We start from the raw sequence: 57,671 nt of genomic DNA, 5'->3' as shown, positions 1-57,671 counted from the left end.
TTTTTATGAGCGGGGAAAAGGAGGTCAACCAGGGAGCCCTAAGAGGCAGCGCCATGCACCGGGCGGTGGAATGCCTTCCCATAGAAATTCTCTCAAAAAATCCCAATCTCAGGGAAGTGTTAAATGAGGAGATTGAAAAAATACTACTGGACGGGCATCTCTCTAAGGAAATGGGGGAATTATTGCGCAGGGAAAAACTGGTAAAGTTTTATGAGTCCGATTTGGCGGAGCGTATGAAACAGGCGGCCCTATTGGGGCAGCTTTACAAAGAGCGGCCTTTTGTTATGGGAAAACCGGCGGATGAAGTAGAGCACGACAAAAGCGATACCATAATTTTGGTTCAGGGGATTATTGATGCCTTTTTTGAGGAGGAGGGGGAAATTGTCCTTCTGGATTATAAGACGGATGTAGTGGATACCAGGGAAGAACTGGCGGAGCGTTACCGGATGCAGCTTAATCTGTATGAGGAGGCCCTTTTTAAAAAACTAAAGAAAAAGGTGAAGGAGAAATTAATCTATTCTTTTTACTTTGACGAAGTGATTGTGTGTTAGGTGATGATTGCTTTTGGAAAAGTTTTGTGCTATCTTTTATATAGAAATGAAGAACAGGGGATAAAATAAATATGTTTCAATACGATGAGATATGTATTCATACATTTTTGGAGAAACAGCTTCAGCTCTTCCGGGAAAAAGTTGCAGACACACCGGAGGAGGCGGATGAATTTCTGTCAGACTGCATGGCATATGTCTGTGACAGTATGAAAGAGGTACGGGAATATTTTGAGGAGCAGGGAACAGATATTTCCGGGATGGATGATGAGGAGTTAGAGGAAGCTGCGGAAGTCTTTGAACTTCCTCAGGGCAGGTTTTTAATTGTGGAAAGTTAAGGTGTGTTTTATTGAAAAAATATGATGTGATAATTATAGGAGCCGGCCCCTCCGGAATTTTTTGTGCCTATGAACTCATTGGTAAAGAAAAGGGACTGAATATTTTAATTGTGGAGAAGGGCAGGAAAATTGAGGAGAGGGTGTGTCCTAAGAGGAAGACGAAAGTGTGTTTGTCCTGTAAGCCATGTTCCATTACCACGGGGTTTGCCGGCGCAGGGGCTTTTTCCGACGGTAAGCTCTCCCTGTCCCCGGACGTGGGGGGCAATCTCCCGGAAATTTTAGGGTATGACCAGGCGGAAGCTTTTATCCGGGAATCCGATGAAATTTATCTGAAATTCGGAGCGGATAAAAATGTATATGGCCTGGATAAGAAGAAGGAGATTCGGGAAATCAGAAAAAAAGCGATTCAGGCCAATTTGAAATTAATTGAGTGTCCCATCCGCCATCTGGGAACAGAGGAGGGGTATAAGATATACGCCAGACTGCAGCAGCATCTCTTAGAGAGCGGAGTGGATATGGAATTTCACACTATGGTAAAGGATATTATCATAGAAGACGGAGAGGCAAAAGGGATTCTCACAGATAAAGAAGAGAAAATTTACGGGGATGAAATCGTTGCCGCTGTAGGCCGGGAAGGGGCGGACTGGTTTTGCGGGATATGTAAAAATCATGGGATTGATACGAAAGTGGGAACCGTGGACATCGGCGTCAGGGTGGAAGTGAGAGATGAGATTATGGAGTTTTTAAATGAAAATCTCTATGAGGCAAAGTTGGTATATCACACCCCTACCTTTGACGACAAAGTGCGGACATTCTGTACAAACCCCTCTGGGGAAGTTGCAGCGGAATACTATGACGGGGGATTGGCGGTGGTAAACGGCCATGCATACAAATCAAAGGAATTAAAGACAAATAATACAAATTTTGCCGTTTTGGTGTCCAAGAATTTTACCAAGCCATTTAAGACACCGATTCAGTACGGCAAACAGATTGCCCAGCTCTCCAACATGCTTTGTGACGGTAAGATTATGGTACAGACTTTCGGGGATTTCCGCAGAGGGAGAAGGACTACCGAGGAGAGGCTCTGCAGAAACAATCTCATTCCCACTTTAAAGGATGCTGTGCCGGGGGATTTGTCTTTGGTGTTTCCCCACCGCATTATGGTAGATATTGAGGAGATGATTTTAGCCCTGGATAAAGTGACGCCGGGGATTGCCAGCGACGAGACGCTGCTCTATGGAGTGGAAGTGAAATTTTATTCCAATAAAGTAGTAGTAAACAGAGATTTTGAGACAAGCACAAAAGGGCTGCGGGCCATTGGGGACGGGGCCAGTGTTACAAGAGGGCTGCAGCAGGCTTCCGCCAACGGAATTTCAGTGGCAAGGAGCATTTTGGCGGCCAGGAAAAAATAACAGAAAAGACAGGGTGTAAAAACGGAGAACACATGAGAAGAAGGAAAGGAATATGGCTGGCGGGTGCCCTTTTGGCAGCCCAGCTTTTGTCAGGCTGCAGTATTGGCGGCAAGGAAGTGATTCTGACAAGCGGCATGGGAAGCAGAGATGTGTTTCGCATTGACGGGGTAACCTTTAGCCTTACGGAAGCAAAAGTATATCTTGCTAATTTTCAGAATATATATGGAAAAACCTACGGCATCGATTTGTGGGAACAGAAATTTCAAAATGGGAAATTAAAACAGTATGTAAAAGATGTGGCTTTATCAGAGATGACCCGAATCGTCTGCATGGACCTTCTGGCCAAGGAGCAGGAAATTTCCCTGACAGAGGAGGAGATGGAGGATGTGAAGCGGGCAGCTAAGACTTATTATGATTCCTTAAGCCAGGCGGAAAAAACTTATACCGGGGCAGGTCTTGCGGACCTGGAGGGGATGTATGAAGATTATGCCCTTGCAAACAAAGTGTACCATGTGCTCACAGAGGGGGTAAACGCGGAGGTTAGCGATGACGAAGCCCGTATTATGGAGGCAATGCAGATTTATTTAAAAGATGAGAATAAGGCGGGAGAGGTAAAAGAGAAGCTTTCTGACGGGGAGGATTTCGCCGCAGTTGCCAGCAATTATAACCAGAAAACCGCCATTGAAATTTCTTTTGGGCGGAGGGAAATGCCCCCGGAGGTGGAAGAGGTTGCCTTTGAATTAGACGACGGGGAGGTTTCAGACTGCATCCCCACGGAGGAAGGCTATTATTATATTAAATGTATCAATAAGTTTAACGAAGAGCTTACAGACGCCAACAAATCCAATATTGTGGAGGCAAGGGAAAAGGCGGCTTTTGACGATGTGTATGAGGCATTTATTTCCGGCCTCTCCTCCAATTTAAATGAGAAAGTGTGGAGGGAGGCAGACCTTATTACTGACGGGAGTATAACCACAGACAGTTATTTTGAAACCATTAACAATGTCCTAGACAAGGCGGCTTACATATACTGATAAAAAACGGAAATTTAGTATATGGAAATTTATGTGGTAAAACCAGGGGATACGGTGGATTTGATTGGGGAGATGTACCAGGCACAGCCCCAGTCCATTATCTATGCGAATCAGATGACGCCCCCCTACCCCTTGGCAGTGGGGCAGGCCCTTTTGATTCCCGGGGGTGAAGAGCCCTATGAAAAAATTCCTGTAAGGATCAATGGCTATGCCTATCCCTATATCAATTCCTGGGTGTTGGAGCAGACCCTGCCTTATCTCACAGAATTATCTGTGTTTTCCTATGGATTCACTCCGGAAGGGGAACTGATTCCCCCGGTTCTTTCCGTGGATTTTATGATAGAGGCAGCTTACCGCCACGGAACATTGCCCATCCTTACCCTGACGCCGTTTGGGGCGGACGGACAGTTTAACAATTATTTAATCCACTCCGTGGTGCAGTCCCCGGAGGCGGTGGACAATTTAATTTTAAATTTAAAAAGCGTGGCGGAGGAAAAAGGCTATGCCGGGGTGGACGTGGATTTTGAATATATTCTGGCGGAGGACAGGGACGCCTTTACAGATTTTGTGGCTAAAATAGCCCAGGGCCTCCATGAGATTGGCAGACAGGTTTCGGTGGCTTTGGCGCCAAAGCAGTCTGCCGGACAGAAAGGCCTTTTGTATGAGGGAAAAGACTACGGGGGTCTTGGGGCGGCGGCGGATTATGTGCTTTTAATGACCTATGAGTGGGGTTATACCTACGGCCCCCCAATGGCGGTGGCTCCGATTTTTCAGGTGCGGAAAGTTTTGGATTATGCGGTGACGGAGATTCCTACAGATAAAATCAGGCTTGGGATACCCAATTACGGATATGACTGGAAACTTCCCTTTGAGCGGGGAGTGACAAAAGCGAGAACTATAGGGAACGTGGAAGCGGTGCAGATTGCCATAGAAAAGAATGCGGAAATATTTTTTGATGAGCGTGCCATGTCCCCGTATTTCCACTATTGGGAAAACGGGGAGGAGCACGAGGTTTGGTTTGAGGATGTTCGGAGTATGCAGGCAAAATTTGAACTGATAAAGGAATATGGTTTAAATGGGGCGGGTTACTGGCAGATTATGCGTCTCTTCCGGGCAAATTGGTTACTTTTAGACTGGCAGTTTGATATTATAAAATAGAAGAGTGAATACAGATGAAAATAGATAAAAAAAATAGAAAGAGAAAAAAGCTGACAGCACTGGCTGTGGGCGTAATTTTGGTATATATTTTGCTAATTTGCCCAGGGATTCGTTTTAGGAGGCAGAAAAGCAGTGTAATAGAGGTGTCAAAGGATGCAGCGGAGAGGAATACAGAAGAAAAGCCTGAGGATAAAAAAGAGGAAACATTGACCCACAAATTCCAGGATGTGATAAATCAGGCGGAGCGTCTCTTTCTCTCTTACGATTATGACGGTGCCCTGGATTTAATACAGGGGATAGAAGGCTTTGAGGATGACAGGGAATTAAAAGGGAAGGCGGATTTCTACCAGAAGGAAAAGGAATCCTGTGAACCGGTAAACATACAGGAAGTTACCCATGTCTTTTACCACAGCCTGGTGGTGGACCCGGAGAGGGCGTTTGCCAATCAGGAAAGAGACCCCCAGGCAGTGGGAAATAACCAATGGATGACTACCATAAGTGAATTTAAAAAAATATTACAGGAAATGTATGACAGAGGGTATGTGATTGTAGGCATCCACGACATGGTTAGGGAAAGGGAGGATGAAGAGGGGAATATCCTCTTTGAGCCGGGGGAAATTATGCTTCCCAAGGGTAAGAAAGCCTACGTCTTGTCACAGGATGATTTAAGTTATTATCACTGTTACGATAATTACGGGTATGCTGCAAAAATGATTTTGGATGAGGAAGGCAGACCAACCTGTGAGTACATAACGCCGGAAGGGGAGAGGGTTACGGGAGATTATGACCTGGTTCCCATTTTGGATAAGTTTATTGAGAAGCATCCCGACGCATCTTACCGGGGAGCGAAAGGCATCATAGCCCTCACCGGATACAACGGGATTTTGGGCTACCGCACAGATAACAGTTATCTGAATATAAACGGGAATTTAAACGATGATAAGAGACAGTGGCTTATAGACAATCCTGATTTTGATATTGAAAAAGAGCGGGAGCAGGCAAAAAAAGTTGCAGATGCCCTGAAGGAAGAAGGATGGGAGTTTGCCAGCCACACCTGGGGACATATTAAAATCGGAGATGTGACCTTAAGCCGTCTCATAAGAGATACCCAGAAATGGCGTGAAAATGTGGAGCCACTGGTTGGGGGTACAGATGTGATTGTCTTTGCCCACGGGCAGGATTTGGGAGACTGGGGAAATTACAACGAGTATGATGAAAAGTACCAGTTCCTTAAGGGTGAGGGATATCATATATTCTGCAATGTGGATCAGGGACAGTACCGGGTGCATTTTGGCAGGGATTATCTGCGCCAGGGCAGGAGGGATTTGGACGGATACCGGATTTACCGCAATGCCGCTGGGAAAGAGGACAGCGTATCAGATTTGTTTGATGCGAAAGAGGTGATAGATTCCCTGCGCCCTCCGGTGCCGCCCCTTCGGTAAAATAATGGGGACAGTGAAATTGAAGTTTTTCACTGTCCCCATTTTGGGTTTTTATTTTGTTAAAAGCATCATAATCTTATTGCTTCTTGCGATAAACTTTGTCATTGCCTCCGGCGCTAAGGGCTGGTTTGAAATCATGGCCAGGTCGTAGAGCTGTTCACAGAAATCCTTTACATGTTCGGATTCTTTGTTGTTTAAAATATAGGTTACAAGAGGGTGGTTGGCATTTAAGGTAAGGGTTACATCCCCTCCAAACATGGAAGCGTCCATGCCCATGCCTCCCATGGAGTACATTTTCATCATATCCTGCATACGTCTGCCTTCCTCGGAGAGGGTGATGACAGAAGAGATATTCTCATCCTTTAATTTTTCCACTTTCACATTCAACTTATCATTTTCCAGTTCTTTCTGGAAAATTTCCGTTAAATTGTCGGTGATTTCCTTTAATTCTTCCTCAGACACATCTTCTTTTAACGCTTCCGTAAGGTCTGCGTCGATGCGCATAAATTTGTATTTTTCATTTCTCCGCTCCAGTTGGGAGATAAAGGAGGTATCAATGTTGTGGTCAAGGATGACAGCGTTCATATTCTGCTCTTTAAACATCTTGATATACTGTCCCTGCTGGTTTAAATCCGTGACATAGTAAATCACGCTGCGGTCGTCCTTTGGCTCTTCCTCCGGTGCCTCTGCAGGGGTGCCGTCGGCATTTTCCACAGTCTGGTCAGAGGTTTCATTTTCTGCATCCGCATTTTCTTCACCGTCGGTTTTTTCTTCCTCCACAGGTTTTATCCATTCCGGCAGGGTTAAATATTTGTCGTTGATATCCTTAAACAGGATATAATCGTTCATTTTATCGCAGAATTTTTCGTCTTTTAGGCATCCGAATTTGATAAAGGGGCTGATGTCGTCCCAGTATTTTTCGTAGGCCTCCTTGTCGGTTTTGCACATTCCCGTAAGCTTGTCAGCCACTTTCTTTGTAATGTAATCAGAGATTTTCTTTACAAAACCATCGTTCTGCAGAGCGCTTCTGGATACGTTTAAGGGCAGGTCCGGACAGTCGATCACGCCTTTTAAAAGCATTAAAAATTCCGGGATTACTTCTTTAATGTTGTCCGCCACAAAGACCTGGTTGTTGTAGAGCTTAATGGTTCCCTCAATGGAATCGTACTCCGTGTTGATTTTCGGGAAGTACAGGATTCCTTTTAGGTTAAAGGGGTAGTCCATATTTAAATGAATCCAGAACAGGGGCTCTTTATAGTCCATAAACACTTTCCGGTAGAAAGTTTTGTACTCCTCGTCGGTGCAGTCCTTTGGCGTCTTTGCCCACAGGGGATTTGTGTCGTTTAAGGGAACCGGGCGCTTTACAATCTTTAACTTTTCTGTTTTGGGAGAAACCTCAACGATTTCTTTTTCCCCGTTTTCGTTTTCTTTCTCCTCGGTTTTTGCCTCTTCAATAATTGTCTCAATTACCTTATCTGTGTCCTTTTTCTCCTCCGGGCTTATGGTTTCATATTCCTCCGGGGCATTGGCTTTTTTCAGGAAAATTTCCGTGGGCATGAAAGAGCAGTATTTTTCAATGACTTCCCTTGCCCGGTACTCATTGGCAAATTCCAGGCAGTCTTCATTTAAGTACAGGGTGATTTTTGTACCCACCTCCTCCTTAATGCCGTCCTGCATGTCAAATTCCGTGCCCCCGTCACATTCCCAGTGGACAGGCTGGGCGCCTTTTTGGTAGGAGAGGGTATCGATGTGTACGGCGTCGGCTACCATAAAGGCAGAGTAAAAACCTAATCCGAAGTGGCCGATAATCTGGTCGTCGTTTGCCTTGTCCTTATATTTTTCCAGGAAATCATTTGCCCCGGAAAAAGCAATCTGGTTGATATATTCCTCCACCTCGTCGGCGGTCATTCCCAGGCCGTTGTCCGTAAAGGTCAAGGTTTTTTCATCCGGGTTTACCTCAATTTCGATTTTGGGCTTGTAGCCTGCGGGAAGTTCGTATTCCCCCATCATGTCCAGTTTTTTCAGCTTGGTGATGGCATCGCACCCGTTTGAAATCAGTTCCCTGTAAAAAATGTCATGGTCGGAATAGAGCCATTTTTTTATTACCGGGAAAATATTGTCGCTGTTAATTGATAAGTTTCCATGTTTGTTTGCCATAAAAAACACTCCTTTTATAAAAATATTCATAGTATACAATCTGCCGTTGAAATCTATATTAAGACGGAACGGAAAAAAAGTCAATAAAAAATTAGCACTCTTTAATGATGAGTGCTAACAAAATACGGAAAACCTTTGAAAATAAAGGATTTCTTATTTCTTAAAATTTTATAAACAAAAATATTCCAAAATCAAGACTTGACCGTATCTATCATTAGGGAATATTATATAGAGTAGGGAAATGATTACGAAACTGCGAGGTGCAATTATTTATGATCGTATTAAAGACAAACCGGGAATTGGATATGACATTTGACCGGCTCATTAAAACTATGGGAGTTCCGGTGGAATGGACAAAACATTTTGTTGTAATCGGGGACTATCTGATTCTCCAGGGAAGGGTACGTTCTTTGTTTTTTAATTTTGAAAGTAAAAAAGTGATTACAAATGTTGTTGATATTCCCATAACAGAGGATGTGGTGCAGATTGAAGATGGGAATAAAGTCTGCAATGTGTTGAATCTTGTATTATACGCATTTGGAAAATGGGGGGTAATCCATGGGATTAAAGTGGAAAAGGATTATGCACAGGTAAATGCATTGTTTGAAAGCGTGCTTCGTGAAATCCATGTGGAGCCGGGATATACCCGGGAGAACTTCCGCTTTTACAGGGATAACCTGCGGATAAATTATGAGGATGTGGTACAGATTGCCCTGGAGTCCACAGAGGAAAAAATTGAGGATGAAGGGGAGGAAGAGGAGGCGTCCCAGGGCCTTTGGCACAATTTGGTGTGGAAGAAGCGGATGTCCTCCTTTATAAAGACGGAGACTACCTTTGAGGAGCGCCAGGCAGGACGTCTTGGAAATAATTTTTATATGGTGGGATACCAGTGTCCCATATGCAGGGAAAATCTCCACATGGTGGTGTTTCCGGAGGGGAAGGAATTTAAAATTGAGACAGAGGAGGGGCGGGTTCTTTTGGCAAGGGCCTACACTTGCGAACACTGCCATTGTTTTTACACCCCACGGCCCAAAAAGCTTTTGATAGAAGGGGACGTTTACGACATGGAGTTTTTAAACGACCTTCGAGCTTACGGGGATTATGTGGAACTTCTGGGAAACCATGGGGATCGGGTGTCCAACTACAATTTTAATGAGTTTGAGTCAGAGAGAGGGCAGAACAGTTCCGGTGAGGGAAAAGCAGCTATTGAAAACCTTTGCGATTCCATTGAAGATCTGTCCAGGGAGGAGCTGTTCCGCCTGGAAAATATGATAGAGGAAGGATTTTATCCAGGGGAGAGCGTAAAAGCATTGGAATCCACTGTGCTTCGGGCCAGCAGTACCAGAAAAGGCAACCCGCTGCCCCGGGAAGAAAAGCATCCGGTGAAAGAGAGCCCTAAAAAGCCCGAAGGCTCCGGTGAAAAAGAGATCTCTGCTGGGACAGGGGAGAAGCGCGGGGTGGTTTGGGAGGAAAAAGAAGATGTAGAGGAAGTAAAAATCCCAAAAGAGCCCCAGCAAGTGAATCCGCCGGAGGAGGAAAAAGAGGAAATTCCATATGAGACTAAGGCTACACCGGGGGAGCAGGCGGCGGCCAAGAGAAGATATGATGCCAAATTCGGGGTTTTGGACAGGCTGTCCATTCCTCAGATGAAGGAGCTTCGCTCCCAGCTTGAGAAGGAGACGAAGCTTTCCTGGGAGGACAGGAAAGATTATCTGGACAGGATCACAAAAAAGGAGCAGGAGAAAAAGCTTAACCATATCCGCCAGAGGGCCATTGAGGGGCAAAGCAGTTCCAACTATGGACAGATAATGAAAATTATAAAAGAGCTGGAGGGGGAAGAACTTCCTTTGGACTTAAAAGAAGAGCTCCTCACACCTCTTTATCAGAGGCGTAAAACCCAGGCAGAGACGGAAGTGGCTAAATTAATGGCCAATATGCCAAAGACTTTGGAACGGGCGGGGTATGAAAAACTAAAAAAGAAGCTTTCCGGTTATCCCGAGGCGGATTTAAGCGTGTATGAAGAAAAGCTTATGGCGGCCAGGGAGCAGGCGGAGGGCAATGAGATAGCATCTATGATGCGCCATGCCCGCACAGGGAGCAGGCAGGACCTTTCTGATTTGGCAGAGCGTCTGCAGAGCCGGGGATTTGCCGAGGAATTGATTGCACCCCATCTGGAAAAGATAAATGCAAGAATCCGTCAGATGGACGAGGAGGCCATAGATAAAATCTGCGGCAATCCCATGTCTTTGACAGAGGAGGAAGCAAAGCAGGCCATCGAAAAAATTAAAAACGGCATGTTTTTGCCGGAGTTAAAGACACACGCCTTAGAGATGTTAAATAAGCGCCTGGTAAAGATTAAGACCGACGAATGTGAACTTTTGGTGAGTAAGCTGCAGTTTGCTATGACGGAGAAAATGAGGCAGAATCCCAGGCATCATTTTTATCCTGCAAGAAAAGTGATGATGCAGGAGTGCACAAAGGAGGAACTTTCGGAGATTCAGTATGCCTTGGATACTTACGGCACCAACAGGGGCATTTTTGAATACCCTATTCTTGTGGTGGACACATCCAGAAACGAGTCCGGGAAGGAGGGCATGATTTTAACGCCGGAACATCTCTTTTACCATACCATGATGAATGCCTACGACATCCCCATCTGGGATATTAAAGGGCTTAAGACTTCCACCGGGCTGTTAAACAGCGGGATTTTTGTGGAACTGAAAAACGGGACAAAGGCAAAGATACCCTATGCGGTGGAGCGCTCAGAATTAAAAGCCTGGGGTGTGATTCTGCGGGACTTTATCAGGTATCTCCAGGAAAAGCCGGACAGCAGAAATGTGTCATATCTGGCAAAGGACAAGCATGAGACCATATGTTGTTTCCGCTGCGGGTACACCTACAAAGGGGGGAATATCTGTCCCAAATGCGGTTACAAAATGAACCAGTAGTGGAAGGAAAATAGGAGGAGTTTTTTTGGAAGACATACGAACGTTTCGCAAGGGTGATTTGCAAAATGTGAAAGAAGTTTTAAGGGAAAGTTTTTTTGTGAAGGGGAAAGATGAGGTTTACAATGAATGGGAGTTTGCAGAGCAGATTCTTTTGGATAAAGGATTTCGGGAAAAACTTTGTCTGGTGGCATCCCAGGGTGAGGAGATTGTGGGTTATTGTATTATGACAGATGCCAGAATTGAGGATGAGGAAGGGCTTGCCCTAGGGCCTGTGGCTGTTAAGAAAGAGTTCAGGGGCCAGGGGATTGGCACAAGATTAATCGATGCCTGTTTAGGCCGTGCCAGGGAGGCGGGATTTCCCTGGGCAGCAGTTTTGGGGGGAGAATTTTACCATCGGTTCGGCTTTGAGTCCGCTAAGACCTGGGGGATTTTCCTCCCGAAGGGACAGCAGGGAAACGAATTTTTACAGATTTTGTTTTTTGACGCAGGTTCCCAGGGTGTGGCCCAGGGGGAGCTTTGGTACTGCGATTCTTTTTACAATAAGAAAGGGGAGTTACTGTAACGTCAGGGGAGGGGAGTGGTTCATTTTTGAACCGCTTTTTTCTTCTTTCACAGGAAAGGACATTCATGAAAATAGCAGAATATTTAAAACATCACAGGCTTGTGATGGACGGAGCTTTCGGCACATACTTTGAAGCCTGTTTTCCGGAGGAATCCGGGGTGGCGGAGCTTTGCAGCCTTACAGCCCCGGAGAAAGTGAAAAAGGTCCACAGGGATTATATTAAAAGCGGGGCAAAATTAATCCGCACCAACACTTTTGCCGCCAATACCATGTTTCTTTCTGATTTGGAGCAGGTAAAACTTGCCGTTGCCAGAGGGTATGAGCTGGCCAGGGAAGCGGCGGAGCTTGGGGAAGAAATCTTTGTCGGTGCGGATATCGGCCCCATTTATGACACGGGATTTTTGGGGAAGGAAGTGGTTTTGCAGGAGTATAAAGAAATCTGTGATACCTTTTTTTCCTGCGGGGCTGACATTTTTGTTTTAGAGACCCAGACGGATTTTGCGTATTTAAAGGAGATTACAGAGTATATCAAATCCAGAGGGGATGTTTTTGTGCTGGTGCAGTTTGCCGTGGATAAAAGCGGATACACAAGAGACGGCATAAGCCTTGAAAAAATAATTGAAAAAGCTGCGGGGATGGATACTGTCGATGCATACGGCTTTAACTGCGGTGTTGGGGCGGCCCATCTGTTCCGTCTCTTAAAACATGCGGCGTTTCCCAATGAAAAATATGTAACGGCGCTGCCCAACGCAGGGTATCCCTTGACGCTGCGGGGAAAAACCCTGTATGGGGACAGCAGAGAATATTTTGTGGATACCATGGAACAGGTGGCAGGCCTGGGGGTGGATATTTTAGGGGGATGCTGCGGCACCACCCCGGAATATATCCGGGCATTGAGGGAAAGATTAGAGTCTGTACCTAGGGGGAAAAAGAAGATTGCAAAAAGGGAGGAAAAAGTTTTGCCCAAAGTGCAGTCTTGCTTTTTAAAGAAAATTTCCGCAGGAGTTATGCCTTTTATTGTGGAATTGGACCCGCCTTTTTCCGCAGATTTTGGGAAAGTCTTAAAAGGGGCGGAAATACTAAAGCATGCAGGAGCGGATTTAATCACTCTGGCGGATTCCCCTATGGCCAGGGCCAGGGCAGATGCAGGAAAGCTTGCGGCAAAAATCCAGAATGAACTGGAAATTCCAGTGATGCCCCACATTGCCTGCCGGGATAAAAACCTGATTGCCATGCGTTCTGGAATTCTGGGAGATTATATGAACGGACTGAGACATTTCCTGGTGGTGACGGGGGATGCGGTGGCCCGGGACCAAAGGGGAAGCGTGACCTCCGTATTTGATTTTAATTCCATTTCTTTTATGGAATATCTTTCCCGGATGAATGAGGATGTATTTGGGGAGGAGCCGGTGTTTTTTGGGGGCGCTTTAAATTACCACGGGGCAAACCCAGATGCCATTATAAAGAGAATGGAGCAGAAAATAGAAAATGGCTGCGGCATGTTCCTAACCCAGCCCATTTACTCCGGGGAAGATATAGAGAGAATCGCCTATATCAAAGGGCGCACACAGACAAAAATCATGTGCGGGATTATGCCTTTGGTCAGCTATAAAAATGCTGTATTTATGGCAAATGAGATGCCGGGAATCCGGGTGCCGGAGGATGTGATTTTAAGATACCGGCAGGATATGACCAGGGAGGAGGGGGAGGAAGCTGGAATCCAGTGTGCCCTTTCCATTGCCCGGGGATTAAAAGATATTGCAGATGGGTATTATTTTATTACACCCTTTAACAGGGCGTCCATGATTGCCCGGATCATTCAACAGTTAAAACAGGAGATATAAAATGACAAAACAGGAATTTTTGGATTTAGTGGAGAAGGGGCCTGTGATTTTAGACGGCGCCACAGGCACAAACCTCCAGGAGGCGGGGATGAAAATGGGGGTGTGCCCAGAACAGTGGATATTAGAAAATCCCCAGGTTATCATAGATTTGCAGCGAAAGTATGTGGAGGCTGGAAGCAATATTTTGTATGCCCCCACCTTTACGGCAAACCGGGTGAAACTTCATGAGTATGGGCTGTCAGGGAAACTTTGGGAGATGAATCAGAAACTTGCGGCACTCTCTAAGGAGGCAGCGGGGGATAAGGCTTACGTGGCGGCAGATATCTCCATGACAGGAGAACAGATCTATCCCATCGGGGATATGATGTTTGAGGAACTGGTGGATATCTATAAAGAACAGGCTGCGGCCTTAGAGGCTGCAGGGGTAGACCTTTTTGTGGTGGAGACTATGATGAGCCTGCAGGAGTGCCGGGCTGCGGTAATTGCCATAAAAGAGACCAGCCATAAGCCTGTTTTGGTCAGCCTTACCCTGGAGGAAAACGGAAGGACTCTTTTTGGAACAGATGGGGCTACGGCGGCGGTGGTGCTGCAAAGCCTGGGAGCGGATGCCGTGGGGCTTAACTGCTCTACGGGGCCAGAGCAGATGGCACAGAGGGTAAAAGAAATGTATGACGTTTCCCATGTGCCCATTTTGGTAAAGCCCAATGCGGGACTGCCAAAACTCTCAAAGGGCAGGACTTGTTATGATATGGGGCCTCAGGAGTTTGCCCGGGGGATAGAAAAACTGGCCCGGGCCGGGGCAAGGATTTTTGGAGGGTGCTGCGGCACGACCCCGGAACATATCAGAGAAATGGCAGGGGCACTGAAATCTGCAGATCTGCTCCCTGTAAAGCAGGAGCGCAGAAGATTTCTGGCATCGGAACGCAGCCATATGGAAATTGCCCTGGAGGGCGCTTTTACCATTGTGGGGGAGCGCATCAATCCCACCGGAAAGAAAAAACTTCAGGCGGAATTAAAAGAGGGCAGCCTTACCATGGTCTGCGATATGGCAAAACAGCAGGAGGAACAGGGCGCAGCTATTTTGGATATCAATATGGGAATGAACGGAATAGACGAAAAGCAAATGATGCTAGACGCCATCTACGAGGTGACTTCCATGGTGGATTTGCCACTCTGTATTGATTCCAGCCATGTGGAGGTGATAGAGGAGGCCCTTAGGATTTATCCCGGCAGGGCATTGATTAATTCCATTTCCCTGGAAAAAGTGAAATTTGAAAAGCTTTTGCCCATTGCAAAAAAGTACGGGGCTATGTTTATCCTTCTTCCCCTTTCCGATGCAGGGATTCCTGAGACCAAGGAGGAGAAGCACAAGATTATTGAGACGATCCGGGAAGAAGCCATCCGCCTTGGCATGACAAAGGAAGATATTGTGGTGGACGGCCTTGTGGCAACTGTGGGGGCAAATCCCAAGGCGGCCATAGAATGCCTGGATACCATTTCCTACTGCAGGGAACAGGGCCTTGCCACCATCTGCGGCCTTTCCAATATCTCTTTTGGCCTGCCGGAGAGAAGCTGTATTAACACGGCGTTTTTAACTGCTGCCATCACAAGGGGGCTTACCATGGCAATTTCAAATCCCGCCCAGGAGGCCCTTGTGGATGCCGCATACGGCGCAGATTTGCTTATGAATAAAGAAGGTGCGGATTTGCGCTATATCCAGAGGATGAACCGGAAATCCGCTGTGGAGGAAAAGTCTTTCCTGAGGGGCGGGGAAAAAGACAGGGAAAGCTCACCCAAAGAGAAAGTTTTTGACTGTGTCATAACGGGGAGCAAAGGAAGCATTGTGGAGGAGACAGACAAACTTTTGGCAGCGGGGGAGAAACCTGGGGAGATTATCAGTCAGGTTTTAATTCCTGCCATTAACAAGGTGGGGGAACTCTTTGAAAAACAGGTATATTTCCTGCCCCAGCTCATCTCCAGTGCCAGTGCCATGCAAAGGGCTATCGCCTATCTGGAACCTTTGATCAAACGGGACAAAAACAGTGGGGAAAAGGCCACTGTAATCATGGCTACCGTGGAGGGGGATATCCACGATATCGGGAAAAACCTTGTGGTAATGATGTTGAAAAATTACGGTTACCACGTGATTGATTTGGGAAAAGATGTGGCAGGACATGTGATTGTTGACACAGCTATAAAAGAAAATGCCCAGGTGATTGGGCTTTCTGCGCTGATGACCACCACCATGATGCGGATGAAGGATGTGGTAAACCTGGCAAGGGAAAAAGGCTGTAAGAGCAAAGTGATTATCGGGGGGGCGGCAGTGACAGAGAGCTTTGCGGAGGAAATCGGTGCGGATGGGTACTCCAAAGATGCGGCGGAGTGCGTCAAACTGGTGGAACGGCTTTTGACCTGCTGATATGAAAGGAAAAATGGAATATTAGAGACATTTTATGGTTTTTTTTTAATACAGTGGGAAAGGCATCTTGCTTTTTTAAGAAAATTGTATACAATAAAAGCAACAGTCAGCTTTTCTGGATAAAGCTGGCAGAAAACTAAATGTAAAGGAGACAGGCAAATATGTATGGTTTTGGTGATATGATTAAGGTTTTAAAGAAAAGTCCAAAGAAAATTGTGTTTACAGAGGGTACGGACCCCCGTATTTTAGAGGCAGCTTCCCGTCTTCTGGCAAGTAATTTCCTTCACCCCATTTTAGTGGGAAACGAGGATGAGATTTTTGATGCCTCCGAGGAGAGCGGTTTTAATATCCGGGGAGCGGAGATTATCGACCCTGCAAAGTTTGACAGAATGGACGAGATGGTGGAGATGTTCTGCGAACTCAGAAAGAGTAAGGGGGTAACACCGGAACAGGCAAAAGAGACATTATCCCAGGCAAATTATTTTGGAACAATGCTGGTAAAAATGGGGATGGCGGACGCTTTGCTGGGAGGGGCAACCTATACCACAGCAGATACGGTGCGCCCGGCACTGCAGCTCATTAAGACAAAACCCCAAAACAGTATTGTTTCCTCCGTATATATTCTGGTGCGCCCAAGGGCTACCGGCGAAAACGAGGTTCTTGCAATGGCAGACTGTGCCATCAATATCCATCCCAATGAGGATGAACTGGCAGAGATTGCCGTGGAGGCGGCAGAGTGTGCAAAGATTTTCGGGGTTGACCCAAAAGTTGCTTTCTTAAGCTACTCTACATTTGGTTCCGGTGAAGGGGAGGATGTAGATAAGATGAGAAACGCAGCCCAGAAGGCAAAACTTAGGGCGCCGGAGCTTGAGATTGAAGGGGAAATGCAGTTTGACGCAGCGGTTTCTCCCCGTGTGGCGCGCACGAAATGTCCGGATTCCAAACTGGCTGGACATATTAACACCTTTATTTTCCCGGATATCAATGCGGGGAATATCGGCTACAAGATTGCACAGCGCCTGGGAAGTTTCGAGGCCTACGGCCCAATCCTCTTAGGATTAAATTCGCCTGTAAATGATTTGTCCCGTGGGTGCAATGCCTCTGAGGTGTACTCCATGGCAATTATCACAGCGGCGTTGGCATAAATTGTCTGAAAATTATAAAAAATTCATACAAATGTGTTTCTTTTAAAAATTGCAAAAAATATGTTGACTTTTGTATGAAAACCATTGTATAATAGCAGGGCAGGTTGAGGAACGGGAAATAGTTCAGAAAAGTAACTCAGCTTGTCCATATGGGATCTTAGCTCAGCTGGGAGAGCATCTGCCTTACAAGCAGAGGGTCATAGGTTCGAGCCCTATAGGTCCCATATCATATGGCGGAATAGCTCAGCTGGCTAGAGCACACGGTTCATACCCGTGGTGTCGAGAGTTCAAGTCTCCCTTCCGCTATTTTCCTTTCGTATTGGCAGTGCAAATTGCACTGCCTTTTTTTATGCAAAGTATTGCCGTGACATAGGCGGTGAAACGGAATTTTCTTGTGAAAGCCTTTGATGTGTGATACCATAAGGAAAGATAAAATGAGTTAGAGGGAACTTATATGAAGTACATCATTCACTACGATATTGCAGCGATCTTTGTGGTGTTAGCTGCAATGGTGCATTTTTTATACAAGAAAACAATCAGCACGCGTCAGACAAGGATTTTTACCCTGTTAATTTTGGCCGCCATAGTGTCCAACATTGCAGATTTAATTTCCATCTATCTGATAGAAAATCCCAGGGAGGTGCCTCTCTGGCTGCACTTTACAGTAAATGAAATATACCTGATTACGTTTAACGCTACCGCGGCAGTATATTATGGTTATATCATTGGGGTTACCAGGGGGAGGGAGAGGATCAGCAAGTGGGAGATGACAAGGATTTTGCTTCCTATTTCCATAGATATTGTCCTGGTGCTCTCCACGCCTTTTACCCAGGCGGTGTTTTACTTTGACAGCGGGAAAAATTATCTCCATGGCAGGCTGTTTATGGTTCTTTATGCCTTTGCGCTATTTTATGTCCTGGCCTCCCTTGTCCATACCATAAGATACCGAAAGACCATGACGCTGTTGCAAAATGCAACGGTATACTTTTATACAATATCTAGTTTTGGGGCGGTAATTCTACAGATTTATTTTTCCAATCTTATGGTGGCCCAGTTTGCAGTTGCTATATCCGTGCTTTTGATTTATCTCTCCCTGGAAAATCCTTCGGATTACGGAGATAAGATTCTTGGGGTGTACAATGCCCTGGCTTTTCATGAAGTGGTGAGTTCTTATATTGAAAAAGACAAGGATTTTCGCGTTGCAGGCATTCAGATTGAGGGGCTCCGCTATGTGGGGGAGATGCTGGGAGTCAAAAACCAGCAGCAGGTTGTGAAGAGTATTGCGGCATTTTTCGTTCAGGCGGCAGGAAGCCGCAGGGTATTTGCCCTGACGGATACCAGGTTTGCCATTGTGGAAAAGAAAAAGGCTCTTGACTGGTCCGGTTTGATAGAAGAAATCTAGGGACGATTTCAAAAGCCTTTTTCCTCCCAGGGCGTTGAAATTGCCCTGACTGCTCCCGTGTGCATAATTGATTTGCCAAAAAGCGTCCAGAAGCTGGAAGATGTGACGGATATCCTGAATTATTGTTTTGAGGAGAAGGGGAGGGGCAGCCGGGAGGAAGTCATATATGCAGGGGAGGAGCTTTTAAAACAGGGAAAAAGGGAAAACAGGATTCTCCAGATTTTAAGCCAGGCAATCCGGGAACATCTGTTTCAGGTGTATTACCAGCCTATTTTTTCCGTGGAGAAACAGCGGTTTACCTCGGCGGAGGCCCTGCTTCGCCTCTCTTACGGCGACATGGGATTTATCAGCCCCGAGGAATTTATTCCGGTGGCGGAAAAAAACGGGCTTATATTGGAAATTGGAGATTATGTGTTCCGGGAAGTATGTCATTTTATGACGGAACAAAAAATCTGGGAGCTTGGGATCGAGACGATACATATTAATTTGTCGGTAGTGCAGTGTATGCAGGAACAGCTTTACGAACAGCTGGTACGCATTATGGATGAATATCAGGTGGACTATTTCCGCGTACATCTGGAAATTACGGAAACAGCGGCGGTGGTTTCGGAGGATACTCTGTGGGCAAATATGCAGAGGCTGATAGATGTGGGGGTGGAATTTGCCCTGGATGACTATGGAACAGGTTTTTCTAACACTATGGCTGTGATAAAATATCCCTTCCGCACCATTAAGCTGGATAAGTCCATGGTGTGGGATTCTATGAAGAACAAGAAGGCTATGAGTGTGTTAAAGCACAGTATTTCCATGATAAAGGATATGAATATGGATGTGGTGGCAGAGGGTGTGGAGGAGCAGGAACAAGCCCATAAACTGGCGGAGATGGGCTGTGATTATTTCCAGGGGTATTACTATTCAAAGCCGGTGTGCGGTGAGGCGTTTGTGGAAAAAGTTAGGGCACAGTAAGTTTTGTGGGAAAAGGCAGGTGATATTTACCTGCCTTTTTCATGGATTTTTGTAGGAATTTTTATATCCGTGAACCTGTTTTAAACATAGGACAATATATAGATGTAGGATGAAAAAGGTGCCAGTTATTGTAATCATTATTACGAATCCGGAGGTATACCATGACGCGTCAGGAATTTATTGATTTACTGGAAAGGGAAGGGACGGGAGTATTTTCTTTCTGCCGTATGCTTGCAGGGAGTAAGGAGGAGGCGGAAGAGCTTTACCAGGAAACCATGCTTATGGCAACGGAACGGCTTTCTTATATTGACTGTACAAAAAATCCAAAGAGTTTTTTAATTTCCCTCTGTGTTGGGATTTATAAAAATAACAGGAAAAAGGCTGCCAGAAGGCAGCGGATAGCCCCGGTGGGGGAACTTACGGAGGAACTCTCCTCAGTCCTTGCAGATGAGGGGGAGACGCCGGAGGAAGCATATCTTCGCCGTGAAACAGCGGAAATTATACGGATGGAGACGAAAAAACTCCCAGAGCATTTAAGGATTCCCGTTTATCTTTACTATACCGCCCAGCTCTCTGTGGAAGAGATTGGAAAAATGATGCACATACCGAAAGGCACCGTAAAAAGCAGACTGCACAAGGCAAGAATATTAATAAAGAAAAAGTTGGAGGATTATGGCTATGAGGAAGGAAAAAGAAATGGAGCTCATGATGCAAAAAGCGCTTGCTTCTGAAATAGCGCCGGATGAGAGTTTAAACAAGAAAATTATCCGTGAATGGGAGAAAAAACGTGCTTCTAATCTGGCAGATAATCCTGGATGCAGAAAAGAGGTAAAAAATATGGGAAAACGGAAAATAGGATTTATAGCAGCGGCGGCAGCAGTTTTTGTTTTGGCAGTGTCTTCAACGGCAGCAGTTGCGGCGGTGAAATATTTAACAAAAGATGAGATTGTTACGGGAATGGAAAATAATGCGGCGGAAAAAGCATTCCAGGAGGGGGAATCCCTGGAGTTGGATGAATCCTTGGAGGCGGGGGATTACCGGTTTAATCTCTACGGGGTGACTACGGAAGAAGAACTGATAAAAAGCGGTTTTAAGGAGGATATGGAGAGAGAGGGGGGCACTTATGTGGTTCTTTCCATAGAAAGGCTTAATGGGGAGCCGATGCCGGATACCAGCAGTGATGCCTATAACAATCTTCACTTTTTTATTTCTCCCCTAATTCAGGGGTTAGAGCCCTGGCAGTATAATATGGCTTCCATGGGGGGAGGACATAGTACCATGGTGAAGGATGGCGTACTCTACCGCATGATTCAGTGTGATGACATTGCACTTTTTGCAGACAGACAGATTTATCTGTGCATTACGGATACAGATTTTTATGAGACGGCTGCCTACAATTACAATGAATCGGACGGCACAATTACCAGAAATGAATACTATGAGGGAATTAATCTTTTAATGGAGCTTCCCATTGACAAAAAAAGGGCGGATGAAAAAAAAGCTCAGGAATATCTGGAAAAGCTTAAGAAGAGCTGGGAGCCAGATACGGAAGAGATAGTGGCAGGGGAAAACGGCATTGTGTCTACAGACTGCAGAGTTTTAGATGAGATTATATTAAAAGAGAGGGAAAAAGACTTAAGTATTACTACATTGGATGACATACCATTGGAGATATTGTTAGGCTATGCCGAATTGCTAGAAGATTCTAAACAGGAAGTAACAGCGGGTGAAAATGGGATAGTGGAATTTGCATACAAATACAGCGACGGCTCAGTAAGTGAAGTGACAGGCTTTCTTGGGGATGAATTTCTGGAGGGTAAAACAGATGTTGTGTTATTGGGAAGCGCATATTCTGAAGATGATGCCGAGTTTTGGGTTGCCAGGAGAGATGAGAGTGGGAAAATAATATGTATGGTGTATTTAATTAATGAGTAAGTGATAGCATTATAAGTAGTATCAATAACTATATGAAATAAGTATTTAAAACCAAATTATATTGACATAAGAACCGCGCGGTGATAGGATATTTCTGGAAAGAATGTAGAAAGGCGGGTCATTATGTTAAGAAATTTAAAAATCGGAGATAAAATTGCAAAATTACCTATTATTCAGGGGGGAATGGGAGTGGGAGTCAGCCTTTCCCACCTGGCAGGAGCAGTGGCGGCGGAGGGAGGCATCGGGGTTATCTCCACAGCACAGATTGGTTTTAATGAGGAAGGGTTTGAGGAGAACCAGAAGCTTTGCAACTTAAGGGCCATTGAAAAGCATGTGAGACGGGCAAAAGAGCAGGCCAGGGATGGCCTGGTGGGGGTCAACGTGATGGTGGCTTTAAAAGATTATGCCCAGCATGTGCGGGCAGCGGTGAAAGCCGGGGTGGATGTGGTGATTTCCGGGGCAGGGCTTCCGGTAAATTTGCCGGAGCTTGTGGAAAATTCCGACACAAAGATTGCCCCCATTGTATCATCGGAAAAGGCGGCAAATGTGATTCTTCGGATGTGGGACAGGAAATACAAAAGGACGGCGGATTTTGTGGTAATAGAAGGGCCTAAGGCAGGGGGGCATTTAGGGTTTTCCCAGGAGGATTTGGCCCATGTGGAAGAACTTCACTACGATTCTGAGATAAAAAATATTATAAAAACAGTAAAGGAGTACGGGAAGAAGTTTGGGCGGAAGATTCCGGTGATTGTAGCAGGAGGCATTTTTTCCGGTGAGGACGTGAGCCATGCCATGGCTCTTGGTGCAGACGGCGTACAGGTGGCATCCCGTTTTGTGGCAACGGAGGAATGCGATGCATCGGATGCTTACAAGCAGGCTTATGTACAGGCACAGGAGCAGGATGTGGAATTGATTCAAAGCCCTGTGGGCATGCCGGGGCGGGCGCTTCGGAATGAGTTTTTGGAGGAAGTGAAAGAACACAATCTTGCAGTGGGGAAGTGTTATGGCTGTCTGGCAAAATGTAAGCCCAGTGAGATCCCCTACTGTATTACAGACGCTTTAATTAAGGCGGTGAAGGGGGACGTGGACCACGGCCTTGTGTTCTGCGGGGCAAATGTGGGAAAAATTCATGAGATTACCACGGTTCATCAGGTGATGGAAGAGCTTGCCCGGGGAATTCCAGAATAGGTTTGCAAAATAGGCGGAGGGAAAAATAAAATTTGGAGGTAGGCATGAAGCTGGAACGAATGATTGGTATTTTGTCAATTCTTTTGCAGAAGGAGAAGGTGACGGCTCCTTATCTGGCGGAAAAATTTGAGGTTTCCAGACGAACTATTAACCGGGATATCGAAGCGATTTGTATGGCGGAACTTTTTCAAAACGTGAAGTACCTCCTCCAAACCTCTCACCCCAGGAGTTTTTTACTCCCAGATACCAGGTAAAAGCGAAGATACAGCCGGAGTATAAATGGAGGCTTATTGAGGAGTACGGGCCGGAGAGCTTTTCTGTTCTGCCGGAGGGGACGCTGCTTTTAGCCTTTGGTGAGGGAATCAGGAAAAAAATGCAGTGGGAATATCCGCCCGGACAAATAATGCTTCAAAGGATATGGAGAGGTTATCGGCGGACTATACGGTGGTGGCTGCCTGTGAGGCTGCGGAGGAACTTTCCGGAGAAGCTGATACAGTCTGTCGGATTCCCGCCGGAAGATATGCGAAATTTGTTGTCCATGGAGATATGGTGCAGGCGGTTGCCAAAGCCTGGCAGGAAGTCCATATTTATGTAGGAATAGAATAAGAATCATTTTTAACATTGTTTACAAAACTGCCCGGAAATTTTAAGGGGCAGTTTTTATGTCATCAATGATACACAACATGTATAATTTGATTGACTGTTAAATCCTGGTAAGTTAAAATATAAAATAAATATTGCCCAGTGTTAAAGTGGCATATTTGAATATTTATACAAAACTGAAAGTGGAGAAATTTTACTTGAAGAATTGGAAACTGAGTAGAAAGATCACGCTGGGAATTATGTTGATTGTAGCATTTGTATGGGATTGTTGTACATGATAGCTCACAAAACCTTAAAAGGGATGATGCAGGAAATGGGGAAAAGCAAAAGACTGCCCAGGCTTACACGGAAGAATATTTTGAGATATTGGATAATTGGGAAGGGCTTTATATCGGAGAATGGAATTCCCATTGCATTGTCCATTCTAATCCGGATGGAGTGGGAATTATTATAAGAGAAGGAGAGACTTTAAAACAGCTTCAGGATGAACTGGCTGGGGGGATAGGGGTATATAGGAGGAGGCACTTTTATTGAGGGGCTGGAGGAGACAACGGAAGCTATGACGGAGCTTGTGAGCCGGAATATAGAAAATGTAAATGCAATCATTGAAAGGAAAATACGATGCGGGTTGGTTTAGGATATGATGTACACAGGTTAGTAAAAGAGCGGAAACTGATATTGGGAGGGGTAGAAATTCCCCATACATTAGGGCTTCTTGGACATTCGGATGCGGATGTTTTAGTCCATGCCGTTATGGATGCCCTCCTTGGGGCGGCAGCCCTTGGGGACATCGGAAAACATTTCCCTGATACGGATGAGGCGTACCGGGGGATTTCCAGTATGAAACTTTTGGAACATGTGGGGAAGCTTATAGAAAAAGAAGGGTATCTGGTGGAGAATATTGACGCCACCGTGATAGCCCAAAAACCCAAACTCCGGCCCTATATTGGGGAGATGGAAAAAAATATTGCAAAAGTGCTGAAAATTCAGGATAACCAGGTAAATGTAAAAGCCACCACCGAGGAGGGGTTGGGGTTTACCGGGAGGGAAGAAGGGATTGCTGCCCAGGCTGTCTGTGCATTGAGCAGCCTTTATGAAAACAGTGTTATGGTTTCTGACAGTGCAGGGGGATGTCCGGGATGCGGAAGAAAGTGAAAAAGAAATTTATAGTTATCCTTAGCCTGACTTTTCTGGTATTACTTTTAGGAGGCGTGATTGGCTACAATATTCCGATAAGTTTCGGCGGATCTTATCCGCCGCTTTTGCCTGCCCTTCCCCCGGATACTCTGTTGACAAAAGAACAGGTTTTTGAGGACAGGGAAGCGGCAGTCCGGTTTGTGGAAAATGTACACCCTTATTTTATCCTGGAAGAAGATTTATCCGCTTATCAAAGGGCCCGCCAGGATTATATGGATAGTACGGAAAAGGAGATGACGGCGGAAGATTTTAAGGCGGCCACGGCAGAGTATCTCTGCTTTTTCCAGGACGGACACACATGCATTTGGTGGGAGGAGCAGGAGTATCTGTCACTGAATGGGGTATATCAAAAGGGCCATACATATGTGGGAAAGAATGGTGAAATCACGGATGTGTATGTGACATCCATTGGCGGCAGGGATATGGAAAAGGTTTACCAGGCTATCGACAGGGTGATTCCAGCGGAAAATGAAAAGGCCAAAGAGAAGAACAGGGACAATTATGCCACAGGAAGGAATATACTAAAGCTGGCTGGGGCGGAAATTTCCGGGGACAGTGTTCTGGTGACCTATTCAGACGGTTCAGAGGAAGAATGCATGTTTAGAGAAGCGGAAAAAAGTTCCGGGACAGAGCAGGAGAGGCTCCAAAATACCTGGATTATGGATGAAGATGTCTTTGTTATAAATTTTGTGGAATGTGTGGACGATGATAATTTAAAATCCATTGCAAAAGAACTGGAATCTGCGGTAAAAAACGGGTGTGGGAAGGTGCTCATGGATGTAAGGGGAAACGGGGGCGGAAATTCCAATGCCTGTAAGCGTCTTTTAACAGCTATGGGAATGGAAGCTCCGGAATACGATATGTTGGTGCGTTTTTCAAAAGAAGCAAAAGAGCAGGCGGGATATTTAAGGAGCAGGGGCAGTGTTCAGTGGAAGGGGTCTGACAAGTGCAAAGGCAATGAGGATGTGGAACTTACCCTGCTCTGCGACAGGGATACCTTCAGCTCCGCCACCATGCTCCTTGTGTGGGTGAGGGACGGGAATCTGGGGAAAATCGTGGGGGAGGCAAGTTCCAATGCCCCAAACAGTTACGGGGACATTCTTTATCTCTCCCTGCCCAATTCCCATTTGGACGCATCCGTTTCCCACAAGCAGTTTATCCGGCCGGATGAAAAAGATAATTCTCGGATGCTTATTCCCGATATAGAGACAAGTTCCGGGGAGGCCTATGAGAAAGCTATGGAATTGTTTGGGGATAATACATGAGAGACTTTATTTTAAAAGCATTACAATTCCGGTTAATCCTGCGAAAAACAAAACTCCTTTATTCGCCAGCACATCCTTTATAACTGCTTTTTTCACAAGCCCTGTACTGCCGTCAAGAACAATTTTTTTCCGATTGACAAGAAACAGTACGAACCCTGTTATGCCAAGCAGAAACAGTATCATAGAATAAATTCCCGCCGCCGTCAATGAAATGCCAAGGAGCGCCTGGGTAATGATACTGCCAAAGAGGTTGGATAATCCGTGCATGAAAATTGCTAATTTAATATCCCCTGTTTTTACTGTAAGGTAAGACCAGATCATTCCTAGGATAAAAGTGTAAACAATCTGGGGTATCCCTAAGGAAACGCCATGTACAACTGCAAAGCAGAAGGAGGAAGCCAGGATATAAAATCGTTCCCCGTATTTTAATAATTTCCGGGCAAACAGCTTTCGGAAGACAAGCTCCTCCACAACAGGGTTAAAAAGCAGCAGCATAAAGAGCATATATCCGGATAGGGCGCTGCTGTCAGATGGAATACTGCCTAGGCCCAATGCTGCGGATACATTTACAAGCATAGTAAATACCAGGATAGAAGTAAACTGCAGGAGAAAGCACAGAAAAACAGTTTTTACCGGAATCTTCTTTTTATCGTATTTACAGGGGGAAATTTTTTGTGTGATGCAGAGAAAGAAACCCAGGCCAATGACATACAATACCCCTAAACCTACTGCTGTTTTCAGGCTGTCAGAAATGGGCAGATACCGTTTTATAAAACAGGAATATGTCCAGTACAGGCCAAACATGACTGCAATCCCAAAAGAAACTCTTTCTAAATCTTTTTCTTTATGATTCATTACATTTTCCTCCCTTTTGATATTCCTTAAGTTTTTCCGTGTATTTTTTTCCCCTTATCCTGTGCTCTAGTTCAAACAAAAGAATAGAAATCCCCAGGCATACAAGAAAAATTCCCACAAATTTGACATAGGTGCCAATCCGTGTCAGTTCCGTGATCCACCGAAATATAACCCCGCAGATAAATGTAACAGCGGCAAAGGGGACCACAAAGATGCAGGCCCGCTTTGCATCTGCCATCTTTTTGATAAAACAGGTTCCGAAGGAAAATTCCATCCAGATTCCCCCTGGGACAGAGAGGAGAAACAATTCAGCCAAACGGGTGACAGGTATGGTTTTTACGTCTAATGCAAAGGAAATGATTGTGAAACATATTGTCATAACGGTAAAGGTTCCGGCAATCTGCCCAGGAATATTTTTCATAAAATTTTTCATCGTCTTTTCCCTCCTAATCCCAGCTTTTCCTTTAATGCAGGTGCGTATTGCCGGGAAATGTATAGTTTTTCCCTGTTCTCCATAGTGGCAAGAATCTTTCCGCCGAAATCAGGCTTTAAAGAATGGACTTTTTTCAGATTGATGATACAGGATTTGGAGATTCTGATATAGTCCATCAGGTGGTAACGCTCTTCAATTTCATACAGTTTATAACCCAGTTCGTACACTTCTTCTGCCGTGTATCCGAAGGTTTTTCTGTCTACCGATTCAATATAAAAAATTTCATCCAGGCCGATGTTGAATATTTTTCCATTGGCACTTCCGGTAAAGCTGTTTTCCATCTCCTCCAGATGTTCCAGAAAGTAAATGATTTTATTCACCTGCTCATTCTGTTCTTTATATTCTACCGTTACTTTTGTGTTCTCAATTTTGAGATTTTCAATTAACTTTAAAAGCATGTGGGAACAACTCCTTTCAAAAGAAGTATAGCAGGATTTTACTTAAAAGCAATGGCTCTGTGCGTAAGATGCGGTATGGGTTACATAAACTGCATAAAAGGGAAACAGTTCCAAACCTTAGCTGTTGACAATGAATAAGGACTTTACACATAGTATAAAACCACTTATAATAAATACAGAATCATAAAAGGGTGGTGAAAATATGGAGGTGGCAGAAATGACAGAAAAAGAGCAGATGCAAAAGAATATAGAAGAGTTTTCCAGATTACAAGATTATATGTCTGTCTGTGAAAAAGATTCGGAACCTTACAGAAGGATGAAAAGACGCTATGCAGAATTAAAAGTAATACTCACTGCATCGGGAATCAATCTTACTGAAATTGATTATATTAAAGAGTAACAATAAATGGCAGCAGAAGAAAAAATCTTGCTGCCATTTTTCCTTATATCTGCCTTTTTTGAAACAGTAAAATACCACCCCCGGCAAAATTAATTCCTGAAGTTTTTGGAATCTTGCCTGTTTATCAGCGATTTCACCTGTTGTGTATTTGGACATAGCCTTTCACTTCCTTTCGGCTGTAAATTTACCATATTACCCAGGGTTACAAGCAATAGGTTACCCAGGGGGATTTTAGAAAAAAGAAATTTTGCGGAAATATTATACCTCATTTTTGCCCCTTTCCGGAAAGTTTTTAAGTAAGAGTTGACAAAACCCTTTTAGATGCATAAACTATAGTTGAATAAAAAAGGAAGCGTGTGTTATGGGTTTTATCAGTTTTGCAAAGGAAGAATTTCAGGTAATTAAAGAGAGGGATCCGGCAATCAAATCTCCCATGGAAGTCCTGCTGTATCCCACATTCCGTGTTATGTTAAGTTACAGGCGGGCCCACAGGCATTACTTAAAGGGGCATTTTTTCCGGGCAAGGTATATTTCCCAGAGGGCGGCCAGAAAAACAGGGATTGAGATACATCCCGGCGCCCAGATCGGCAGGGGTTTTTTTATCGACCATGGAAGCGGGGTCATTATCGGGGAAACCACCATAATCGGGGACAATGTGACTTTATATCAGGGGGTGACTTTGGGGGGAACCGGAAAAGAGACGGGAAAGCGCCATCCCACTTTGGAGGATAATGTTATGGTCAGCGCAGGGGCAAAAATTTTAGGCTCCTTTACCATAGGGGAAAATTCCAAAATCGGGGCGGGGAGCGTGGTTTTAGAGGAAGTGCCTGCAAACTGTACCGTGGTGGGGGTTCCCGGAAGGATTGTAAAACGGGATAACCAGAAAGTTCCAAGAAGCGATATGGACCATGTACATCTTCCTGACCCGGTAAAAGAGGATATTACCGCACTGCAGAAAGCAAATACTGCACTGTGCAATAAAGTGATAGATTTAGAGCAGAAGTTAAAAGAGCTGGAAAAACAGAAAGGATAACCGAATGAAACTTTTTAATACTTTAACAAGACAAAAGGAAGAGTTTATTCCCTTAGAAGAAGGGAAAGTGAAAATGTATGTCTGCGGGCCTACTGTGTATAATTATATCCATATCGGAAATGCCAGGCCTATGATTGTCTTTGACACCGTAAGGCGTTACATGGAATACAAAGGGTATGAGGTGAATTATGTATCCAATTTTACGGATGTGGACGATAAAATTATAAAAAAGGCCATAGAGGAAGGGGTAACTTCTGAGGAAATTTCCAGGCGTTTTATTGAAGAGTGCAAAAAGGACATGTCCTCTTTAAATGTGAAAACTGCAACCACCCATCCCCTGGCCACAAAGGAAATCCAGGGGATGATTGACATGATTTCCGCTCTGATAGAAAAAGGCTATGCCTACCGGGCGGAGGACGGCACGGTGTATTTCAGGACAAGGAAATTTAAAGATTACGGCAAATTGTCCCATAAAAACCTGGATGATTTACAGGCGGGGCACAGGGATATTAAAGTTACGGGGGACTTTAAAGAGGACGATTTGGATTTTGTTCTCTGGAAGCCCAAAAAAGAAGGGGAGCCTTTCTGGGAGTCTCCCTGGTGTGAGGGACGTCCCGGATGGCATATTGAGTGTTCTGTTATGTCCAAAAAATACCTGGGGGATGAAATTGACATCCACGCAGGAGGGGAAGATTTGATATTCCCCCACCACGAAAACGAGATTGCCCAGAGCGAGGCGGCAAACGGGGTGGAATTTGCAAAATACTGGATGCACAACGCATTTTTAAATATCAATAACAAAAAAATGTCCAAATCTTCAGGGAACTTTTTTACCGTAAGGGAAATCGGGGAAAAATACGATTTGCAGGTGCTTCGGTTTTTCATGTTAAGCGCCCATTACAGAAGTCCCTTAAACTTTAGTGAGGATTTAATGGAGGCCGCAAAAAACAGTTTGGAGCGCATTGTCACTGCGGCAGAAAATTTAAAGCATTTACAGGAAAATGCAGCCGGAGGGGAAACTTCAGGCCAGGAAAGCCAGTGGCTTAAGGAAGCCCAGGGGTACAGGGAAAAATTTGAGGCGGCCATGGAGGATGACTTTAATACGGCGGATGCAGTTTCCTCTGTATTTGAGCTGGTTAAATTTATCAATACAAAAGTTTCTTCTGAGAGCAGCAGGGCATTTTTGGAGAAACTGTCGGATTTGTTAAGGGAGCTCTGCGATGTCCTTGGAATTATTCTGGATAAAGAAGCGGATATTTTAGAAGAGGAGATAGAAAATCTTATGAAAGAGCGCCAGGCGGCCAGAAAGGAAAAGAATTTTAAGCGGGCGGACGAAATCAGGGATTTGCTTCTCGAAAAAGGGATTGTTTTAAAAGATACCAGAGAAGGAGTACAATGGAAAAGGGCATAGATGCATATATAAGGGAACAATTTGATATCGGGGAGGTGGATATTCGCACATATTCACCTCTCACCTTTGCGTATATAGGGGACGGGATTTATGATTTGGTGATCCGCTCTATTGTGGTGGGAAGGGGAAATACCAGGGTAAACGAGCTGCACAAAAGGACAAGCTATATTGTAAAAGCCCATACCCAGGCTTTAATGGTAGAAAAACTTATGCCAAACCTCACAGAAAAAGAGCAGGATATCTACCGGCGGGGTAGAAATGCAAAATCCTTTACCATGGCAAAAAACGCCACTGTGGCGGATTACAGGAAGGCTACGGGGTTTGAGGCCATGATTGGCTATCTGTACCTTACGGATGATTTTAAGCGCATTGTGGAACTGGTGAAGCTGGGGCTTATCAGCCTTGATATTCAGATATAAAAGAGTCCGGCATTCAGCCAGCCGGCGCAGATAAAAACGGAGGAACATATGGAGACAGAGGAATTAAAAATTGAGGGAAGAAATGCGGTATTGGAAGCCTTTCGCTCCGGTAAGACCATAGATAAGCTATTTGTCTTAGAGGGGTGCAAAGACGGCCCGGTGCAGACGATTCTGCGGGAGGCAAAGAAGAGGGATACCATTGTAAATTTTGTGGCAAAAGAAAGGTTAGACCAGCTTTCCCAGACAGGCAGGCACCAGGGTGTGATTGCCCTGGCGGCGGCTTATGCCTATGGCACGGTGGAAGATATGTTAAAAATTTCAGAAGAAAAGGGTGAGCCCCCCTTTCTTATCCTTCTTGACAATATTGAGGACCCTCACAATCTGGGGGCCATTATCCGTACTGCCAACCTTTCCGGGGCCCACGGGGTGATTATCCCAAAGAGAAGGGCGGTGGGGCTTACGGCGGTGGTGGCAAAGACTTCCGCAGGGGCCGTCAACTATACCCCGGTGGCGAAAGTCACCAATCTCTCCAATACCATCGCAGAACTGAAAGACAAGGGGATGTGGTTCGTCTGTGCAGATATGGGGGGGACGCCTATGTACGACCTTGACTTAAAAGGTCCCATAGGCCTTGTCATCGGAAGCGAGGGGGAAGGCGTGTCTCCATTGGTGAAGAAAAACTGTGATTTTGTGGCATCCATTCCCATGAAAGGGGACATTGATTCTTTGAACGCATCTGTGGCGGCAGGGGTGCTGGCCTATGAGATTGTGCGTCAGAGGGGAGTATAGGTTGGAAGATTTTTTAAAATATTCAGACGAGGAACTTTTGTCCCGGTTTGGAAAAAAGGAACCGGAAGTGATGGACTACCTGCTGGGAAAATATAAGCCCCTGGTGCGGAAAAAGGCAAACGCCCTCTACTTAATCGGCGGGGACACGGACGATTTGATTCAGGAGGGGATGATTGGGCTTTTTAAGGCAGTGGAAAGTTTTGACCAGGAAAAAGAATCTTCCTTTTATCATTTTGCCGAGCTTTGCATTACCAGGCAGATGTATTCTGCGGTGGAGGCTTCCCGGAGGAAAAAACATGCCCCCTTAAATTCCTACATTTCCCTCTATGACGAGGAGGGGGAAAACGGCGTGCGGCTGGCGGATGTGCTCTCCGAGGAGGGGGAAAAAAATCCGGAGCGCATGTTTATCGACCGGGAGACGTTTCTACAGGATTTGGAGAAGTTGTCGGAAAATTTAAGCACCATGGAACGAAAGGTTTTAGACGGTATTTTAGAGGGGCTTAATTATAAGCAGATTGCGGCAAAGCTGGGGAAGTCCCCCAAATCCATTGACAATGCCCTGCAGAGGATAAAGAGGAAGGTGTAAAAGCCATCTTAAAAGAATCCTTATAATTTTTCACATTTTTTTAATAAACTTTCCATCATAAATTCATATTTTTGGGGTATATTAATAACATCAGTTGAAGGACAACTGATTACAAACAAACTTTTTCATAACTCTTCCCTAAAACCCGTCTCGCAAGAGGCGGGTTTTTTTGTGTGAAAATCCCAATATTTTTACGGGTAAAAAGTGCCTGTGCATGGTTAAAAAATAACTTTTTTAAGAGTAAGTGTAACACTTGGTAGGTTTATGTGTAATCTTTGGTCATGGCGGGTTATGTCGAAATATGGGACAATATATATAGATGTTTGAGGAAGCCAGAGGGATTGAGAATGAAAAATGAACAATTATTCCCATTTGAGAGAAACCGTTATTATGGCGGAAAAATGCTGACTTCCGCAGATTTTACAGCGGAACAGCTCTATATGAATAATAAGCGGCGTTTTTTAAACCGTGCGCTGTACGGGACAGGGGTAATTTGCGGGCTGAATGTACTGGAACTGGAGGATTCCTCCATTTTGGTGGAAAACGGCGCAGCCCTGGACGGGGCGGGACGTGAGATTGTAGTTGCTGAATCCGTGGTAAAAAAGCTCCAAGCCTTAAAGGGATATCACAGTATTACAGGGGAAAAGGCATTTTTGTGCCTGAGATATAAAGAGGAAGAAGTGCATCCCATGTTTTGCGCCATGGCTGAGACGAAGGACAAAGAGTACCAGTGCGGCAGAATTGAAGAGGGATATGAACTTTTTCTCACAGAGGGGGAAGAGGAGGAAATTTCACCGGAAAGAGACGGATTTTTCCGGGAAGGATGCATTTTGGACAATGAGGATTTTAAACTTGTGATAAAGATGCCTGTGTTTGTGTCAAAAAGGAAGGAGGTAAAAATTTCCCTTATTCTATACAAAAAAACGGAACAGGAGAGGGAACTGTCTTTTGAGGGAAAGGTTTTTATGCCTGGATTTCTCAATGAAAAAGGAAGCCATGAGCTTTTTCTCCATATGGAAAGCAGAGTTTTAATCCAGGGGGAAAAGCAGGAAGAGGCCTTTTGGATGCAGGTGGAGCCCGCCGGTTTTGGGGGACAAGTGTTATTTTAAAAAGGGAGGAGATAAAGCTTTGTCTGGATGAAGAGGAGACGGAGCTTATGAATGACGTACATTTTGAGTTTTTTTTGGAAGATATGTCCCCGGAAGAATTGTCTATGCGGGAGTTTGGGAAGTTGACCTGGGAAAAGAAGCAGGCGGGGGAAAAACTGGGAGTGAGGTTAGCGCAGTTGTCTCTGGTGCGCAGGGATGCTTCCTGTGTGATTGGGGAGATCCGGGAAAAAGGCGTCAAAGAATACATTGCCTCCCCGGCACAGCGGCGGCAGCAAAGCCTATACCTTTCTTATTTCAGAGAGGGATATGAGAAAGAATCCTACATACAGGAGGAGGGACAGGCTCAGAGTTTTTCTAGGGAAAAAGCGGCGCAGCCAGAAAATATGGCGTGGGGAAGGGTGGAAATACCTCTGTCTGTGAATATGAAAAAAGGGGATATCTGTTATTCCCAGGAGATTATGCACGGGTTGGGAAAAGGGAATGTGTATGTGGACGTGGGAATTGAATATTTGGAGGATGACCCCAGAATCAACCGCAGCATGAGGACGACAATCTACGGGAATTCCGATTTGTTTCCACAATCCGACTGCATGGATTTCCAGACGGCGGTAAAAGTTATGAATGATAAGGGAAGTTTCCAAATCGGGGCAAAACTTGTGGGGGAGCAAAAAAGCATTATTCTTCAGATGAGCTGGGCTGCCATCCGTTTTTCCACAGGGAAAGACAGTATGGAAAGCCAGGAGGAGGAGAGAAGCATTGTCCCCAAAGTATCCACGGTGCGGTTAAAAACAAAAGAGAGTTACTTTTTTGAAGTGGAATTTAGGCATATGGAAAAACAGCGTCTCACCTATGAATTGACGGAGGATGGCAGCGGGGAAATCGGAGAAGACGGGGTTTATATAGCCCCGGCAAAAGAAGGGGTGTATGAAATTTGTATTTACTGTACGGATATGCCCCAAATATCCACTTACGTGTATGCCATTGTAAACAGGTAAAAGATCTCAGGGGGGCCTTATGGTACTGGACGGAGGAAAAAGGCAGTATAAAGTAGTGAGGGAAGTGTTTTCCGGTGAGAAAAATGACGTTTTCGTCTGTATGGATCTTTGTTTGGAAGGTGCAGAGTATAAAACTGCCTGGAGAGTAAAAGACAGGGAGATTACGAAAAAACTCCTGGGAGCGCCGGAGATTTGGGAAGACTCCTTTGTGAAAAAAGAGCATATGTATTTTGTGTTTCCTTACAGAGAGGAACGTCCCTTGGAAAAATTTTATTTTACCACGGTTTTGGCAAATTCCCTGAAAGAGGAAAGTATCTGGCTGGATTTTGCAGTCCGGTGTATGACCTTTGGAATTCCCAATGAAATTTTATATCTTCTGCTAAAACAAAAGCAGGCGGGGATTACCCCGGAGGGAAAGGTGTATTTTAACTATTTTCTTGATTTGTCAGAATACGGGCAGGCCGGAAAAGAGCAGGATTGCGCCATGCTCTGTGCCGGGGAAATTCTCGCACTGGCAAAGGCCGGAGGAGATACAACAGGCAGTTCTACAGAACTGCTAAAACAGAAACTGGGAAGAAAGGCTTATGGGGATTTCTTTCAGCTTTACCAGGATTTAAAACTGATGGCAGACAGGCAGGAAAAGAAAAATTTTTTTAATCTTATGAAAGATGCATTTGTGAAAAAAAGAGTTTTTTTCTACAGGTGCCTATGCGTCTCTTGCCTTATAATTGTCCTAAGCGGGGCAGGTGTATTTTTCTTTCAGGCTTTTTTTGGGGAGACAGTTCTTCACCGGATATTTGGACATACATTTGAGAAGATTGGCACAGAGTCTTTATTGCAGTAATAAGGGGGTGGAACATGAGATATATTCCCAAAATCATCATTTCTATAATTATATATATTTTTCTGCTGTCGCTGTATGGAGCATTTTTTCTTCCATCCTCCGATGGGAAAATTTCCGTAAAGCAGGTAGGGATGGATGAGGAGGGAAATGTTTACCTTGCAAGGACAGGCAACTGGGCCCTGTGGCTGATAAAAGCGGAAGTGGGGGGAGGCCGGGAAATTATCAGATGTTCTACTTTTCCGGTGGTCAGTGAGGAAACGGCGGTGTCCCTATTCTGTGACGAAGGCGTCCTCTATGTGCAGCAGAGCTGGTACAGGCAGGGGAGACAGTTTATAAAGGTATCATGTCTGGAAAAAGATAGAGATTCCCTTACAAAAGTGTGGGAAAAGGAGGTGGAGGAAGATGTGGACTTGTGTGATTTTCAGGTAAAAAAAGGAATTATTTTTACCACAGGCATAAAATGCAGGTCGGAGGAGATTTTTCTCTATTCCAATGAGGAAGATAAGGAGAGGGTCGTGAAACTGGAAGTGGGAATCCCTGTACAGGCTTGTTACACCCCATCCGGTATTATGGCTCTCACGGAAAGCCAGGAACTTTACTGTTTTGATAATGAGAAGGCCGGAAAAATGTATCTGAAAAACGGGGTTTACCTCCAGGCAGGGGGGAAGGGCTTTTTTTCCAGAAATACGGGGAGCAGAGATTAAATTATTATGATGGATCGGGCCATCTTTTATTTCAGTTTCCCCTGAAAAATTATTTGAGAAATGTACAGATGGATAAGCGCCGGGAGCATATAGCAGTGCTTAGCAATGACGGAGAGAGAGACAGGCTGTATGTGTATCATAAAAATCAGGAAAAGACAGGGGGCTTCATAGAGTTAGATATTTCTCCGGGGGAAATCTGTAAAGAATTGTTCCTGTCTTTTGGGGCAGTCACGGTGATTTATGTTCTTGTTGTAATTTTAGTTTATTCTCTCATTGACAAAATCAGGAAGAAGAAAAAGATTCAGTACCAGATGCTTTTTACCCTTTCTTTCGTCAGTTTGTGCTGGGTGTTGATTACCTTTGTGGTATTTTGGAAATTTGAGACAGACAGAGTGGTGGAGCAGTTAAATTTTAACGCCGGAATCTGCAATGAGGTACAAAAAGAGCGGCTTTTAAGAGTTTTTAAGCCGGAGTTTTTTTATATGGATGCCTATCTGGGAAGTTTTTGGCAGGGGGAAGTGGAGAATGCTCTTTCCAATGAGGACGTGCTGGACGCCTGGGGCCAGCCATTTATCCACACGGAAGTCATTGTGCGGGAAGGGGGAGAGTACTATGCTGTATTTTCTGAGGAGCGGGCGTTTGGGACAAATCTTGCAAACGTATATCAGAAAAATGCATTTCATGATACATGTATACTTTGCGATGAATATGAGCGGGAGGGGAAGAGGACAGAATTTTTACTGTACTGGAATGGGAATGCCTACGCTTCCTCCATATCCCCTGTTCCGGGAAAAGAGGGGATGTATATCCTGACAAAATTTCCCGTTATGGACCTTGATGAGAAAGTGGCAGAGGCTATGAAATATCCCATTTTACTGGGAATGGCAGGATGGCTGTTTTTGTTTCTCTTTTTCTTTACTTACCTTCGTATCAAGTGGCGTCCTTCCAGGGTACTGGTGTCCCAGATGGATAAAATATCCCGGGGGATTACTTAACTTAAAGATAGTATATACATACAGCCTGCTGACACATTGCTTGCAGATGCCCCGCAGAAACCAAACCATACAGAAAAGGAGTTTTTGCATATGAAGTCAATATTTGAACAGTTAGGCGGCACATATCACGAAGAAAATGGGTATCTTATTCCAGATTTAATATTACCCAACGAAGAAGAACAGCCGATAGGCACATGGGGACAGCGGCATCAGGATTATCTGAAACAGTACCACAAGGTTACATACACCAATCTTCTCACAAGTGGCAGACTGAACTCCTATCTAGCCGTCATTGACAGGCAGGCGCAGGAACGCTTTGAAAGGCTTATAGAGAGCATGAAACAGGCACAGGACATAACGGAACGGCTAAAGGAAGAAAATGCCATAGAGTGGACAGGCAAAATAAATAATATAAGGGCTTGTGCGAGGGAAATTGTGAACGGAGAAATTATTTTTATATAATCAGAATTGGCGGCAGGGAATATAATTCTTTGCCGCCTTTCAAATGGAGTAACTATATTATGAAATTAGCTTGTGAAATATATTGCTGATTCTTATCCAGCAAATGTTTTAGGGTTTTCAGTCCTGTTTCCAATTGTTGTAAGGAATCAGGGGAACAGGTTGCAATTCTTATAGCTGTGGATTCAGCTTTGCCAACGGTAAAACGGTCAGAACAGAAGATATGAATGCCATTGTCTGTTGCCTGCATTTCCAACTGATAACCGTTATAATGGGCAGGCAGGGGCAGCCATTGGAAGAAGCTGTATTCATTCGGGCAGATGCTGTCTGGAAAGTATTTTTTATATATCCTGTTCCGTTCTTTTGCCTGTCTTTTTTTCTGCCCTATGATTCTGCCTGCATTGCCGCTTGCAATTAATTCGCTTATAATTTCTGCGTTAAGCAGCGGTATTTTCAAATTTACATTATTAGCCGTTTCAAGAAAGGTTTGTCTTAAGCAATCAGGGATAACCATATATGCGCATCTTAAGCCTGCTGAAAGTGATTTTGACAGGCTGTGCAGGTAAATGGTATTATCTGGTATCAATGTCTGAATCGGTTCTCCTGTATCATTTGCAATAAATCCATAAGCGTCATCTTCCATTAAAATCAGATGGTATTGCTGTATGAGGCTGGCAATTTTCCTTTTTCGTTCCATTGACATGACAGTTCCTGTCGGATTATTGCAGGACGGCATTAGGAAGATTCCTTTTATATCCATTATCCTGCACTGCTTTTCCACTAGGTCGGGTATCATTCCATCCTCATCTGCGGCTACTGATATCAACTGGACATTTAACTGTCTGGCTAAGCCGATAAAATTGGAATAAGTGTAAGAATCAGTTAGGATTTTATCTCCAGAGTGGAAAAGAGCCAAAAATACAATCGTCAGGGCATTTTGAGTTCCTGCCGTCAGCATGATGTTTTCAGGCTCTGTTTCTATATGGAAAGATTTCAGCCATTTTATGGCGGTCTGTTTGTGCTTGTAAGATTCCGATATGCTGTCAAATTCAAAAAGATACTGGGAAGTATTGCGTTGTATGGTTTTTTGCGCAATATCAGCGACAATCTTATTATACTGGTAAAAAGGTCTGATTATGCCCAGTTCTACGCACCCGTTGTTTGCCTTATGTAAAAAAGGGATGGCGGCATTTGGGGATACAAATGTGCCTTGCCCTATATTGGCATAGATTAGCCCCTTATTTTCACAAATCTTGAATGCACGGGTTATTGTGCTTAGGTTCAAATCAAGAAAGTCTGCTAATTCCCTTTGGGGCGGCAGTTTTGTATTTCCAGCCAGTTTGCCGCTTTGGATATCCTGTTCCAAAAGTTCCGCAATAGATATATAAATTGGTGATTTTAATTTTTCTTTATCGGGTATCCATGGCATTGGGTAATTTTTAAAAGAATTAACTGGCAAGCTTTTTCCCTCCCTGCTCAAAATTGTCTTACATACAATATTAGCATTGAAAACATACAAAGTCAAGAATATAATCTATATTGTATGTATTGTGTGCAAACAATACCATGCAACAAAAAGGAATAAATTTTATTTTAGTAGGAAAGAGGTTACGAAATGAAGGATTTAACGAGAGAACATGAGTTAAAGACAATATTTTTATTTTCACTGCCAATTTTGGTCGGCAATCTATTCCAGCAACTATATAATCTTGCGGATACGGTTATTGTAGGTAATTTTTTGGGGAAAGAATGTCTGGCGGCGGTAGGGTTCAGTTTTCAGATACACTATCTGCTGATTGCCCTTTCTATGGGCATTTCAATGGGGGCAAGCATATTGGTTTCACGTTATTTTGGAAGTAAGGACATGGAATCTGCGAAAAAAGTTATGGATACGGGATTTGCTTTCTGCTTTTGCCTCAGTTTGATAATTGCTGCTTTGGGCATATGTTTTTCCTATCAGATTCTGCTTGTCTTCCGAGTGCCGTCCGCTTTGCTTGAAGCGGCTGACATATATCTTAAAATTATGTTTATCGGCGTTATCCCCACGTTTGCATATAACGCGCTTACAAATATTCTTCGCGGGATGGGGGATTCAAAAACACCTACATATATTCTGATAGTGGCAGCGCTTCTGAATATTGTGCTTGATATATTGTTCATTAAGGCATTCGGAATGGGTGTGGCAGGGGCGGCATTTGCGACTGTGTTATCGCAGCTTTTGTCATTTATCGTTTGTATGGTATATATGAAAATACATTATCGCAGCTTGTTTATTAATGTATTGCATTTACAGTTTGACAAGGCAGAATTAAAAAAGAGCTTGAAGATAGGTACGCCCGCCATGATACAGCAAGTATTTGTGAGTGTGGGATTTATGTCATTGCAGTTTCTGATTAATGGGTTTGGCACGGATTGCATGGCGGCATATACTGCCGCATCTAAGGTAGATGCTTTTGCAGAAATGCCCGCCTTGAACTTAGGGCAGGCTATGACTAATTTTACTGCCCAGAATTTAGGGGCAAAAAGGAAAGACAGGGTATTGAAAGGCGGGAAATACGCATTGGTTATGGGGATTGCAGTATCAGCGTGTATTTCTGTTGTCATTGTATTGTTTCCGTCTGTATTTATAACAATATTCAATAGGGATACGTCTGTTTTAGATATTGGCAACGGCTATCTGAAGATTGTGCCTGCTTTTTATATTATCTTTGCAGCCATGCAGGTATTAAACGGATTGCTTTTGGGGTATGGAAAATCATTTGTGCCGATGATTGCTTCCATATGTTCCCTGTGCTGTCTTCAAGTGCCTGTCGCTATTATTTTGTCTGGCACAAAGCTTGGTTATAATGGAATTTGGATAGCCGCTCCAATCGGCTGGTTTGGAGGGCTATTAATCCGCGCAATTTATTTTTATCATGTCAGCAAAAAAGAAAAACAATAAAAATATACATAAAGAATTTTACCAAACTTGAATCAATGGATAAAAAATTAATGTGGCAATTTAAGCAACAGCTATCTGCAAAAAAACAAATTTGTGTTGAGGATAAAAAGAAGATGGATAGCTATTGCTTATTGCCTGCATTTCATTCATAGCATGGATGTTCACCATATAAAAAAACGGCGTGTGGTGGGCGGTATTGCTATGCCCTAAAAAACTTAACAGACACTCTCCAGACCTGTTTTTGAAGTTTGGAGGGTTTTTTATGTTCTTTTTTAGGGCGGTAATCTATCTGCTCATGCAACACAGAATTTATCCGTACATAGCATATCGGGGAATAGCAGGAAGCCAGTTAAAAAAATCCCTGCCCATGCAACGCTACTTCTTGCCATGCAACCAGAAGTATAATCTCCACTTAACAGAATATGTATCTCCTATAACCGTAGAGGTCACCGAGCCTTTGCGGTTTTTCTTTTGTCGTTTTTTATCGGAATGTGCCGCAGGGCTGTTTCTGCTGTTGGCTGCCGTTCGCCTCCTATCCAATCTGGTTTTTAGCATTTTCAAAAATTTCAGATTGGAGGAAAAAAGAATGGCATACAACAACGGACGGGAGAACAGGAAATGGCTTATCTGGAAAGAAGCCGAGGAAAAAATATTACGGGAGCATGGAGTTGATGAAACCACCATTGAACAAATCCGCACAGACGACAGGGCAGACTTCAATTCCAACAGGCGGTTTTACCATTGGACAAGCGACTTTGGCGAATACCTTGAGGGAATGGCAGACAGGGAGCGGAATGCCGAGGTAAAGACCGTTGTTGATTTACTGGATGAGATTGAGGACGAAACTCTGTATCGGGCATTGCTTACGGTGGACAGGCGTACCCTGCAAATCATCCTGCTGAAAATGCAGGGCTATTCCACAAAGGAAATTGCACCGCTTGTTGGATTGACAACAGGGGCTATTTATGCACGATTAGACCATCTGCGGAAAAAGTTGCGGAAGATTTTATAACCAACTAATAAAGACAGCTTTTTGACGGGCTATTGGGTGGGGGATAAAATTCCCCCGCCAAATTATAAAATTGATGTATAAAATTCCTGTCCACAGGGAATACTAAAAAGTTTGCCCAAAATCTTGACATGGGTACAGCCGCTATGATATTCTGAAATGCCCGTGAGGGAATTGGAAGATTGAAAATGAAATAGCACATAGATGGAAGAACGGAATGTCAGCCAATGGACAAGGCTGACCGCTGCCGAATTTATGCTGCCCTTTTCGGCTGGTGTATGGCAGCATGGTTTTGAATTTCAAAGCCGTTACATAGCATTGCGAATCCGAGCAGGAGAAAAAACTCCTGTCGTTCGTGGTGCGGTGTAGCGGCTTTTTCATTTATCCAAAAGTCAAGAGAAATCAAATCCAGAACGGAGGTGCAGGGACATAGGATTTTCTTTTCGGAGGGTAAGACAGGTATGGAAGAATGGCGGCTGCACAGGAAAAATGCTCTGCGGCGTTGTCCACAGAGATAGCGAGCATCGGATTGTGTCAGCCACAATCCCAATCCATGCCGCTTGCGGGCATGGACTAAATCAGGGGACAGCCCCTGAACAATGTCGTCAACTTAAGCCGACATTACCCCCTATGTATTACAGATTTACCCGTATGTAAAACCCATTCGTTGTTCCGTGATGTCCAGATATCCTTTTGAAGTGCCTGTCTGGACGAATGATTGACCTCATTCTTTGAATTCGGGTTATGAGTGCCGTTAGTTGCTTTTTGTAATTCGGAACGGTCAACAGACTTTTCACATATCGGGAAACGATGCCTATAATGTAGCTTCTATTTAGCTGGTATTTATGCTTTCCACTGGTTAGTTTTTCTTCCATTTCTGCCTCTGCAGATGACTTCATCAGCGCAGATAAGTTCGATATGAATAAAGCTGCATACAAATCCTGACGGATTACCTGCGGATTTTTCCCTGAAAAGTTTTCTAACCGCATTTTCGTTTTTAGCTCGCCATATTTCGTTTCGATTTCCCATCTTCTGTGATACAGATTTTGATGGTATGAAGCATCTTGACGATCTTCAAAAAGATTGCTGACAAGTATATGCGGTTCTTCGCCCGAAGTGTCTTTTATAATGCGAATCTGAGTCGTGCGTCCTTTGTAAATATCTGTTACGGTATGGTCGCCGTCAGGACATCCGTTGACGCACGAAAGAAAAGAATGGGAACAGCGAATCAAATAAGACAATCCTTTATCCTCAAGTTCATGTATCAGCGCCCTTGACGGATATCCCCGGTCAAATATGATTAGATTCTTGTAATTTCTGTCGTTTGCCAAAGTGCCTGATGAAAGGAGCCTATGTGCATGTTCTCTTTCGCCTATAGATATGCCCGTAAACTGGACGTCCACAATCAAGTCATTCGTAACGTCATACAATACAGTCAGTCTTGCCATGGGATAAGAGGAGTGGTTATTCTTCTTCAAACGAATTCAGTCTCATTTTTTTTATTATGGGCAACAGCAATGTCAGAACCGTCAATAGCAAATATGCGATACCCGTCCCATGTTTTTGGATGGCTGGTAAATTGAAAAATGTCAGTTGACATTTGAAAAATATCTTCAAACGCCTGTGATGAAATTTTGTATCTTGCCTTTGAAAAAGCCTGCTTGGAGACAGAAAAATCTTTTTCTTCAAAAAACAAATCTAATTCTGTCGGCAGCGACTTGCGTGGCAGCCCTAATATAAAGGAAATGATATCCTGAAATGATAATTTTCTGTTTCTCGTGAAAGCATTATCTTCCAAGGAATGTTTTGTTCTAAATTCATCGGAAGAAATAAGAGTTTTAACATTTTTAATTAACTTGCAAATACTATTTTTTTTAATCATTTTTCTGCCTCGCAATCAAAGTTTATAATCAATTGCGCGGCAACATTTTTTGGCGTACTTGTCAAGTGTTTTATTAAATTTTTTGAATTATTTCCTGTTGGTATAATGGGGTAATGTCGGCTTAAGTTGACGACATTGAGCCCCTGAATACCCCGAAGAAAGGAATTTAAGACTGGAGGATTAAGGAAAATGAGCAAAGAAAAATCAGAAAAGGGCGTGCGGAATGTCCCGATTACCGTCCGATTGAACGAGGGAGAACATGAAAAATTAAAGCAGTGCGCCGCCGCTTGCGGTCTGTCCGCTGCCGAATTTATGCGCCAGTTATGCAAGGGAAACGCCCCGCAGCCGAAGCCAAAAACCGAGTTTTGGGAACTGTTAAACAAGCTCTATGAAGTGCATGACGCTTTCAAAAAGTGTGTCCCATACTATCCAACCGCCACTGAAATCTGTAAGGAGATTGAGGATTTTATCTTAGAACTGCAACAGAAAACAACTCTCCCACAACGGTTCAGCATAGAAGAATTGACAGAACAGGGGGCGGTCTGATATGGCGGTAACGAGCCTATGGCATGTCAAAGGGAGCATAAAAGACGTGATTGACTATATAGAAAATCCAGAAAAGACCGTGCCGAATGAAGATATGCAGGACTTCTTTGACGTGTTCTCCTATGTGAAAAATCCGTCAAAAACAAATGAGGGCGAGTATGTTTCCGCTATCAACTGTTTGAAAGAAACCGCATTACAGAGATGATTTTGACAAAGAAGCAGTACCAAAAGACAGGCGGATATATCGCATGGCACGGCTACCAGAGCTTCAAGCCAGACGAGGTAACGCCCGAACAGTGCCACGAAATCGGATTAAAACTGGCAAGGGAAATGTGGGGCGATAAATACCAGATAATCGTTGCCACCCACCTTGACAAAGGACATCTCCATAATCATTTCTGTTTTAACTCCGTTTCTTATCTGGATGGGAGCAAATATAATTACTCAAAATCCGAACAGAAACGGCTAAGGGAGGTGTCCGACCGCTTATGCCGAGAGTACAGTTTATCGGTGATTGAAAACCCCAAGAAAGCCCCTGCAAGACCGCTGTATCTGGACGAAAAAAGCGGAAAGCCGACACGGTACAACGTCTATCGGGAGGATTTAAGGGAAGCAATCAACGGGAGCAGGGATTTACAGCACATGATGAAATACCTTACCGATAAAGGATATGAGATTGATTTTTCGGGCAGCCATTGGAAAATGAAGCTGCCGCAGTACAGGCATTTCACAAGGTTAGACACGCTTGACGAACGGCTGACTCCCGATTTCATACGGTCATGTTTAGGCGGGGCTTCCCGATATGGAAACTACAAAGCAAGGATTTCCTACTCCCCGCATATGCCAGAGCAGTATAAAAACGCATGGAAACCGCATCAGAAAACCACAGGGATTTTAGCGTTGTATTACCACTGGTGCTATCAGCTGGGGATATTCCCCAAAGGCACAGACTACAAGCCGGCAAGCCCGCTGATGAAAGAGGAACTTCGGAAACTGGACGAGATTACCGCACAGGTAAGGTATATGTCAAAGCATAACATCTCTACCCTTTCCGACTTACACGCCGACAGGGAGAAAAACCAGACCGAAATGAATAAACTGATTGACTACCGCCAGCACTTGCGGAACAAGGTACGCCGTGCCACACCAGCCGAAAAAGAAACACTCCGAGCCGAAAAGCAGGGCGTGACGGAGCAGATAACAGAGCTTAGGAAACGGCTGAAATATGCAGACGGGATTGAAAAACGCTCTGCCCATATCGACAACTGCTTAGACCAAATCCACGATACGATTGAAAACCAGCGGTTAAACCAACAGAAACAGCCAGTTAAAACAGACCGCAGGAGGGAGGAATCATTACGGTAAAACAGCTATTTGACAGAATAATTAAGTCAGGAATCCAGCCAAAAGAGAAAGGAATCCCAACAGGGTATTTCATAGAAAAGGATGGGCAGACTTCTTTTGTCTGCGGCAAAAACATTGTCCATCTTACAGAGCATTTCAGCGGGAAAAAACAGACCGTGGAAACGCTTGCGGAGAATGTCATGCGGTACGAGATGAAAAAACCATAAGAAGAATATTGTTGCAATGATGGAAAAACGGCCTGCCCCATGCTATAATAGATTCATGCAAGCAGTGTATTGTGGCGGGCTGTTTCCAAAGACAGGAGGTTAAAACAAGTGAAACAGCAGCAATACAATACAGCGTTATATATGCGTTTAAGCCGTGATGACGAGCTGGAAGGGGAAAGCGCAAGCATTTCCACGCAGAAACAAATACTCAGGGATTACGCAAATGAACAGGGATTTTTAGTCGTTAACGAGTATGTGGAAATGAAAATCGCTTAATTGATACAAAAGGAATAAACAGAATAACGGCAAAAAGGCAGAAATAAAGGCTTTCAGTACATTAAAACGTGACTGAAAGCCTTTTTCTTTTTATAGTGATTCATAGCATCGGGAAAAAGATATTTGAAAGTGAACCCTCTCCACGGATACATGAACCCTCTCGTTTTGGTAAACATGAACCCCCTTAAGGAAAAATCAAAAAGTATCACCCTTGTCCGCTGATGGCATATATTCTGTGTCACAACAGACCGCTGAATTTTTGAGAATGTTCCTTTCTGCAGACCAGATAGTAACTGACATTAAATTCAGGGTCCGTGATAGGCACTGCCACACGGGACGGGGCAGGTATGGAGTCAATGAGTTCATTGTGGTAGTAGTCCGTGGTGAAAACCGGCATAGTGGAATTCTCAATCAATTCCAGGAAGGTGTAGCGTTCTGTCTGGACGAGGAACCTGGAATCGGGCATTTTCTCTACCACCAGATCATGCCAGAAACCAATATCCTGAAATAAAAGCATATTTTCTCCATTCATTTCAGATACGCTTAAGGATTTTCTGCGTGCAAAGCGGTGCCGCTTGGGAAGAAGGAAGGACAGATGCTCTTCGCCCCATTTCCGGCAGGATAGCCCATCGTCTTCCGGGCAGAAAGGAAGCAGCACGAGATGGTAAAGTCCGTTTCTTACTCCGTCAAGGAGACAGGATGTGCTTTTGGTTTCTGATGAAATAGATGCCATGGGAAAGGCGCCGGTAATGCGGCGTATGAGTTCCGGTATCAGGACAGGCGTGCAGGAGCCAAGCGTGATGGTTCTGTTCTTCCGGTCAAAATCACGGGCATGACGGATCATGTTTTCGGTCTGTTTTAATAGCATTTTGGCATCTTCTGCTGCGAGGGTTCCGGTTTCATTAAGTGAAATACTGTTTTTGGTGCGGTGAAACAGCGGAACATCGAATTCTGTTTCCAATCTCTGCATATTTCTTGTCAGTGTAGGCTGGGAAATATGCATTTTTTCTGCGGTTTCTCGCAAGGTTCCAGTCTGGTAAAAGGTAACGAATTGTTCCAGGATATGATAATCAACCATGTGGGAAAGCACTCCTTTCTGAAGAAATTATAGCAGATGCAGAAAGGAAAGTAAATGACCCAGATTTCATTTTATGAAATCTGGATTGCGGAATTAGCATTGTACAAATAAAAAAATCTGCAATAAAATGGCTTCAGGACGAAAGGAGGGGACGGAAATGATTTTTTACTTTACAGGAACCGGGAACAGCCTGTATGTGGCAAAAGAACTGGATCAAAACAGGATAAGCATTCCGCAGGTCATAAAACGGGAAAGGCTGGTATTTTCTGCGGACAGCATTGGCATTGTATGTCCGGTTTATGGGCATGAAATGCCGAGCATGGTAAAGGAGTTTATCCGCAGGGCTTCCTTTGAAACGGAGTATCTTTTCGTTGTGCTGACCTATGGCGCACATCATGGAGGAGCGGCGGAGATTGCCGATCTGTTTTTCCAGGATGCAGGGAAACAGGCAGATTATATCACGACCATTGAGATGGTGGATAATTTTCTTCCGGTATTTGATATGAAAGAGCAGATGGCAATAGATAAACAGGTGGAAAAGCGTCTGGATGAGATCAGGGCTGATCTGCAGGCAAAAAGGTATGGGATACAGAAAACAAGCCTTGCGGAAAAGACCGCACATAAAATGTATCTGAAGATGGTCAAAAATGCGCCGGAAACGGTCTGGGCGGCTTTCCGGGTGACGGACGAATGTGTGGGCTGCGGAATCTGCACCAGGGTATGTCCTGCCGGGTGCATCCGTCTGGAAAACCAATATGCAGTCCATGAGCCGGAAGGATGCCAGGCCTGCTACGCCTGCGTCCATGCCTGCCCGAAAATGGCAGTGCAGTTTGCCCTGCCCCGGCCGGAGAAAAATCCCGCAGCGAGATACCGTAATGAGCATGTGACACTTTGTGAGCTGGTAGGGTCCAATGACCAGACGGAAAACGATTAAAAACGAGGAGGATATTGATATGGAATATGTAACATTGAACAATGGAGTAAAAATGCCGGTTCTTGGCTATGGCGTCTATCAGGTGACAAAGGAAGAATGCGAGCGGTGTGTGCTGGATGCCCTGCAGGTGGGATACCGCAGCCTGGATACGGCGCAGAGCTATTTCAATGAGGAGCAGGTGGGCAGCGCAATCCAAAAATCTGGTATCCCACGGGAAGAGATATTTCTGACCACCAAGGTGTGGGTGGAGCATTATGGATATGAGGCGGCCAAATCTTCCGTGCTGGAATCCATGAGGAAGCTGCAGACGGATTATCTGGATCTGGTTCTTCTTCATCAGCCTTTTTCCGATGCTTACGGTGCGTACCGTGCGCTGGAGGAGTTTTATGACGGGGGGAAAATCCGGGCTATCGGTATTTCCAACTTCTATGTAGACCGCATGGTGGACTTTGCCGCCTTTAACCGGATTAAGCCGGCAATCAACCAGGTGGAGATCCATATCTTCAACCAGCAGAAGCAGATGAAGGAATATGCAGATAAATACGGCATTCGGTTAGAGGCGTGGGCACCTTTTGGCGAAGGACGGAAAGGCACTTTTGATAACGAAACAGTGGCAGCGATTGGCAGTAAATATGGAAAGACCGCCGCACAGGTCATGCTCCGTTGGCATATCCAGCGGGGGATTGTAGTTATCCCCAAGTCCACCCACAGGAAACGTATGGAAGAGAATTTTCATGTGTTTGATTTTCACCTGTCGGAAGAAGACATGGACGCACTGGCGGCATTGGATACTGCCTCCAGCTCCTTCTTCTCCCATCAGGACCCTGCTATGGTTGAATGGTTTGTCAGGATGGTGGAGGAACGGAAGACAAAGCATGACAGCAGTAAGGAAAAGAAGAACTGGTGATACCAGGAAAAGAGATGAAACGGGAGGAAAACGTCAAATGAAAAAACGTATTATTGCCACTTTGCTGGCAGGGATTATGGCAGTTTCCATGCTGACGGGATGCGGCAGCCAGTCGGCGGACACAGTGCAGGATACCTTAGCGGATGCAGGGCAGGAAGAAAACCATACATCTACGGAAGGGGAAGCTGCTTCAGAGACGCTGATGATTGCCAGGCAGGGTATGTTCTCTTCCGGAGGCACGATTACGGAACCGGTAGAAGGGGAATATGATCCAACCACAAACTGGATGGATGCAACCCGCGCAGGGAATACAGCCCATGTGGATCACGCTAATGTATTTTATCAGATTCCTGCAAATGATAACGGAACCCCAATGGTTTATCTGCATGGCTATGGACAGTCCCGTATGGGTTGGATGACAACCCCGGACGGTCGTGAGGGATGGTCTGATTTGTTTCTAAAAAAAGGATATGCGTCATTTCTGGTAGACCAGCCAAGAAGGGGCGAGGCAGGCGCCACGGCCACAATGACCACGGATGGATTCCTTGACACATGGGCGGAAGATTCCAAGGATTATAAACCGGGCGATCAGGCATGGTATACCCATTTTCGGATTGGGCGTATTGCCCCGGAACGGTATGAAGGGTCTCAATTTCCAGAGGGAGATGAGGCACAGGATCAGTTTTTCCGTCAGATGACGCCCAATACCGGCGATTTTGATCAGGCGTTGGATGCGTCTGCCCTTGGCTCTGTGCTGGAAGATGTATATGAGATGACAGGCAGTAAATCTATTTTTGTGACACATTCCCAGGGCGGCGCTGTTGGCTGGGATGTTCCGGCAGAAAATATCGCTGCGATTATTGCCATTGAACCGGGCGGTACACCACAGGCAGGTTCGGAACAGTACCAAAAATTATTGGAAGCGGATATCCCCATCATCATTTATTTTGGGGACTATATTGACAATGGGCCGGAAGATGTTATGTCCACCGGTTTCTGGCAGTCCGTCCGTGACGGGGCGATTCAGTTTGCGGAAAGCTACAATGGCGATGGAGGTGACTGTACAGTAGTCAATCTGCCGGATGAAGGGATTACCGGGAACAGTCATTTTATGTTTCAGGAATTAAACAATGATGTCATTGCCGACAATATTGAGGCATGGCTGAAAGAGAAGGGGTTGGGCTGAGATGAGGTTCATGGTGAAACGGATGACTGGAATGGCGATGCTGATGTTTTTGGCGGCAGGATTTCTTTGTGGCTGCGGCAGATTGACCAGACAGGGGGAAGAGGCAGTTTTGGAGGAAGATGACCTCCATATTGAAAATTCAGTTTCGGTAAAAGCCGTTCAGGAGATTTCCCGAAATGGGGAAGCGTATACGGCGGACACTCTGATATCGGATGTGGCAAATGATCCGGTGTTTGGGGATTACGGGCGGCTTATTTTTCCTGCAGATGCCGGTTATTACAGTGGGGATACGCTTGGAAGCCTGCGCCTGACATGGTATAGCAATATCAATCCGGATAAGACGGTGGAAATCGTAAATTACATGAAGGAACACGCAGAGGCGGAGGAACCCATTTTCTTTGATATTTATTCTGCACAGGAAAAGGCGGCTGACCCTGCAAAAGAAGATACCGGGTTATTCTTCTTTCAGGGAAATCCGGGTGAAAAGTTTGCGGTATGCAATGCGGGCGGCGGCTTTGCTTATGTAGGGGCCATGCACGACAGCTTTCCCCATGCACTGGAATTATCCAAACAAGGTTATCATGCATTTGCGTTGATTTACCGTCCCGGCGCACAGACAGCCTGTGAGGATCTGGCAAGAGCCATCAGTTTTATTTTTGAACACGCAGAAGAACTGGAAGTAGATACAGACTGCTATTCCCTGTGGGGAGGAAGCGCCGGCGCAAGAATGGCGGCATATCTCGGAAGCTATGGTCCTGCGGCTTTCGGCGGAGAGGATCTGCCCGGCCCCGGCACAGTAATCATGCAGTATACCGGCCATTCTGAATATACAGAGAATGATCCGCCCACTTATGTATGTGTGGGGGAAAACGATGGGATTGCAAGCTGGAGGACGATGGAAAACCGTCTGGAGCGGATGGCTGCCCTGGGAATTGATACGGAATTCCACAAATATCCCGAACTTTCCCACGGGTTTGGCCTTGGGACAGGAACTGTGGCAGAAGGCTGGATAGAGGATGCTGTTGCATTTTGGAAAAAGCAGATGTAGAGGAGAAATGCCATATGAAAAGAAAAGTGATTGTGATTGCAGGAGTCTTATTAGCAGCGATTATCGCCATTACCGTTTTTATGAGGATGATGGGCGGCTCCGGCGTGGGAATTGATAATGACCCTGAAGCGGAAGTAAAAGGGGACAGCAATGTGCTGGTGGCTTATTTTTCATGGTCTGGAAACGGGCAGCAGATGGCAGGCTGGATTTCTGAGGAAACAGGCGGTGAACTGTTCCGAATTGTCCCGTCTGAGAGCTATGGCGAGGATTTTGATTCCTGTGCTGATCGTGCGAAAAATGAACTGGATAATGAGATACGCCCGGAACTGTCTGAACACATAGATGCGGAGACGATGGCACGGTATGATGTGATTTATCTCGGTTTCCCTGTTTGGTGGTACGACCTGCCTATGCCGGTTTGGACATTTCTTGAAGAGTACGATTTGTCCGGGAAAACAGTCATTCCTTTTTTCTCCCACAATGGAAGCTCAAATGGCGCAAACAGTGTAAAGCGGGTGGCAGAACTTGCGGACGGTGCAACGGTTCTGACAGAAAATGCGCTGTCGCTGCGTGGAAGTAATGTTTCAGGTTCCGAACAGGAAGTAAAGGAATGGGTAAAAGATATTGGCAAATAAAAGGTAAAGGAGAAAGCGATTATGAAAAAAGTAACGGCTGTTTTAATGAGCATATTCCTGTCATTTGGCCTTGCCGCCTGCGGCAGCACTCAGGATGACAGGAAACCGGAAGCGATAGACCGGATGGTGGAAAGTGTGGAAACGGAACCGTCCGCACAGCCGGAAACGGAAATCCCGGAGGAAAATATAGACGTAAATACAGAAGAAAATTCCGGTTCCGCAGAGGGGAAGGCATTGGTTGTCTACTTCTCCATGCCGGAAACCAGTGATCCCGATAACATGACCCAGGAGGAAGATAACAGTGTTGTGGTCATTGACGGCGAGGTGTTGGGCAATACCCAATATGTGGCCTATGTCATTCAGGAGAATACCGGGGCAGACATCTTCCGCATTGAGCCGGAAACGCCGTATCCGACGGATCATGATACGCTGGTTGATTTGGCGGCGCAGGAGCAGGAGGATAACGCCCGGCCAGCCATCAAGGGCAACATTGAGGATCTGGGACAGTATGACACAGTTTTTGTAGGTTTCCCCAACTGGTGGGGCGATATGCCGATGATCCTCTATTCGTTCTTTGATGCCTATGATTTTTCCGGCAAGACGGTCATACCGTTCAATACCCATGGAGGCAGCGGTTTTTCCAGTACCATCAGTACGATTGCAGAACTGGAGCCGGACGCAGATGTAAGGGAAGACGGCTTTACCGTATCCAGAAATAACGTGCAGGATGCAGAGCCGGATATTCTTGCGTGGCTGTCGGATTTGGGATACATAAATCAAGACGCTGACGCTTCTGCTTTGGCAGAAAAAGAATCAGAAAATACGGACGGGAAATCACTGGTGGTTTATTACTCTGCATCAGGAAACACGGAAGAAGTGGCGGCTTATATTGCAGGAGCGATGGATGCAGACCTGTTTGAGTTAGAGCCGGAAGAACCCTACAGCAGCGCCGATTTGGATTGGACGGACAGGGACAGCAGGGTTTCCCATGAGCATGATAATCTGGAGGAGCGGACGGTTCCTCTGGTAGCGGACACAGTAGAAAATTGGGATTCCTACGATACGGTATTTATCGGTTATCCGATCTGGTGGGGGATTGCCGCATGGCCGGTAGACGGTTTTATTGCTGCCAATGACTTTACCGGGAAAACGGTGGTTCCTTTCTGTACCTCTTCTTCCTCTGGTCTGGGAGAAAGCGGCGAATTATTGGAAGAAGCGGCAGGAACCGGTGAGTGGCTGGAAGGCATCCGTTTCCGTTCCGGGGCTTCCGAAGATACGGTTGTAGAATGGGTAAATGGCCTTGGCTTATAAACCGCCTGAAAATCACCTGATTGATAAGGCTTTCGATAATTGAAGCGGGAGGGCAGGCAGCAGATGAAAAAAAGATTATTATTGCTGTTGACACTGATACTCTGCGTTTCTGTAACTGCCTGTACTTCCAGAGGTGGGCAGACAGAAACGCAGTCTTTAGCGCAGAGTGATGCAGAGAGCAGGCCGGAAAAAACAGTACAGGAGGATGCAGGAAGCAGACCGGAAAAAACAGCGCAGGAAACGGAGGGAACGGAAATATATCGGGATTTTCGGGTTGACAATGTATTTCATTCTGATTCGGAAGGGGATATTCATTACAATATCTATATTCCCGAAACTTATGACGGCACGAAACCCTATGCGTTGTATTTCACGCTTCCCGGATATGGGGGACTGTATTTTCAGGGAGTTGCAGCCAATATCAAAACAGAAGAATTTGGCTTTGAAGCGATGAAATACAATGAGGAAATGATTATCGTTGCCCCACAGTTAAATGACTGGGGTGAAACCTCCGCAGATCAGACGATTGCATTGGCGGAATATTTTCTGGAACAGTATAACATTGACCGGGACAGGGTGTATGGAAGCGGCTATTCCGGAGGAGGCGAAACCATGTCCCTTGTGCTTGGGAAAAGACCGGACTTGTTTACTGCTTATCTTCATGTCAGTTCAAAGTGGGATGGAGCGTATGAGCCGGTGATAGAGCAGGAGCTTCCCGTCTATCTTGCCATTGGCAGGAATGACGAATATTATGGTTCTGAGCAAACCCAGGAAGCCTACAATGCACTGTATGCTTTGTATGAGCAGAAAGGATTTGACAAAGAAAAAATTGACGGCCTACTTGTGCTGGATATAAAAGAGCATGAATATTTTACGCAGCGGGGCATCTCAAATGAACATGGCGGGGGCGGCTTGTTTGCCAGAGACACGGAAATCATGGGCTGGCTGTTTCAGGCAACGAAGGAACCGAGTCACGGGGGCAGTATCAATGCGTCTTTAAGCGGAACCGTACCGGCGGAACTGGAATATATCCCAGATAAATATAAAAGCCCTTCGGAACATCCGGGAACACTGGAAAAGCTGACTTACCAGACATGGGAATCTTTTTCCTACGAGGAAAAGACGCAGGAACTGACAAAAGAGGCGTGGGTGTATTTGCCTTATGGTTATTCAGAAAATCAAGAATATAATGTTTTCTATTTAAGTCACGGAGGCTGGAGCAACGAAACGACCACGATGGGAACAGACCAAAATCCCCGTTCCTTTAAGCATGTGATCGACCATGCCATAGAGGACGGGAAGATACAGCCCCTTATCATCGTCCTGCCCACCTATAATAACACCAGCGGCAGGGACAGCGGGGATTACAGCCTTGCGCTCCGGCTGACAGACCGGTTTCATAATGAGCTGGTAAATGACCTGATTCCGGCGGTGGAAAGCAGATACAGCACATATGCGGAAGATACCACGCAGGAAGGATTAAAAGCGTCACGCAACCATAGAGGATTTGGCGGTTTTTCCATGGGTTCTGTCAATACATGGTGTACTTTCCGGTATGCGCTTGATTATTTCCGGTATTTTATGCCTATGAGCGGAAGCTACTCTACAGACGGCGAATACATGGCAGAGCTGGTAAAAGAATCTGGACATGATTCGGATGACTTCTTTATCTTCGCCGCCTCCGGTACGGATGACTTTGCGTACAGCGCTTTTAAGACACAGATTATGGCAATGGGGAGTGTTTCGGACGGCACGTTCCGGTTTGCCGATAATGAGGCTGATGGGAATCTGTCTTTTTTGGAACGGGAAGGGTATGTCCATGATGCTATAGCCAGTGATGAATATACCTACAATGGGCTTCGCTTTTTCTGGAACAGGGAACAATGATTTTATAAAATAGCAGGAGGATATAAAAATGAGCATTTTGTTTATCAATGGCAGCCCGAATAAGAACGGCAACACAGCGGGACTTGCAAAAGATTTATTGAAGGGAAGGGACTATGACACGCTGAATTTGACGGATTACCGGATTGGCAGTTATGGGCAGGATTTCCCGGATGACCAGCTTGGAGAGGTGATTGGGAAAATAAAAGAGGCGGAAGTGATTGTGATTGGTTCCCCGCTCTACTGGCACAATATCTGCGGTTCTGTGCGGAATATGCTGGATCGCTTTTATGGTCTGGTAGAGGAAGGCTCTTTATCGGGAAGGAGGCTGTATTTTCTCTTTCAGGGCGCAGCGCCGGAAAAGTGGATGATGGAGGCCGGGGAATATACCATGAAGCGTTTTGCAGGGCTTTATGGGATGGAGTATGCAGGAATGGCAACGAACCGCTCCGAGGCGGTCAGATTGTCGGAGAAATTATAAAAATATTTTCATCAATTTTACAGGAGGAACACAGTATGGCGGTAAAACAGACAGCAGGAAGGACTGCGCTTGGGGAATTTGCCCCTAAGTTTGCGGAGTTGAATGATGATGTGCTTTTCGGGCAGGTGTGGAGCAGGGAGGATAAAATGTCCCTCCGTGACCGTTCCTTGATTACGGTTGTGGCGCTTCTTTCACAGGGGCTTACCGATACCTCTTTTATGCACCATCTTGAGGCGGCAAAAGCAAACGGCATTACAAAGAAAGAAATTGCGGAAATGATTACCCACGCAGCCTTTTACGCAGGGTGGCCAAAGGCATGGGCGGCGTTCCGCCTGGCGAAGGAAATCTGGAAGGATGAAACAGGTGAGGCGGATGAAAAGACTGCACATGAAAAGTCTATGATATTTTCAATCGGGCAGCCAAATGATGCGTTTGCCAAGTATTTTACAGGGCAAAGCTATCTGGAGCCGGTTTCTGAAGAACAGGTAGGTATCTTCAATGTGACTCTTGAGCCGGGCTGTCGGAATAACTGGCATATCCATCATGCCGATAACGGAGGAGGCCAGATTCTGGTCTGCGTGGCAGGCAGGGGCTTTTATCAGGAATGGGGAAAAGAGCCTGTGTGTATGACTGCGGGGGATACGGTCAACATCCCGGTAGGCGTGAAGCATTGGCATGGCGCAGCGCCGGACAGTTGGTTTTCACATCTGGCGGTGGAAGTGCCAGGGGAAAATGGGCATACAGAGTGGTGTGAACCAGTCAGCAGTGAAGACTACGAAAAAATCAAATAACAAATTGCAGGAGGGAAAATCATGGAATATGTAACTTTAAATAATGGAATCAAAATGCCGGTGTTGGGATACGGCGTGTATCAGGTAAGCAATGAGGAATGTGAGCGCTGTGTGCTGGATGCAATCAGTGTCGGCTACCGCTCCATTGATACGGCACAGGCATACGGAAATGAAGAAGCGGTTGGAAATGCAATTAAAAAATGCGGCGTTCCCCGTGAAGAATTATTTATCACCACAAAGGTGTGGATCAGCAACGGCGGCTATGAAAAAGCGAAGACCTCTTTGAGGGAATCCCTGTGCAAATTGCAGTCGGAGTATATTGATCTTGTACTGATCCATCAGCCTTTCAATGACTATTATGGGACTTACCGGGCAATGGAAGAAGCCTATAAGGAAGGCTGGATTCGTGCAATCGGCGTATCCAACTTCTACCCTGACCGCCTGGTTGACCTGTGCAATTTTGTGGAAGTGAAACCGGCGGTCAATCAGGTGGAAACCCATGTATTTCAGCAGCAGGCGCAGGCCCACGAATATATGGTGAAATATGGCGTGCAGCATGAATCGTGGGGGCCTTTTGCAGAGGGGCGCAACGATTTCTTTACCAATCCTGTCCTGACAAAGATTGGGGAGAAATACAATAAGAGCGCAGCACAGACGGCTCTCCGCTTCCTGATTCAGAGCGGTGTTGTGGTGATTCCGAAGTCTACCCATAAAGAGCGCATGATCCAGAATATAGATGTGTTTGATTTTGTGCTGTCTGGTGAGGATATGGAAGCAATTCAGGCACTGGACGAAAAAGAAAGCCTGTTCTTCTCCCACTATGACCCGGCAATGGTGGAAATGCTGACAGGGCTTCACCAATAGAAACAGGAGTAACAGGAGGCAGGCAGCATGAATCGGAAGACAATTTTGAAAATAGTGGTTGATATTGGAATGACGGTCATGCTGCTGTTCCTGATGACTTATGAACGGATTGGGGCAGCGGTACATGAGTGGCTTGGAATGGCGATGTTTGTTCTTTTCATTTTCCACCATTTTTTGAACCGAAAATGGATCGGATATGTTTTGAAAGGAAGATATACGTTGTTTCGCATTTGGCAGACCATTCTTGTTGTTGGAATCCTGCTTACAATGGTCGGTTCTATGTATAGCGGGGTAATTCTTTCAGAGTACGCATTGTCATTTCTGCCAATCAAAGGCGGGCGGGCTTTCGTCAGAGAGGTTCATATGATTTCCGCCTATTGGGGATTTGTACTGATGTCGCTTCATCTGGGGCTGCACTGGGGCATGATGATAGGGATTGCAAAGCGGTTTGTAAAAGAACTTCCTGCTATCGGGAGATGGCTGCTTCGTGGGATTGCCGTTCTTATCGCCGGATATGGAGCGTATGCGTTCATACAGAGGGAAATTGGGAGGTATATGCTCTTGATAAATCATTTTGCCTTCTTTGATTTTGAGGAACCGTTGATATTCTTTCTGGAGGATTATATAGCAGTCATGGTTTTGTTTGTATGGGTGAGCCATTACTTTTCTAAGTGGCTTAGGCGTATAAAAAAGAAAGAGGAATAAGAATCCGTATGGCGGTTTTTAATGATTGAAGGTGATAATATCGGACGCATAGTTGTATTTGAGCTTAACGAACAAACTTCTGATTTCTTTGATGACCTAATAAAAATGGCAAAGCAACATTCCGAATCGGAATTGGCTTCTTTAGAACATGAATCAGTGATGTTATTTACGGATTTGGAAATAGACTTGATGCATCATAAAGTGTACTGTGGAAATCAGGAAGTGGGTTTGACGATAAAGGAATATACACTCTTATGCCTGCTTGCGGTAAATGAGGGGTGTGTTCTTACTTACGACCAGATATATCAAAGGGTTTGGGGAGAAGAGGCATTTGGAAGTACAAACAATGCAATTAAATGCCACATTCGAAATCTCCGTGAAAAACTGCGAGAAGCAAATCCAGATGCTCGATTTTCAATTCGGTGTGTGCGTGAGGTTGGATATTGTTTTGATGTGAATGCAGATGGAAAAGTTATTACATAGCAGTGGCTTGGGAAAGGTAGTGTAAATAAGTTTGTGTTTTTGGAAATAAATGGCTCCTTTTTGGTAAGAATTAGGATATGCAAATT

General features: G+C 45.1%; 57 protein-coding genes, 2 tRNA genes and 2 pseudogenes (1 of these 61 running past the window's edge). 53 read left to right on the top strand and 8 right to left on the bottom strand.

Features of this window, described 5'->3' with window-relative positions; translation table 11 throughout:
• The 6 genes from addA to D7Y06_RS09735 all read left to right on the top strand — a co-directional run.
• Positions 1-551 carry the 3' end of a helicase-exonuclease AddAB subunit AddA gene (gene addA / locus D7Y06_RS09760; RefSeq protein ID WP_120407619.1) on the top strand. The gene continues 3,046 nt to the left of window position 1, outside the view, so the window shows 551 of its 3,597 coding nt (coding positions 3,047-3,597); its start codon lies off the left edge, out of view; it ends in the stop codon at positions 549-551.
• A gap of 71 nt (positions 552-622) precedes the next feature.
• Positions 623-886: a glyoxalase gene (locus D7Y06_RS09755; RefSeq protein ID WP_120407618.1), complete on the top strand. Its 264-nt coding sequence runs from the start codon at positions 623-625 to the stop codon at positions 884-886.
• An 11-nt stretch (positions 887-897) separates the two neighbouring features.
• Positions 898-2,298 carry an NAD(P)/FAD-dependent oxidoreductase gene (locus D7Y06_RS09750; protein ID WP_120407617.1) on the top strand — a complete coding sequence of 467 codons (1,401 nt, stop codon included), beginning with the start codon at positions 898-900 and terminating at the stop codon, positions 2,296-2,298.
• Positions 2,299-2,330: 32 nt separating this feature from the next.
• The gene (locus D7Y06_RS09745) at positions 2,331-3,332 is read left to right on the top strand and encodes a peptidylprolyl isomerase (protein ID WP_120407616.1); all 1,002 of its coding nucleotides are present in this window, start codon (positions 2,331-2,333) and stop codon (positions 3,330-3,332) included.
• Between the two features lie 21 nt (positions 3,333-3,353).
• Positions 3,354-4,490, top strand: coding sequence for a glycosyl hydrolase family 18 protein (locus D7Y06_RS09740; protein WP_120407615.1), 1,137 nt, complete (start codon positions 3,354-3,356; stop codon positions 4,488-4,490).
• 14 nt (positions 4,491-4,504) lie between these two features.
• On the top strand, positions 4,505-5,932 hold the full coding sequence (locus tag D7Y06_RS09735) for a polysaccharide deacetylase (protein WP_120407614.1): 1,428 nt from the start codon (positions 4,505-4,507) through the stop codon (positions 5,930-5,932).
• Positions 5,933-5,983: 51 nt separating this feature from the next.
• Here the strand turns inward: D7Y06_RS09735 and htpG are convergent, their stop codons facing one another.
• Complete coding sequence (gene htpG / locus D7Y06_RS09730) at positions 5,984-8,089, bottom strand: molecular chaperone HtpG (RefSeq protein ID WP_120407643.1); 2,106 nt, start codon at positions 8,087-8,089, stop codon at positions 5,984-5,986.
• Positions 8,090-8,361: 272 nt separating this feature from the next.
• On the opposite strand from htpG, the gene D7Y06_RS09725 reads away from it, so the two are divergent.
• From D7Y06_RS09725 to D7Y06_RS09645, 17 genes and pseudogenes are all read left to right on the top strand, one after another.
• Positions 8,362-11,037: a hypothetical protein gene (locus D7Y06_RS09725; protein WP_120407613.1), complete on the top strand. Its 2,676-nt coding sequence runs from the start codon at positions 8,362-8,364 to the stop codon at positions 11,035-11,037.
• Between the two features lie 25 nt (positions 11,038-11,062).
• Positions 11,063-11,599 (top strand): GNAT family N-acetyltransferase, encoded by a 537-nt coding sequence (locus D7Y06_RS09720; protein WP_158591337.1) that lies wholly within the window; start codon positions 11,063-11,065, stop codon positions 11,597-11,599.
• 65 nt (positions 11,600-11,664) lie between these two features.
• A complete protein-coding gene (locus tag D7Y06_RS09715; protein WP_120407611.1) occupies positions 11,665-13,443 on the top strand; it encodes a bifunctional homocysteine S-methyltransferase/methylenetetrahydrofolate reductase in 1,779 nt (592 codons plus the stop codon).
• A gap of 1 nt (position 13,444) precedes the next feature.
• Entirely contained in the window at positions 13,445-15,862 is a 2,418-nt protein-coding gene (locus D7Y06_RS09710) for a homocysteine S-methyltransferase family protein (RefSeq protein WP_120407610.1), read from the top strand.
• 161 nt (positions 15,863-16,023) lie between these two features.
• On the top strand, positions 16,024-17,007 hold the full coding sequence (gene pta, locus D7Y06_RS09705; RefSeq protein WP_120407609.1) for a phosphate acetyltransferase: 984 nt from the start codon (positions 16,024-16,026) through the stop codon (positions 17,005-17,007).
• 151 nt (positions 17,008-17,158) lie between these two features.
• Positions 17,159-17,231 (top strand) — tRNA-Val (locus tag D7Y06_RS09700).
• Positions 17,232-17,239: 8 nt separating this feature from the next.
• Positions 17,240-17,313 (top strand) — tRNA-Met (locus D7Y06_RS09695).
• 148 nt (positions 17,314-17,461) lie between these two features.
• Positions 17,462-18,409, top strand: a complete 948-nt coding sequence (locus D7Y06_RS09690) for a hypothetical protein (protein WP_120407608.1) — start codon at positions 17,462-17,464, stop codon at positions 18,407-18,409.
• A gap of 72 nt (positions 18,410-18,481) precedes the next feature.
• Positions 18,482-19,375, top strand: a complete 894-nt coding sequence (locus tag D7Y06_RS09685) for an EAL domain-containing protein (protein WP_158591336.1) — start codon at positions 18,482-18,484, stop codon at positions 19,373-19,375.
• 161 nt (positions 19,376-19,536) lie between these two features.
• Positions 19,537-20,106 carry an RNA polymerase sigma factor gene (locus D7Y06_RS09680; protein WP_120407606.1) on the top strand — a complete coding sequence of 190 codons (570 nt, stop codon included), beginning with the start codon at positions 19,537-19,539 and terminating at the stop codon, positions 20,104-20,106.
• Positions 20,054-21,310: a hypothetical protein gene (locus D7Y06_RS09675; protein WP_120407605.1), complete on the top strand. Its 1,257-nt coding sequence runs from the start codon at positions 20,054-20,056 to the stop codon at positions 21,308-21,310. The genes D7Y06_RS09680 and D7Y06_RS09675 overlap by 53 nt, the downstream gene beginning before the upstream one ends.
• Positions 21,311-21,433: 123 nt before the next feature.
• Complete coding sequence (locus tag D7Y06_RS09670; protein WP_120407604.1) at positions 21,434-22,498, top strand: NAD(P)H-dependent flavin oxidoreductase; 1,065 nt, start codon at positions 21,434-21,436, stop codon at positions 22,496-22,498.
• 44 nt (positions 22,499-22,542) lie between these two features.
• A pseudogene (locus D7Y06_RS09665) lies at positions 22,543-22,677 on the top strand (HTH domain-containing protein); the annotation flags it as partial.
• A 199-nt stretch (positions 22,678-22,876) separates the two neighbouring features.
• Positions 22,877-23,104, top strand: coding sequence for an effector binding domain-containing protein (locus D7Y06_RS09660; protein WP_243119206.1), 228 nt, complete (start codon positions 22,877-22,879; stop codon positions 23,102-23,104).
• Between the two features lie 252 nt (positions 23,105-23,356).
• Positions 23,357-23,635, top strand: a complete 279-nt coding sequence (locus D7Y06_RS09655) for a hypothetical protein (RefSeq protein ID WP_120407603.1) — start codon at positions 23,357-23,359, stop codon at positions 23,633-23,635.
• A gap of 87 nt (positions 23,636-23,722) precedes the next feature.
• Positions 23,723-24,256: a 2-C-methyl-D-erythritol 2,4-cyclodiphosphate synthase gene (gene ispF, locus D7Y06_RS09650; RefSeq protein WP_120407602.1), complete on the top strand. Its 534-nt coding sequence runs from the start codon at positions 23,723-23,725 to the stop codon at positions 24,254-24,256.
• Complete coding sequence (locus D7Y06_RS09645) at positions 24,241-25,563, top strand: S41 family peptidase (RefSeq protein WP_158591335.1); 1,323 nt, start codon at positions 24,241-24,243, stop codon at positions 25,561-25,563. Before ispF ends, D7Y06_RS09645 begins: the two co-directional genes overlap by 16 nt.
• A 6-nt stretch (positions 25,564-25,569) precedes the next feature.
• Here the strand turns inward: D7Y06_RS09645 and D7Y06_RS09640 are convergent, their stop codons facing one another.
• The 3 genes from D7Y06_RS09640 to D7Y06_RS09630 are packed head-to-tail and all read right to left on the bottom strand — an operon-like array spanning position 25,570 to position 27,309.
• Positions 25,570-26,418: a CPBP family intramembrane glutamic endopeptidase gene (locus D7Y06_RS09640; RefSeq protein ID WP_120407600.1), complete on the bottom strand. Its 849-nt coding sequence runs from the start codon at positions 26,416-26,418 to the stop codon at positions 25,570-25,572.
• Complete coding sequence (locus D7Y06_RS09635; RefSeq protein ID WP_120407599.1) at positions 26,408-26,851, bottom strand: hypothetical protein; 444 nt, start codon at positions 26,849-26,851, stop codon at positions 26,408-26,410. The genes D7Y06_RS09640 and D7Y06_RS09635 overlap by 11 nt, the downstream gene beginning before the upstream one ends.
• Positions 26,848-27,309, bottom strand: coding sequence for a LytTR family DNA-binding domain-containing protein (locus D7Y06_RS09630; RefSeq protein WP_120407598.1), 462 nt, complete (start codon positions 27,307-27,309; stop codon positions 26,848-26,850). The genes D7Y06_RS09635 and D7Y06_RS09630 overlap by 4 nt, the downstream gene beginning before the upstream one ends.
• 202 nt (positions 27,310-27,511) lie before the next feature.
• On the opposite strand from D7Y06_RS09630, the gene D7Y06_RS09625 reads away from it, so the two are divergent.
• The 12 genes from D7Y06_RS09625 (at position 27,512) to D7Y06_RS09565 (ending at position 37,056) form a co-directional block, all read left to right on the top strand.
• Complete coding sequence (locus D7Y06_RS09625; RefSeq protein ID WP_330566423.1) at positions 27,512-27,709, top strand: hypothetical protein; 198 nt, start codon at positions 27,512-27,514, stop codon at positions 27,707-27,709.
• 361 nt (positions 27,710-28,070) lie between these two features.
• The gene (gene epsC, locus D7Y06_RS09615; protein ID WP_120407596.1) at positions 28,071-28,742 is read left to right on the top strand and encodes a serine O-acetyltransferase EpsC; all 672 of its coding nucleotides are present in this window, start codon (positions 28,071-28,073) and stop codon (positions 28,740-28,742) included.
• A gap of 4 nt (positions 28,743-28,746) precedes the next feature.
• On the top strand, positions 28,747-30,153 hold the full coding sequence (gene cysS, locus D7Y06_RS09610; protein ID WP_120407595.1) for a cysteine--tRNA ligase: 1,407 nt from the start codon (positions 28,747-28,749) through the stop codon (positions 30,151-30,153).
• A complete protein-coding gene (locus D7Y06_RS09605) occupies positions 30,138-30,572 on the top strand; it encodes a Mini-ribonuclease 3 (RefSeq protein ID WP_120407594.1) in 435 nt (144 codons plus the stop codon). Before cysS ends, D7Y06_RS09605 begins: the two co-directional genes overlap by 16 nt.
• A 48-nt stretch (positions 30,573-30,620) precedes the next feature.
• Positions 30,621-31,361, top strand: coding sequence for a 23S rRNA (guanosine(2251)-2'-O)-methyltransferase RlmB (rlmB, locus tag D7Y06_RS09600; protein WP_120407593.1), 741 nt, complete (start codon positions 30,621-30,623; stop codon positions 31,359-31,361).
• Position 31,362: 1 nt separating this feature from the next.
• Positions 31,363-31,947 carry a sigma-70 family RNA polymerase sigma factor gene (locus D7Y06_RS09595; protein WP_243119204.1) on the top strand — a complete coding sequence of 195 codons (585 nt, stop codon included), beginning with the start codon at positions 31,363-31,365 and terminating at the stop codon, positions 31,945-31,947.
• 347 nt (positions 31,948-32,294) lie between these two features.
• On the top strand, positions 32,295-33,056 hold the full coding sequence (locus D7Y06_RS09590) for a hypothetical protein (RefSeq protein ID WP_120407591.1): 762 nt from the start codon (positions 32,295-32,297) through the stop codon (positions 33,054-33,056).
• Complete coding sequence (locus D7Y06_RS09585; RefSeq protein WP_120407590.1) at positions 33,008-34,051, top strand: hypothetical protein; 1,044 nt, start codon at positions 33,008-33,010, stop codon at positions 34,049-34,051. The genes D7Y06_RS09590 and D7Y06_RS09585 overlap by 49 nt, the downstream gene beginning before the upstream one ends.
• 19 nt (positions 34,052-34,070) lie before the next feature.
• Positions 34,071-34,895 (top strand): hypothetical protein, encoded by an 825-nt coding sequence (locus D7Y06_RS09580; protein ID WP_120407589.1) that lies wholly within the window; start codon positions 34,071-34,073, stop codon positions 34,893-34,895.
• 14 nt (positions 34,896-34,909) lie between these two features.
• Positions 34,910-35,599, top strand: a complete 690-nt coding sequence (locus D7Y06_RS09575; RefSeq protein ID WP_120407588.1) for a hypothetical protein — start codon at positions 34,910-34,912, stop codon at positions 35,597-35,599.
• 68 nt (positions 35,600-35,667) lie between these two features.
• A complete protein-coding gene (locus tag D7Y06_RS09570) occupies positions 35,668-36,594 on the top strand; it encodes a hypothetical protein (RefSeq protein ID WP_120407587.1) in 927 nt (308 codons plus the stop codon).
• 90 nt (positions 36,595-36,684) lie between these two features.
• Entirely contained in the window at positions 36,685-37,056 is a 372-nt protein-coding gene (locus D7Y06_RS09565; protein WP_016213431.1) for a TnpV protein, read from the top strand.
• Between the two features lie 52 nt (positions 37,057-37,108).
• On the opposite strand, the gene D7Y06_RS09560 is transcribed toward D7Y06_RS09565, so the two are convergent.
• Positions 37,109-38,512, bottom strand: a complete 1,404-nt coding sequence (locus tag D7Y06_RS09560) for an aminotransferase-like domain-containing protein (RefSeq protein WP_120407586.1) — start codon at positions 38,510-38,512, stop codon at positions 37,109-37,111.
• Positions 38,513-38,668: 156 nt separating this feature from the next.
• Here D7Y06_RS09560 and D7Y06_RS09555 point away from each other — a divergent pair, with 156 nt between their 5' ends.
• Both D7Y06_RS09555 and D7Y06_RS09550 read left to right on the top strand, forming a co-directional pair.
• A complete protein-coding gene (locus tag D7Y06_RS09555) occupies positions 38,669-39,994 on the top strand; it encodes an MATE family efflux transporter (protein WP_120407585.1) in 1,326 nt (441 codons plus the stop codon).
• 586 nt (positions 39,995-40,580) lie between these two features.
• Positions 40,581-41,006, top strand: coding sequence for an RNA polymerase sigma factor (locus tag D7Y06_RS09550; protein WP_120407584.1), 426 nt, complete (start codon positions 40,581-40,583; stop codon positions 41,004-41,006).
• A gap of 632 nt (positions 41,007-41,638) precedes the next feature.
• On the opposite strand, the gene D7Y06_RS09545 is transcribed toward D7Y06_RS09550, so the two are convergent.
• Complete coding sequence (locus D7Y06_RS09545) at positions 41,639-42,481, bottom strand: transposase (RefSeq protein WP_120407583.1); 843 nt, start codon at positions 42,479-42,481, stop codon at positions 41,639-41,641.
• Positions 42,478-42,885 (bottom strand): hypothetical protein, encoded by a 408-nt coding sequence (locus tag D7Y06_RS09540; RefSeq protein ID WP_120407582.1) that lies wholly within the window; start codon positions 42,883-42,885, stop codon positions 42,478-42,480. Before D7Y06_RS09540 ends, D7Y06_RS09545 begins: the two co-directional genes overlap by 4 nt.
• 189 nt (positions 42,886-43,074) lie before the next feature.
• On the opposite strand from D7Y06_RS09540, the gene D7Y06_RS09535 reads away from it, so the two are divergent.
• The 4 genes and pseudogenes from D7Y06_RS09535 to D7Y06_RS09525 form a co-directional block, all read left to right on the top strand.
• A complete protein-coding gene (locus D7Y06_RS09535) occupies positions 43,075-43,431 on the top strand; it encodes a plasmid mobilization protein (protein WP_120407581.1) in 357 nt (118 codons plus the stop codon).
• A gap of 1 nt (position 43,432) precedes the next feature.
• Positions 43,433-43,636 carry a hypothetical protein gene (locus D7Y06_RS26965; protein WP_243119202.1) on the top strand — a complete coding sequence of 68 codons (204 nt, stop codon included), beginning with the start codon at positions 43,433-43,435 and terminating at the stop codon, positions 43,634-43,636.
• Between the two features lie 2 nt (positions 43,637-43,638).
• Positions 43,639-44,796 (top strand): relaxase/mobilization nuclease domain-containing protein, encoded by a 1,158-nt coding sequence (locus tag D7Y06_RS09530; RefSeq protein ID WP_243119201.1) that lies wholly within the window; start codon positions 43,639-43,641, stop codon positions 44,794-44,796.
• A 314-nt stretch (positions 44,797-45,110) separates the two neighbouring features.
• Positions 45,111-45,263: pseudogene (locus tag D7Y06_RS09525) on the top strand (recombinase); the annotation flags it as partial.
• 253 nt (positions 45,264-45,516) lie between these two features.
• On the opposite strand, the gene D7Y06_RS09520 reads toward D7Y06_RS09525, so the two are convergent.
• Positions 45,517-46,356 (bottom strand): LysR family transcriptional regulator, encoded by an 840-nt coding sequence (locus tag D7Y06_RS09520; protein ID WP_120407579.1) that lies wholly within the window; start codon positions 46,354-46,356, stop codon positions 45,517-45,519.
• A gap of 157 nt (positions 46,357-46,513) precedes the next feature.
• Here D7Y06_RS09520 and D7Y06_RS09515 point away from each other — a divergent pair, with 157 nt between their 5' ends.
• From D7Y06_RS09515 to D7Y06_RS09460, 12 genes are all read left to right on the top strand, one after another.
• A complete protein-coding gene (locus D7Y06_RS09515) occupies positions 46,514-47,290 on the top strand; it encodes an EFR1 family ferrodoxin (RefSeq protein ID WP_120407578.1) in 777 nt (258 codons plus the stop codon).
• On the top strand, positions 47,268-48,197 hold the full coding sequence (locus tag D7Y06_RS09510; RefSeq protein ID WP_120407577.1) for an aldo/keto reductase: 930 nt from the start codon (positions 47,268-47,270) through the stop codon (positions 48,195-48,197). The genes D7Y06_RS09515 and D7Y06_RS09510 overlap by 23 nt, the downstream gene beginning before the upstream one ends.
• Before the next feature lie 37 nt (positions 48,198-48,234).
• The gene (locus D7Y06_RS09505; RefSeq protein WP_120407640.1) at positions 48,235-49,383 is read left to right on the top strand and encodes an alpha/beta hydrolase; all 1,149 of its coding nucleotides are present in this window, start codon (positions 48,235-48,237) and stop codon (positions 49,381-49,383) included.
• A gap of 1 nt (position 49,384) precedes the next feature.
• Positions 49,385-50,431 (top strand): alpha/beta hydrolase, encoded by a 1,047-nt coding sequence (locus D7Y06_RS09500; RefSeq protein WP_243119199.1) that lies wholly within the window; start codon positions 49,385-49,387, stop codon positions 50,429-50,431.
• Between the two features lie 14 nt (positions 50,432-50,445).
• Positions 50,446-51,066: a flavodoxin gene (locus tag D7Y06_RS09495; RefSeq protein WP_147415621.1), complete on the top strand. Its 621-nt coding sequence runs from the start codon at positions 50,446-50,448 to the stop codon at positions 51,064-51,066.
• 21 nt (positions 51,067-51,087) lie between these two features.
• The gene (locus D7Y06_RS09490; protein ID WP_120407575.1) at positions 51,088-52,377 is read left to right on the top strand and encodes a flavodoxin; all 1,290 of its coding nucleotides are present in this window, start codon (positions 51,088-51,090) and stop codon (positions 52,375-52,377) included.
• A 63-nt stretch (positions 52,378-52,440) separates the two neighbouring features.
• A complete protein-coding gene (locus D7Y06_RS09485) occupies positions 52,441-54,264 on the top strand; it encodes an alpha/beta hydrolase-fold protein (RefSeq protein ID WP_120407574.1) in 1,824 nt (607 codons plus the stop codon).
• 28 nt (positions 54,265-54,292) lie between these two features.
• Positions 54,293-54,742, top strand: a complete 450-nt coding sequence (locus D7Y06_RS09480; protein WP_120407573.1) for a flavodoxin family protein — start codon at positions 54,293-54,295, stop codon at positions 54,740-54,742.
• Between the two features lie 35 nt (positions 54,743-54,777).
• Positions 54,778-55,533, top strand: coding sequence for a carboxymuconolactone decarboxylase family protein (locus D7Y06_RS09475; RefSeq protein WP_120407572.1), 756 nt, complete (start codon positions 54,778-54,780; stop codon positions 55,531-55,533).
• A gap of 21 nt (positions 55,534-55,554) precedes the next feature.
• Positions 55,555-56,397, top strand: a complete 843-nt coding sequence (locus D7Y06_RS09470) for an aldo/keto reductase (RefSeq protein WP_120407571.1) — start codon at positions 55,555-55,557, stop codon at positions 56,395-56,397.
• 27 nt (positions 56,398-56,424) lie between these two features.
• Positions 56,425-57,102: a DUF4405 domain-containing protein gene (locus D7Y06_RS09465; protein ID WP_120407570.1), complete on the top strand. Its 678-nt coding sequence runs from the start codon at positions 56,425-56,427 to the stop codon at positions 57,100-57,102.
• A 21-nt stretch (positions 57,103-57,123) separates the two neighbouring features.
• Entirely contained in the window at positions 57,124-57,585 is a 462-nt protein-coding gene (locus tag D7Y06_RS09460) for a winged helix-turn-helix domain-containing protein (protein ID WP_120407569.1), read from the top strand.
• Positions 57,586-57,671: the final 86 nt, after the last annotated feature.

Source organism: Roseburia sp. 1XD42-69 (assembly GCF_003612565.1).
In the GTDB taxonomy this organism is placed as follows: Bacteria; Bacillota; Clostridia; order Lachnospirales; family Lachnospiraceae; genus Roseburia_B.
This window is presented reverse-complemented; position numbering and strand designations above follow the sequence as displayed.

Excerpts from the sequence above, each read along its gene's own strand:
- D7Y06_RS09755 (WP_120407618.1), top strand. The coding sequence starts at position 623 with ATGTTTCAATACGATGAGATATGTATTCATACATTTTTGGAGAAACAG.
- D7Y06_RS09745 (WP_120407616.1), top strand. The coding sequence starts at position 2,331 with ATGAGAAGAAGGAAAGGAATATGGCTGGCGGGTGCCCTTTTGGCAGCC.
- D7Y06_RS09740 (WP_120407615.1), top strand. The coding sequence starts at position 3,354 with ATGGAAATTTATGTGGTAAAACCAGGGGATACGGTGGATTTGATTGGG.
- D7Y06_RS09735 (WP_120407614.1), top strand. The coding sequence starts at position 4,505 with ATGAAAATAGATAAAAAAAATAGAAAGAGAAAAAAGCTGACAGCACTG.
- htpG (WP_120407643.1), bottom strand. The coding sequence starts at position 8,089 with ATGGCAAACAAACATGGAAACTTATCAATTAACAGCGACAATATTTTC.
- D7Y06_RS09725 (WP_120407613.1), top strand. The coding sequence starts at position 8,362 with ATGATCGTATTAAAGACAAACCGGGAATTGGATATGACATTTGACCGG.
- D7Y06_RS09715 (WP_120407611.1), top strand. The coding sequence starts at position 11,665 with ATGAAAATAGCAGAATATTTAAAACATCACAGGCTTGTGATGGACGGA.
- D7Y06_RS09710 (WP_120407610.1), top strand. The coding sequence starts at position 13,445 with ATGACAAAACAGGAATTTTTGGATTTAGTGGAGAAGGGGCCTGTGATT.
- pta (WP_120407609.1), top strand. The coding sequence starts at position 16,024 with ATGTATGGTTTTGGTGATATGATTAAGGTTTTAAAGAAAAGTCCAAAG.
- D7Y06_RS09690 (WP_120407608.1), top strand. The coding sequence starts at position 17,462 with ATGAAGTACATCATTCACTACGATATTGCAGCGATCTTTGTGGTGTTA.
- D7Y06_RS09680 (WP_120407606.1), top strand. The coding sequence starts at position 19,537 with ATGACGCGTCAGGAATTTATTGATTTACTGGAAAGGGAAGGGACGGGA.
- D7Y06_RS09675 (WP_120407605.1), top strand. The coding sequence starts at position 20,054 with ATGAGGAAGGAAAAAGAAATGGAGCTCATGATGCAAAAAGCGCTTGCT.
- D7Y06_RS09670 (WP_120407604.1), top strand. The coding sequence starts at position 21,434 with ATGTTAAGAAATTTAAAAATCGGAGATAAAATTGCAAAATTACCTATT.
- ispF (WP_120407602.1), top strand. The coding sequence starts at position 23,723 with ATGCGGGTTGGTTTAGGATATGATGTACACAGGTTAGTAAAAGAGCGG.
- D7Y06_RS09645 (WP_158591335.1), top strand. The coding sequence starts at position 24,241 with ATGCGGAAGAAAGTGAAAAAGAAATTTATAGTTATCCTTAGCCTGACT.
- D7Y06_RS09640 (WP_120407600.1), bottom strand. The coding sequence starts at position 26,418 with ATGAATCATAAAGAAAAAGATTTAGAAAGAGTTTCTTTTGGGATTGCA.
- D7Y06_RS09635 (WP_120407599.1), bottom strand. The coding sequence starts at position 26,851 with ATGAAAAATTTTATGAAAAATATTCCTGGGCAGATTGCCGGAACCTTT.
- D7Y06_RS09630 (WP_120407598.1), bottom strand. The coding sequence starts at position 27,309 with ATGCTTTTAAAGTTAATTGAAAATCTCAAAATTGAGAACACAAAAGTA.
- D7Y06_RS09625 (WP_330566423.1), top strand. The coding sequence starts at position 27,512 with ATGGAGGTGGCAGAAATGACAGAAAAAGAGCAGATGCAAAAGAATATA.
- epsC (WP_120407596.1), top strand. The coding sequence starts at position 28,071 with ATGGGTTTTATCAGTTTTGCAAAGGAAGAATTTCAGGTAATTAAAGAG.
- cysS (WP_120407595.1), top strand. The coding sequence starts at position 28,747 with ATGAAACTTTTTAATACTTTAACAAGACAAAAGGAAGAGTTTATTCCC.
- D7Y06_RS09605 (WP_120407594.1), top strand. The coding sequence starts at position 30,138 with ATGGAAAAGGGCATAGATGCATATATAAGGGAACAATTTGATATCGGG.
- rlmB (WP_120407593.1), top strand. The coding sequence starts at position 30,621 with ATGGAGACAGAGGAATTAAAAATTGAGGGAAGAAATGCGGTATTGGAA.
- D7Y06_RS09590 (WP_120407591.1), top strand. The coding sequence starts at position 32,295 with ATGAAAAATGAACAATTATTCCCATTTGAGAGAAACCGTTATTATGGC.
- D7Y06_RS09580 (WP_120407589.1), top strand. The coding sequence starts at position 34,071 with ATGGTACTGGACGGAGGAAAAAGGCAGTATAAAGTAGTGAGGGAAGTG.
- D7Y06_RS09575 (WP_120407588.1), top strand. The coding sequence starts at position 34,910 with ATGAGATATATTCCCAAAATCATCATTTCTATAATTATATATATTTTT.
- D7Y06_RS09570 (WP_120407587.1), top strand. The coding sequence starts at position 35,668 with ATGGATAAGCGCCGGGAGCATATAGCAGTGCTTAGCAATGACGGAGAG.
- D7Y06_RS09565 (WP_016213431.1), top strand. The coding sequence starts at position 36,685 with ATGAAGTCAATATTTGAACAGTTAGGCGGCACATATCACGAAGAAAAT.
- D7Y06_RS09555 (WP_120407585.1), top strand. The coding sequence starts at position 38,669 with ATGAAGGATTTAACGAGAGAACATGAGTTAAAGACAATATTTTTATTT.
- D7Y06_RS09550 (WP_120407584.1), top strand. The coding sequence starts at position 40,581 with ATGGCATACAACAACGGACGGGAGAACAGGAAATGGCTTATCTGGAAA.
- D7Y06_RS09540 (WP_120407582.1), bottom strand. The coding sequence starts at position 42,885 with ATGATTAAAAAAAATAGTATTTGCAAGTTAATTAAAAATGTTAAAACT.
- D7Y06_RS09535 (WP_120407581.1), top strand. The coding sequence starts at position 43,075 with ATGAGCAAAGAAAAATCAGAAAAGGGCGTGCGGAATGTCCCGATTACC.
- D7Y06_RS26965 (WP_243119202.1), top strand. The coding sequence starts at position 43,433 with ATGGCGGTAACGAGCCTATGGCATGTCAAAGGGAGCATAAAAGACGTG.
- D7Y06_RS09520 (WP_120407579.1), bottom strand. The coding sequence starts at position 46,356 with ATGGTTGATTATCATATCCTGGAACAATTCGTTACCTTTTACCAGACT.
- D7Y06_RS09515 (WP_120407578.1), top strand. The coding sequence starts at position 46,514 with ATGATTTTTTACTTTACAGGAACCGGGAACAGCCTGTATGTGGCAAAA.
- D7Y06_RS09510 (WP_120407577.1), top strand. The coding sequence starts at position 47,268 with ATGACCAGACGGAAAACGATTAAAAACGAGGAGGATATTGATATGGAA.
- D7Y06_RS09505 (WP_120407640.1), top strand. The coding sequence starts at position 48,235 with ATGAAAAAACGTATTATTGCCACTTTGCTGGCAGGGATTATGGCAGTT.
- D7Y06_RS09500 (WP_243119199.1), top strand. The coding sequence starts at position 49,385 with ATGAGGTTCATGGTGAAACGGATGACTGGAATGGCGATGCTGATGTTT.
- D7Y06_RS09495 (WP_147415621.1), top strand. The coding sequence starts at position 50,446 with ATGAAAAGAAAAGTGATTGTGATTGCAGGAGTCTTATTAGCAGCGATT.
- D7Y06_RS09490 (WP_120407575.1), top strand. The coding sequence starts at position 51,088 with ATGAAAAAAGTAACGGCTGTTTTAATGAGCATATTCCTGTCATTTGGC.
- D7Y06_RS09485 (WP_120407574.1), top strand. The coding sequence starts at position 52,441 with ATGAAAAAAAGATTATTATTGCTGTTGACACTGATACTCTGCGTTTCT.
- D7Y06_RS09480 (WP_120407573.1), top strand. The coding sequence starts at position 54,293 with ATGAGCATTTTGTTTATCAATGGCAGCCCGAATAAGAACGGCAACACA.
- D7Y06_RS09475 (WP_120407572.1), top strand. The coding sequence starts at position 54,778 with ATGGCGGTAAAACAGACAGCAGGAAGGACTGCGCTTGGGGAATTTGCC.
- D7Y06_RS09470 (WP_120407571.1), top strand. The coding sequence starts at position 55,555 with ATGGAATATGTAACTTTAAATAATGGAATCAAAATGCCGGTGTTGGGA.
- D7Y06_RS09465 (WP_120407570.1), top strand. The coding sequence starts at position 56,425 with ATGAATCGGAAGACAATTTTGAAAATAGTGGTTGATATTGGAATGACG.
- D7Y06_RS09460 (WP_120407569.1), top strand. The coding sequence starts at position 57,124 with ATGATTGAAGGTGATAATATCGGACGCATAGTTGTATTTGAGCTTAAC.